Source organism: Streptomyces tropicalis (assembly GCF_029269835.1).
In the GTDB taxonomy this organism is placed as follows: domain Bacteria; phylum Actinomycetota; class Actinomycetes; order Streptomycetales; family Streptomycetaceae; genus Streptomyces; species Streptomyces tropicalis.
This window is the reverse complement of sequence record NZ_JARJBB010000003.1, coordinates 115,344-172,548: the sequence shown is the minus strand read 5'-3', so window position 1 is coordinate 172,548 and position 57,205 is coordinate 115,344. Positions and strand designations below refer to the sequence as shown.

48 protein-coding genes and 2 pseudogenes (2 of these 50 only partly in view) are annotated in these 57,205 nt (G+C 72.8%); 21 read left to right on the top strand and 29 right to left on the bottom strand.

Translation table 11 applies throughout. From position 1 onward, the window contains the following. Nucleotides 1-504 carry the 3' portion of a hypothetical protein gene (locus P3H78_RS07350; RefSeq protein WP_276107998.1) on the top strand. The gene continues 462 nt to the left of window position 1, outside the view, so the window shows 504 of its 966 coding nt (coding positions 463-966); its start codon lies beyond the left edge, outside the window; the stop codon is at nt 502-504. A 61-nt stretch (nt 505-565) separates the two neighbouring features. Next, nucleotides 566-955, top strand: a complete 390-nt coding sequence (locus P3H78_RS07345) for a PIN domain-containing protein (RefSeq protein WP_276107997.1) — start codon at nt 566-568, stop codon at nt 953-955. 154 nt (nt 956-1,109) lie between these two features. On the opposite strand, the gene P3H78_RS07340 is transcribed toward P3H78_RS07345, so the two are convergent. The 9 genes from P3H78_RS07340 to ngcE all read right to left on the bottom strand — a co-directional run bounded on the left by P3H78_RS07340 (nt 1,110) and on the right by ngcE (nt 13,257). Beyond that, nucleotides 1,110-2,642: an amino acid permease gene (locus tag P3H78_RS07340; protein ID WP_276107996.1), complete on the bottom strand. Its 1,533-nt coding sequence runs from the start codon at nt 2,640-2,642 to the stop codon at nt 1,110-1,112. Between the two features lie 154 nt (nt 2,643-2,796). After that, on the bottom strand, nt 2,797-4,746 hold the full coding sequence (gene dxs, locus P3H78_RS07335) for a 1-deoxy-D-xylulose-5-phosphate synthase (RefSeq protein ID WP_276107995.1): 1,950 nt from the start codon (nt 4,744-4,746) through the stop codon (nt 2,797-2,799). A gap of 254 nt (nt 4,747-5,000) precedes the next feature. Further along, a complete protein-coding gene (locus tag P3H78_RS07330) occupies nt 5,001-6,293 on the bottom strand; it encodes a sugar ABC transporter permease (protein ID WP_276107994.1) in 1,293 nt (430 codons plus the stop codon). Then, nucleotides 6,290-7,081 (bottom strand): ATP-binding cassette domain-containing protein, encoded by a 792-nt coding sequence (locus P3H78_RS07325; protein WP_276107993.1) that lies wholly within the window; start codon nt 7,079-7,081, stop codon nt 6,290-6,292. Before P3H78_RS07325 ends, P3H78_RS07330 begins: the two co-directional genes overlap by 4 nt. A gap of 190 nt (nt 7,082-7,271) precedes the next feature. Further along, nucleotides 7,272-8,372, bottom strand: a complete 1,101-nt coding sequence (locus P3H78_RS07320; RefSeq protein ID WP_276108316.1) for a sugar ABC transporter substrate-binding protein — start codon at nt 8,370-8,372, stop codon at nt 7,272-7,274. Nucleotides 8,373-8,505: 133 nt separating this feature from the next. Then, nucleotides 8,506-9,705 carry an ROK family transcriptional regulator gene (locus P3H78_RS07315; protein ID WP_276107992.1) on the bottom strand — a complete coding sequence of 400 codons (1,200 nt, stop codon included), beginning with the start codon at nt 9,703-9,705 and terminating at the stop codon, nt 8,506-8,508. A gap of 202 nt (nt 9,706-9,907) precedes the next feature. Next, entirely contained in the window at nt 9,908-10,831 is a 924-nt protein-coding gene (locus P3H78_RS07310; protein WP_276107991.1) for a carbohydrate ABC transporter permease, read from the bottom strand. Between the two features lie 4 nt (nt 10,832-10,835). Beyond that, nucleotides 10,836-11,762, bottom strand: a complete 927-nt coding sequence (locus P3H78_RS07305; protein WP_276107990.1) for a carbohydrate ABC transporter permease — start codon at nt 11,760-11,762, stop codon at nt 10,836-10,838. Nucleotides 11,763-11,811: 49 nt separating this feature from the next. Continuing rightward, on the bottom strand, nt 11,812-13,257 hold the full coding sequence (ngcE, locus tag P3H78_RS07300) for an N-acetylglucosamine/diacetylchitobiose ABC transporter substrate-binding protein (RefSeq protein ID WP_276107989.1): 1,446 nt from the start codon (nt 13,255-13,257) through the stop codon (nt 11,812-11,814). A gap of 467 nt (nt 13,258-13,724) precedes the next feature. Here ngcE and P3H78_RS07295 point away from each other — a divergent pair, with 467 nt between their 5' ends. Further along, on the top strand, nt 13,725-17,525 hold the full coding sequence (locus P3H78_RS07295) for a GH92 family glycosyl hydrolase (RefSeq protein ID WP_276107988.1): 3,801 nt from the start codon (nt 13,725-13,727) through the stop codon (nt 17,523-17,525). A gap of 78 nt (nt 17,526-17,603) precedes the next feature. Here the strand turns inward: P3H78_RS07295 and acnA are convergent, their stop codons facing one another. Further along, complete coding sequence (gene acnA, locus P3H78_RS07290; RefSeq protein WP_276107987.1) at nt 17,604-20,318, bottom strand: aconitate hydratase AcnA; 2,715 nt, start codon at nt 20,316-20,318, stop codon at nt 17,604-17,606. Between the two features lie 340 nt (nt 20,319-20,658). On the opposite strand from acnA, the gene P3H78_RS07285 reads away from it, so the two are divergent. From P3H78_RS07285 to P3H78_RS07275, 3 genes are all read left to right on the top strand, one after another. After that, nucleotides 20,659-21,234: a class I SAM-dependent methyltransferase gene (locus P3H78_RS07285; RefSeq protein WP_438827918.1), complete on the top strand. Its 576-nt coding sequence runs from the start codon at nt 20,659-20,661 to the stop codon at nt 21,232-21,234. 173 nt (nt 21,235-21,407) lie between these two features. Further along, the gene (locus P3H78_RS07280; protein ID WP_276107986.1) at nt 21,408-21,608 is read left to right on the top strand and encodes a DUF4236 domain-containing protein; all 201 of its coding nucleotides are present in this window, start codon (nt 21,408-21,410) and stop codon (nt 21,606-21,608) included. 65 nt (nt 21,609-21,673) lie between these two features. Beyond that, on the top strand, nt 21,674-23,203 hold the full coding sequence (locus P3H78_RS07275) for a helix-turn-helix domain-containing protein (protein ID WP_276107985.1): 1,530 nt from the start codon (nt 21,674-21,676) through the stop codon (nt 23,201-23,203). 97 nt (nt 23,204-23,300) lie between these two features. Here the strand turns inward: P3H78_RS07275 and P3H78_RS07270 are convergent, their stop codons facing one another. Continuing rightward, the gene (locus tag P3H78_RS07270; RefSeq protein ID WP_276107984.1) at nt 23,301-23,804 is read right to left on the bottom strand and encodes a DUF4234 domain-containing protein; all 504 of its coding nucleotides are present in this window, start codon (nt 23,802-23,804) and stop codon (nt 23,301-23,303) included. A gap of 556 nt (nt 23,805-24,360) precedes the next feature. Here P3H78_RS07270 and P3H78_RS07265 point away from each other — a divergent pair. Further along, nucleotides 24,361-24,672, top strand: coding sequence for a hypothetical protein (locus P3H78_RS07265; protein WP_276107983.1), 312 nt, complete (start codon nt 24,361-24,363; stop codon nt 24,670-24,672). 87 nt (nt 24,673-24,759) lie between these two features. Here P3H78_RS07265 and P3H78_RS07260 read toward each other — a convergent pair whose 3' ends face one another. After that, nucleotides 24,760-25,206 carry a DUF6299 family protein gene (locus tag P3H78_RS07260; RefSeq protein ID WP_276107982.1) on the bottom strand — a complete coding sequence of 149 codons (447 nt, stop codon included), beginning with the start codon at nt 25,204-25,206 and terminating at the stop codon, nt 24,760-24,762. A gap of 238 nt (nt 25,207-25,444) precedes the next feature. On the opposite strand from P3H78_RS07260, the pseudogene P3H78_RS07255 reads away from it, so the two are divergent. Continuing rightward, nucleotides 25,445-25,636 (top strand): annotated as a pseudogene (locus tag P3H78_RS07255) (DUF5999 family protein); the annotation flags it as partial. Nucleotides 25,637-25,671: 35 nt separating this feature from the next. Here the strand turns inward: P3H78_RS07255 and P3H78_RS07250 are convergent. Continuing rightward, a complete protein-coding gene (locus P3H78_RS07250) occupies nt 25,672-26,070 on the bottom strand; it encodes a RidA family protein (protein ID WP_276107981.1) in 399 nt (132 codons plus the stop codon). Further along, entirely contained in the window at nt 26,067-27,212 is a 1,146-nt protein-coding gene (locus P3H78_RS07245) for an acyl-CoA dehydrogenase family protein (RefSeq protein ID WP_276107980.1), read from the bottom strand. The genes P3H78_RS07250 and P3H78_RS07245 overlap by 4 nt, the downstream gene beginning before the upstream one ends. A gap of 326 nt (nt 27,213-27,538) precedes the next feature. Between P3H78_RS07245 and P3H78_RS07240 the strand changes: the two genes are divergently transcribed. Both P3H78_RS07240 and P3H78_RS07235 read left to right on the top strand, forming a co-directional pair. Next, nucleotides 27,539-29,161 (top strand): AMP-binding protein, encoded by a 1,623-nt coding sequence (locus P3H78_RS07240; protein WP_276107979.1) that lies wholly within the window; start codon nt 27,539-27,541, stop codon nt 29,159-29,161. A gap of 15 nt (nt 29,162-29,176) precedes the next feature. After that, on the top strand, nt 29,177-30,013 hold the full coding sequence (locus P3H78_RS07235; RefSeq protein WP_276107978.1) for a PaaX family transcriptional regulator: 837 nt from the start codon (nt 29,177-29,179) through the stop codon (nt 30,011-30,013). Between the two features lie 65 nt (nt 30,014-30,078). Here P3H78_RS07235 and P3H78_RS07230 read toward each other — a convergent pair whose 3' ends face one another. The 3 genes from P3H78_RS07230 to P3H78_RS07220 all read right to left on the bottom strand — a co-directional run bounded on the left by P3H78_RS07230 (nt 30,079) and on the right by P3H78_RS07220 (nt 33,770). Then, nucleotides 30,079-30,486 carry a hypothetical protein gene (locus tag P3H78_RS07230; RefSeq protein WP_276107977.1) on the bottom strand — a complete coding sequence of 136 codons (408 nt, stop codon included), beginning with the start codon at nt 30,484-30,486 and terminating at the stop codon, nt 30,079-30,081. A 130-nt stretch (nt 30,487-30,616) separates the two neighbouring features. Then, complete coding sequence (locus tag P3H78_RS07225) at nt 30,617-32,935, bottom strand: bifunctional salicylyl-CoA 5-hydroxylase/oxidoreductase (protein WP_276107976.1); 2,319 nt, start codon at nt 32,933-32,935, stop codon at nt 30,617-30,619. 7 nt (nt 32,936-32,942) lie between these two features. Further along, a complete protein-coding gene (locus P3H78_RS07220; RefSeq protein WP_276107975.1) occupies nt 32,943-33,770 on the bottom strand; it encodes an enoyl-CoA hydratase family protein in 828 nt (275 codons plus the stop codon). 287 nt (nt 33,771-34,057) lie between these two features. Here P3H78_RS07220 and P3H78_RS07215 point away from each other — a divergent pair, with 287 nt between their 5' ends. Beyond that, a complete protein-coding gene (locus P3H78_RS07215) occupies nt 34,058-34,534 on the top strand; it encodes an ATP-binding protein (RefSeq protein ID WP_276107974.1) in 477 nt (158 codons plus the stop codon). Here the strand turns inward: P3H78_RS07215 and P3H78_RS07210 are convergent. The 3 genes from P3H78_RS07210 to P3H78_RS07200 form a co-directional block, all read right to left on the bottom strand. Beyond that, entirely contained in the window at nt 34,497-35,996 is a 1,500-nt protein-coding gene (locus tag P3H78_RS07210) for an amino acid permease (protein WP_276107973.1), read from the bottom strand. The two genes, P3H78_RS07215 and P3H78_RS07210, sit on opposite strands and share 38 nt — an antisense overlap. An 85-nt stretch (nt 35,997-36,081) precedes the next feature. After that, on the bottom strand, nt 36,082-37,104 hold the full coding sequence (argF, locus tag P3H78_RS07205) for an ornithine carbamoyltransferase (protein ID WP_276107972.1): 1,023 nt from the start codon (nt 37,102-37,104) through the stop codon (nt 36,082-36,084). Between the two features lie 196 nt (nt 37,105-37,300). Then, nucleotides 37,301-38,530 carry an arginine deiminase gene (locus tag P3H78_RS07200; protein ID WP_276107971.1) on the bottom strand — a complete coding sequence of 410 codons (1,230 nt, stop codon included), beginning with the start codon at nt 38,528-38,530 and terminating at the stop codon, nt 37,301-37,303. A gap of 134 nt (nt 38,531-38,664) precedes the next feature. Here P3H78_RS07200 and P3H78_RS07195 point away from each other — a divergent pair, with 134 nt between their 5' ends. Both P3H78_RS07195 and P3H78_RS07190 read left to right on the top strand, forming a co-directional pair. Next, nucleotides 38,665-39,753, top strand: coding sequence for an SPFH domain-containing protein (locus tag P3H78_RS07195; protein WP_276107970.1), 1,089 nt, complete (start codon nt 38,665-38,667; stop codon nt 39,751-39,753). Next, nucleotides 39,750-40,649 (top strand): hypothetical protein, encoded by a 900-nt coding sequence (locus P3H78_RS07190; protein WP_276107969.1) that lies wholly within the window; start codon nt 39,750-39,752, stop codon nt 40,647-40,649. Before P3H78_RS07195 ends, P3H78_RS07190 begins: the two co-directional genes overlap by 4 nt. 52 nt (nt 40,650-40,701) lie before the next feature. On the opposite strand, the pseudogene P3H78_RS07185 reads toward P3H78_RS07190, so the two are convergent. After that, nucleotides 40,702-42,318, bottom strand: a pseudogene (locus tag P3H78_RS07185) (polynucleotide kinase-phosphatase); the annotation flags it as partial. Nucleotides 42,319-42,464: 146 nt separating this feature from the next. Between P3H78_RS07185 and P3H78_RS07180 the strand changes: the two are divergent. Continuing rightward, entirely contained in the window at nt 42,465-43,157 is a 693-nt protein-coding gene (locus P3H78_RS07180; RefSeq protein ID WP_276107968.1) for a hypothetical protein, read from the top strand. Between the two features lie 305 nt (nt 43,158-43,462). Next, nucleotides 43,463-45,595: a tetratricopeptide repeat protein gene (locus tag P3H78_RS07175; protein ID WP_276107967.1), complete on the top strand. Its 2,133-nt coding sequence runs from the start codon at nt 43,463-43,465 to the stop codon at nt 45,593-45,595. 145 nt (nt 45,596-45,740) lie between these two features. On the opposite strand, the gene P3H78_RS07170 is transcribed toward P3H78_RS07175, so the two are convergent. The 5 genes from P3H78_RS07170 to P3H78_RS07150 form a co-directional block, all read right to left on the bottom strand. Beyond that, the gene (locus P3H78_RS07170; protein ID WP_276107966.1) at nt 45,741-46,664 is read right to left on the bottom strand and encodes an LLM class F420-dependent oxidoreductase; all 924 of its coding nucleotides are present in this window, start codon (nt 46,662-46,664) and stop codon (nt 45,741-45,743) included. Between the two features lie 72 nt (nt 46,665-46,736). Beyond that, nucleotides 46,737-47,207, bottom strand: coding sequence for a DUF6099 family protein (locus P3H78_RS07165; RefSeq protein WP_276107965.1), 471 nt, complete (start codon nt 47,205-47,207; stop codon nt 46,737-46,739). 187 nt (nt 47,208-47,394) lie between these two features. Beyond that, entirely contained in the window at nt 47,395-47,760 is a 366-nt protein-coding gene (locus P3H78_RS07160) for a nucleotide pyrophosphohydrolase (RefSeq protein ID WP_276107964.1), read from the bottom strand. Next, on the bottom strand, nt 47,757-49,010 hold the full coding sequence (locus tag P3H78_RS07155; protein ID WP_276107963.1) for an AAA family ATPase: 1,254 nt from the start codon (nt 49,008-49,010) through the stop codon (nt 47,757-47,759). Before P3H78_RS07155 ends, P3H78_RS07160 begins: the two co-directional genes overlap by 4 nt. Nucleotides 49,011-49,092: 82 nt before the next feature. Next, on the bottom strand, nt 49,093-49,473 hold the full coding sequence (locus P3H78_RS07150; RefSeq protein WP_276107962.1) for a cell division protein SepF: 381 nt from the start codon (nt 49,471-49,473) through the stop codon (nt 49,093-49,095). Nucleotides 49,474-49,785: 312 nt separating this feature from the next. On the opposite strand from P3H78_RS07150, the gene P3H78_RS07145 reads away from it, so the two are divergent. Continuing rightward, entirely contained in the window at nt 49,786-51,483 is a 1,698-nt protein-coding gene (locus P3H78_RS07145) for a hypothetical protein (protein ID WP_276108315.1), read from the top strand. 20 nt (nt 51,484-51,503) lie between these two features. Here P3H78_RS07145 and P3H78_RS07140 read toward each other — a convergent pair whose 3' ends face one another. Both P3H78_RS07140 and P3H78_RS07135 read right to left on the bottom strand, forming a co-directional pair. Next, nucleotides 51,504-51,707 (bottom strand): DUF397 domain-containing protein, encoded by a 204-nt coding sequence (locus P3H78_RS07140; RefSeq protein WP_276107961.1) that lies wholly within the window; start codon nt 51,705-51,707, stop codon nt 51,504-51,506. Next, entirely contained in the window at nt 51,689-52,531 is an 843-nt protein-coding gene (locus P3H78_RS07135) for a helix-turn-helix domain-containing protein (protein ID WP_276107960.1), read from the bottom strand. The genes P3H78_RS07140 and P3H78_RS07135 overlap by 19 nt, the downstream gene beginning before the upstream one ends. A gap of 205 nt (nt 52,532-52,736) precedes the next feature. On the opposite strand from P3H78_RS07135, the gene P3H78_RS07130 reads away from it, so the two are divergent. The 5 genes from P3H78_RS07130 (at nt 52,737) to P3H78_RS07110 (ending at nt 56,486) form a co-directional block, all read left to right on the top strand. Continuing rightward, on the top strand, nt 52,737-53,012 hold the full coding sequence (locus P3H78_RS07130; protein ID WP_276107959.1) for a hypothetical protein: 276 nt from the start codon (nt 52,737-52,739) through the stop codon (nt 53,010-53,012). Beyond that, nucleotides 53,009-53,275, top strand: coding sequence for a hypothetical protein (locus P3H78_RS07125; RefSeq protein ID WP_276108333.1), 267 nt, complete (start codon nt 53,009-53,011; stop codon nt 53,273-53,275). Before P3H78_RS07130 ends, P3H78_RS07125 begins: the two co-directional genes overlap by 4 nt. A gap of 451 nt (nt 53,276-53,726) precedes the next feature. After that, nucleotides 53,727-54,161 carry a VOC family protein gene (locus P3H78_RS07120; protein WP_276107958.1) on the top strand — a complete coding sequence of 145 codons (435 nt, stop codon included), beginning with the start codon at nt 53,727-53,729 and terminating at the stop codon, nt 54,159-54,161. 626 nt (nt 54,162-54,787) lie between these two features. Beyond that, nucleotides 54,788-55,312, top strand: coding sequence for a regulator component (locus tag P3H78_RS07115; RefSeq protein WP_276107957.1), 525 nt, complete (start codon nt 54,788-54,790; stop codon nt 55,310-55,312). Then, complete coding sequence (locus P3H78_RS07110; RefSeq protein WP_276107956.1) at nt 55,299-56,486, top strand: MAB_1171c family putative transporter; 1,188 nt, start codon at nt 55,299-55,301, stop codon at nt 56,484-56,486. The genes P3H78_RS07115 and P3H78_RS07110 overlap by 14 nt, the downstream gene beginning before the upstream one ends. Before the next feature lie 47 nt (nt 56,487-56,533). Here P3H78_RS07110 and P3H78_RS07105 read toward each other — a convergent pair whose 3' ends face one another. Continuing rightward, on the bottom strand, nt 56,534-57,205 hold the 3' portion of the coding sequence (locus tag P3H78_RS07105; protein ID WP_276107955.1) for an SDR family NAD(P)-dependent oxidoreductase. Its footprint extends 69 nt past the window's final position; 672 of the gene's 741 nt are visible here — the last part of the coding sequence; the start codon falls outside the window, past its right edge; it ends in the stop codon at nt 56,534-56,536.

Here is a 57,205-nt window from a genome sequence, read left to right as displayed (position 1 = left end):
CTGTCCGACCAGAACAGCGAGCAGGTGGGCGTGGGGGTGCTGCGCGGCACCCCGGGCGGAATCCTTGTGATTGCGGGAGCACATCGCAAATCAGGACGTGGGGACTCCGCGGACGTGGCGCACCGCCGGGACACCGTCTTCGACGCGGTCTGCGCCGAGCTGGCCCGGCGCGGGCTGCCCGGCGTGCAGGTGCACGGCTTCGCCGACGACTCCGCACCCGGCTACGACGTCGTCGCCTCCACCGGCCGGGGCACGGCGGGCCGTTCGGACGGCCGGCTGCTCGCCGACGCCCTGCGCGGGAAGGGGTTCGCCGTGTGCCGGGCCTGGGCCCGCTCCTGTCCGCTGGAGGGCCGCGAGAACGTGCAGGGCGGCCTGGCCGACACCGAGGACCTCGCCTTCCTGCACGTGGAGTTCGCGCACGCGGTGCGGGACGACGCGGCCCGCCGGGCGCGGGCGGTGGCGGCGGTGGGCACGATCACCGCACGCTGGGCCCGGGGCGCCTGACGAACCGCCCCGGACGCACGTCCGCCCACCGCGGCCCGGGCGGGCGTGTCAGGCTGGGGCCATGGACGAGGACCCCGGCACCGCTCCCCTGCTCGTGATCGTCGACGGCGCGAACGTCGTGGGGTCCGTGCCCGACGGCTGGTGGCGGGACCGCCGGGGGGCCGCGGAGCGGCTGCGGGACCGGCTCGCCGCCGACGGCGTCCCGGGGCTGCCCGGCCCGGTGGAGGTCGTCCTGGTCGTCGAGGGCGCCGCGCGCGGGGTGGCCGCCGTGCCGGGGGTCCGGGTCGAGGCGGCGCCCGGCAGCGGCGACGACCTGATCGTGGAGCTGGTGGGCCGGGCGGGCGACCGGCCCGCGCTCGTCGTCACCGCCGACCGGGAACTGCGCCGCCGCGTCGGCGCCCTGGGCGCGGAGGTCACCGGCCCCCGCGCGGTACGCACCCCCGGCCGCTGACGGTCCCCGCGCCTGCGGGCACGGAACACGCGTGCCCCCGAGCCGGGCACGGGCCCATGCCTCGGAACACGAACCGGAACGGCCGGGCGCCGCAAACGGAAGGGGCCGGGCCGCGGTCGGTTCCGCGGCCCGGCCCACCGGGGTCAGGAGGCGGCTACGACGCCGGGCCCGCGCCGGCTCCGGTGCCCGCGGACGCCCCGCCGCTCCCGAGGCTCTCGCCCCGGGCGAGCCGGCTGTGGGTGCGGCCGTAGAAGAAGTAGACGACGAAGCCGATCACCATCCAGACCGCGAACCGGAGCCAGGTCTCCGCGGGCAGGTTCAGCATCAGCCACAGCGAGGCGCACACCGACAGGACCGGGACCACCGGCACCCAGGGGGTGCGGAACGCGCGGTGCAGGTCCGGGCGCGTCCTGCGGAGGATGATGACGCTGACCGCGACCACGATGAAGGCGAACAGCGTGCCGATGTTCACCAGCTCCGCCAGCTCGCTCAGGCTGGTGAAGCCCGCGATGATCGCGATGATCACACCGAGCAGGATGGTGGGCCGGTGCGGCGTCCGGAAGCGCGGGTGCACCCGGGAGAAGAAGCGCGGCAGCAGCCCGTCGCGGCTCATCGCGAAGAACACCCGGGTCTGGCCGAGCAGCAGGATCATGCACACCGAGGTGAGGCCGATGGCGGCGCCGAAGCTGATCACACCCGCGTAGAAGGGGTGCCCGACGGCCTTGAACGCGTCGGCGAGCGGCGCGTCCACGGACAGGCTCTTGTAGTGCTGCATGCCCGTCACCACGACGGACACCGCCACGTACAGGACGGTGCAGATGAGCAGCGAGCCGAGGATGCCGCGGGGCATGTCCCGCTGCGGGTTGCGGGTCTCCTCGGCGGCGGTGGCGACGATGTCGAAGCCGATGAAGGCGAAGAAGACGACCGAGGCGGCGGTGAAGATGCCCATCACGCCGTAGTTGGCGGGCGCCCAGCCGAACAGCAGCTGGATCAGCGGGGCGTGCAGGCTGCCCTCCGCGGGCTGCGGCTGCGTCGGCGGCACGAAGGGCTTGTAGTTGCTGCTGGTGATGAAGAAGGAGCCCGCGACGATGACGAGCAGGACCACGAACACCTTGATGGCGACGACGATCGAGGTGACCCGCGCGGAGAGCTTCATCCCGACCACGAGGATGCAGGTGAGCACCAGCACCAGCGCGGCCGCCAGGATGTCGAAGCCGAAGCCCGAGGCGCCCTCCCGGCTCGACAGGTAGTCGGGCAGGTGCCAGCCGGCGTTGTCGAGGAGGGAGCGGATGTATCCCGACCAGCCGACCGCCACCACCGCCGTGCCGAGCGCGAACTCCAGGACCAGGTCCCAGCCGATGATCCAGGCGGGCAGCTCGCCCAGCGAGGCGTACGAGAAGGTGTACGCGGACCCGGCGACCGGGACGGTGGAGGCGAACTCCGCGTAGCACAGCGCGGCGAGGGCGCACACCACGCCCGCCGCGACGAAGGCCAGGGCGACCGCGGGACCCGCGTTCTCCTTGGCCACCTTGCCGGTGAGGACGAAGATGCCGGTGCCGATGATGACCCCGACGCCGAACACGGTGAGATCGAGGGCGGACAGGGACTTCTTGAGCGCGTGCTCTGGTGCCTCGGTGTCCTCGATCGACTGCTCGATGTTCTTCGTCCGGAAGAGCGCGCTGCCCACGGGCCTAACCTCCCACATTCGTCGTCCTCGACATGATCGAGAGGGCTGGGACTCCGTATGCCCCGGCACGGGCATGTTCACGCAGACGGGCCGGTTCCGCCACCTGTACGGGGTGGCGGAACCGGCCCGATGGATCCCGCGGGGAGCCGTGCCGTCAGTCGCGTGCGGAGCGCACCGCGTCGGCCTCGGCGGCGGCCTCCTCGCTCGGCCGGGGCCGGGTGTCGGTCTGGCCGTCCAGCTTGGCGACCAGCCCGGTCACCTGGCGGGCGATGTCGGGCGCGGTGAGCCCGATCTCCGCCATGACCTCGGCGCGCGAGGCGTGGTCGAGGAAGCGCGGGGGGATGCCGAAGTCGCGCAGCGGCACGTCCACGCCCGCGTCCCGCAGCGCCTGCGCGATCGCGGAGCCGACGCCGCCGACCCGGGAGTTGTCCTCGACGGTGACGACCACGCGGTGGCGGGCGGCCAGCGGCGCCATCGCCTCGTCGACGGGCTTGACCCAGCGCGGGTCGACGACCGTGGTGGAGATGCCCTGCCGGTCGAGCAGGCCGGCGATCTCCAGGCACATCGGGGCGAGCGCGCCGACGGAGACGAGGAGGACGTCCGGGGTGCCGGTGCCCGGCTCCCGCAGCACGTCCATGCCGCCCACCCGGCCCACGGCGGGCACGGCGGGGCCCACGGCACCCTTGGAGAAGCGGACCACGGTCGGCGCGTCGTCGACCTCGACGGCCTCGCGCAGCTGGGCGCGGACCTGGTCGGCGTCGCGCGGGGCGGCCAGGCGCAGGCCCGGGACGACCTGGAGGATCGACATGTCCCACATGCCGTTGTGGGAGGCGCCGTCGGTGCCGGTGATGCCGGCCCGGTCCAGGACGAAGGTGACCCCGCACTTGTGCAGCGCCACGTCCATCAGGACCTGGTCGAAGGCGCGGTTGAGGAAGGTGGCGTACACCGCGAAGACGGGGTGCACCCCGCCGTGGGCGAGGCCCGCCGCGGAGACCGCGCCGTGCTGCTCGGCGATGCCGACGTCGTAGACCCGGTCCGGGAAGGCCTTGGCGAAGCGGTCCAGGCCCACCGGCTGGAGCATGGCGGCCGTGATGGCGACGATGTCCTTGCGCTCCTTGCCGAGCGCGACCATCTCGTCGCCGAAGACGGAGGTCCAGTCGGCGCCGGAGGTGGCGATGGGCAGGCCCGTGTCGGGGTGGATCTTGCCGACGGCGTGGAAGCGGTCGGCCTCGTCCTGGAGGGCGGGCTGGTAGCCGCGGCCCTTCTCGGTGAGGCAGTGCACGATGACCGGGCCGCCGAAGCGCTTGGCGCGGGCCAACGCCGACTCCAGGGCCTCGATGTCGTGGCCGTCGATCGGGCCGACGTACTTCAGGCCGAGGTCCTCGAACATGCCCTGCGGGGCGATGAAGTCCTTCAGCCCCTTCTTGGCGCCGTGCAGGGTGTCGTACAGCGGCCGGCCGACGACCGGGGTGCGCTCCAGCAGGTCCTTGGTGCGGGCCAGGAAGCGCTCGTAGCCGTCGGTGGTGCGCAGGGTCGCGAGGTGGTTGGCGAGGCCGCCGATGGTGGGCGCGTACGACCGCTCGTTGTCGTTGACGACGATCACCAGGGGGCGGTCCTTGGCGTCGGCGATGTTGTTCAGCGCCTCCCAGGCCATGCCGCCGGTCAGCGCGCCGTCGCCGATCACGGCGACGACGTGGTGGTCCCGCTCGAGCTGCTGGTTGGCCTTGGCGATGCCGTCCGCCCAGCCGAGGACCGTGGAGGCGTGGCTGTTCTCGATGACGTCGTGCTCGGACTCGGCCTGCGAGGGGTAGCCGGACAGGCCGCCCTTCATCTTCAGGCGGGAGAAGTCGCGGCGCCCGGTGAGCAGCTTGTGCACGTAGGACTGGTGGCCGGTGTCCCACAGCACCTTGTCCTGGGGCGAGTGGAAGACCCGGTGCAGGGCGATGGTCAGCTCCACCACACCGAGGTTGGGGCCGAGGTGGCCGCCGGTCTTGGAGACCGCGTCGACGAGGAACGTCCGAATCTCGCCTGCCAGCTGGTCCAGCTCCTCCAGGCTGAGCCGGTCCAGATCGCGCGGTCCCGTGATGCGGGTCAGCAGCGGCACCCGTGCCTCCTTGCAGTTGAGCTGATCGAGCTGTTGCCGGGCTTGTCGAGTCTAATGTTCCGCCCGGGCGGCCTGTGTCCGGGCGGTGGGTCGTAGGTCACGCGAACGGACGTACCCAGCGGAATCCATTCCTATGACATGAATGTGTGCGTGACGTGAAGGACCCCCGGCACACGCCGGTGCCCGGCACCGTGGAGGTGCCGGGCACGGGGCCGGGCGGCGTGCGGCACCGGTTCGGTGCCGGGGACGGGCGGCTAGGCGCGGCCGGCCGTCTTCTGCGTCCTGCGGGTGACGGCGTCGATGACGACGGTCGCCAGCAGCACGCCACCGGTGATCATGTACTGGACCGGGGAGGCGATGCCCTCCAGGGCGAGGCCGTACTGGATCGAGACGATCACCAGCACGCCGAGGAGCGCGTTCCAGGTGCGGCCGCGGCCGCCGAACAGGGACGTGCCGCCGATCACGGCCGCCGCGATCGCGTTCATCAGCAGGTCGCCGCCGCCGGCGCCCTGGTTGGCCGAGGCGATCTTGGAGGCGATGAAGAGGCCGCCGACCGCGGCGAAGGTGCCGGAGATCGCGAAGACCGAGATCCGGACCAGCTCCACGTTGATGCCCGCACGCCGGGAGGCCTCGACGCTGCCGCCGAGGGCGAAGATCTTGCGGCCGTAGGAGGTGCGGCGCAGTACGAAGTCGGTGAGGAACAGCACGCCGACGAAGACCACGACCGCCAGGGGCAGGCCCTTGTACTGGTTGAAGACGATCGCCGCGGCGAAGGCGACGACGGCCAGCAGCGCCGTGCGCAGGATGGTTTCGCTCAGCGGCCTGGACGGCACGCCGGCCGCCTCGCGGCGCCGGTTGGCGAAGAACGAGCTGAGGAAGAACAGCACCGTCACCGCGATGGCGAGCCCGTAGGCGGCGGCCACGTCGGAGAAGTAGTAGCTGGTCAGGTTGGCGACGAGGCCGTCCTGGTTCAGGTTGATCGTGCCGTTGTCGCCCAGGATCTTGAGCATCAGGCCGTTCCAGAACAGCAGGCCGGCCAGGGTGACCGCGAACGCCGGCACGCCGACCCTCGCGAAGAAGAAGCCGTGCAGGGCGCCCGCCACGGCACCGGTGAGGATCGCCAGCACGAAGGCCAGGATCTCGTTCATGCCGTTGGTCACGTTCAGCACCGCGAACGTGGCGCCCGCGACACCGGAGACCGAGCCGACCGACAGGTCGATCTCGCCGAGCAGCAGGACGAACACGATGCCGACGGCGATCATGCCCGTGCCGACCATGGCGACGGAGATGTCGGACAGGTTGCCCGCGGTCAGGAAGTTGGAGTTCAGGCTCTGGAAGATGATCCAGATGACCACCAGACCGACGACGACCGGCAGGGAGCCGAGGTCACCGGCCTTCATCTTCCGCTTGAACTCGGTCAGGTAGCCCGCGAAGCCCTGTTCGCGCACCAGCAGGCGGGGGTCGACGGCCACGTCGGAGCCGCGGGCCGCCTCGGGGTTCTCCACCACCTGGTCGCCGGGGGGCGTGGAGGTCTTGTCGATGCTCACTTCTTGATCTCCCCATTGGTGCGCGCCGCACGACGGGTCACGGCATTGTCCGTGGCGCCGGTGATGGCGGAGATGATCTCTTCCTGCGAGGTCGACTTGACCTCGAAGACGCCGTTGTTGCGGCCCAGCCGCAGCACCGCCACCTTGTCGGCGACGGCCTTGACGTCGGCCATGTTGTGGCTGATGAGGATCACCGCGTGGCCGCGCTCGCGCAGCCGCTCGACCAGGTCGAGGACCTGCGCGGTCTGCTCGACGCCGAGGGCGGCGGTGGGCTCGTCGAGGATCACCAGCTTGGGCTCGCCGAGCATGGAGCGGGCGATGGCCACGACCTGGCGCTGACCGCCGGAGAGCGAGGCGATCGGGATCCGGACGCTGGGGATGCGGATGGACAGCTGGTCCAGCAGCTCGCGGGAGCGCCGTTCCATCTCGACCTCGTCCAGCACACCGCGGCGGCGCAGCTCGCGGCCGAGGTAGAGGTTGCCGACGACGTCGATGTTGTCGCACAGCGCGAGGTCCTGGTAGACGGTCGCGATGCCCAGGTTCTGGGCGTCGTGCGGCTTGTTGATCTGGACGGACCTGCCGTCCCACTCGATGACGCCCTCATCGATGGGGTGCACGCCGGCGATCGTCTTGACCAGCGTGGACTTTCCGGCGCCGTTGTCGCCCACCAGGGCGACCACCTCACCGGCGTGGACCTCAAGCTCTACGTCGGTGAGCGCCTGGACGGCACCGAACCGCTTGGAGACCCCGCGCAACGCCAGCACGGGCGTAGCGGACACGTGAACCATCTCCTTCGCCGCCTGACCCGGCGGGAGGTTGTGCAGAAGACTGGGGCTGGGGAAGTCCCGTCCGGCGCCGCGGCCGAGCCCGGGGGCTGTGCGGGCGCGGGGCGCCGGAGGGGACGGGATGCGCCGCCGTACCGGGGTGGTTCACCGGGAGGGGGAACCACCCCCCCGGCGGGCGGACGCGTGCGGTTCGTTACTTCAGGCCGATCTTGTCGCAGGCCTTCTTGTACTGGGCCGTGCAGATGTCGCCGACCGTGTAGACGCCGTCCTTGATGACAGTGTCCTTGATGTTGTCCTTGGTCAGCGAGGTGACCGGGACGAGGACGGAGGGGATGCCCTTGGTGGCGCCGCTGTCGACCTTGTCCTTGGCGACCGAGTCGAGCGACTTGCCCTGGGCGAGCGCGACGGCCATCTCGGCGGCGGCGTCGGCCTCGGGGGCGTACGGCTTGTAGACGCTCATGTACTGCTCACCGGCGACGATGCGCTGCACACCCGCGAGCTCGGCGTCCTGGCCGGTGACCGGGATGTTGGAGATGCCGGCCGCCTTGAGGGCGGTGATGATGCCGCCGGCCATGCCGTCGTTGGCGGAGTAGACGCCGACGATCTTGTCCTTGCCGAGGGCCGAGATGGCGCCCTCCATGTTGGAGTTGGCGTTCTCCGGCTTCCACTCCTTGGTGTCGTACTCCTTGCCGATGTTCACCTTGCCGTCGAGGACGGAGTGGGCGCCCTGCTTGAACTGCGCGGCGTTCGGGTCCGTGGAGGAACCGTTCATCATGACGATCTTGCCGGACTTGGCCTTGGAGCCGAGGGCCTTCAGCAGCGCATCGCCCTGGGTCTTGCCGACGGTCACGTTGTCGAAGGAGGTGTAGGCGTCGATCGGGCCCTGGGCCAGGCGGTCGTACGCGACGACCGGGATGCCCGCCTGCTTGGCCTTCTGCACCGAGTTCTTGATGGCGGCGGCGTCCACGGCGTCGACGATCAGCACGTCCACCTTGTTGGTGATCATGGTGTCGACCTGCTGGTTCTGCTGGCTGGCGTCCTGCTTCGCGTTGGCGTAGACGACCTGGCCCTTGCCGTGCGTGAGCTCCCCGACCTTCTTCTCGATCAAGGGGCGGTCGAACTTCTCGTAGCGCGCGGTCTGGTTCTCCGGGAGGAGCAGACCGATCTTGATGTTGTCGCCCTTCTTGGCACCCGAGGACGGCTTGGAGCCGCTGCCGGACTCCTTGGCGCTGCCACAGGCAGCGAGCGAGACGGCCATGGCACCGGCGGCCACGGCGAAGGCCGCACGACGCATACGCGTGTTCACTTCAGAAACCTCCCTGACGAGGCCGCGTCGTTGCGGCCGAGGTGGCTGGAAGTCAACTCGGCCACACGTGCGACGTCAAGAAGTAAATCCTTAACGAGATGGCAACGGTGCCATCCGTTCTCTAAGTGAAGGCAGGCGCGGCCGTGGGCAGCGTGCCGTCCAAAAGGGTCGAATCCCCCATCTCGCTGAGCGCGAGGGCGAGCGCGCCCAGGACCTCCGCGCGGCCGCCAAGTGCCCCGGGAAGAACCGAGAGTTGACGGGCGGCACTGGGAATGGCGTAGCGGCTCACGGACTCCCGGATCGGCCCCAGCACCAGCTCGCCGGCCTCGGCGAGGTCGCCGCCGAGGACCACCCGGCTGGGGTTGAGCAGGTTGCACAGATTGGCCACCCCGCTGCCGATGTGGCGGCCGACGTCGGCGATCACCCGGCGGCAGCCCGGATCGCCCTCGCGGGCCAGGCGCACGACGTCCTCCATGGTGAGGTCGGGGCCGTGGCCGGGCTGGAGCAGTGGAAGGACGTACCGCGCGGAGGCGAAGGTCTCCAGGCAGCCCCGGTTGCCGCAGCGGCAGACGGGGCCGGACTCGTCGAGCGTGATGTGCCCGATCTCGCCCGCGGTGCCGCCCGGCCCGCGGTAGATCTTCCCGTTGATGACCAGGCCCGCGCCGACACCGCTGGCGATCTTGATGTAGGCCAGGTCCTTCACCCCCCGGCCGCTGCCCCAGACCATCTCCCCCAGGGCGCCGAGGTTGGCGTCGTTGTCCACGTGGACGGGCACACCGAGCCGCCTTTGCAGCTCCTCGGCGGGCTTGATGCCGGTCCAGCCCGGCAGGATCGCCGTGGAGCCCAGGGTCCCCGACTCGACGTCGATCGGCCCGGGCACGCCGAGGCCGACGCCGGCGATCTTGGACGCGTCGATCCCGGTCGCCGAGATCAGGCGTTTGACCAGCTCCTCCGCCCGGTCGAAGCCCTGGGTCGAGGAGGCGTCGACGTCCAGCGGCTCGGCCTCCTCGGCCAGCACCTGGTGGGCGAGGTTCCCGATCGCCACCCGCAGGTGGGTGTGCCCGAAGTCGACTCCGATCACGATGCCCGCGTCCCCGCTGAGGGAGACGCTGCGGGCCCGGCGGCCGCCCGCGGAAGTGGGCGTGACCTGGACCGTTCCCCCGTCCTTCAGCTCCCGAACGATGTTGGAGACCGTCGCCGCGGACAGGCCCGTGGTCCTCGCGATCTCCGCCTGCGTGAGGGATCCGGCCAGGCGCACGGCGCGTACCACCCGCTCCAGGTTGGCTCGGTGCAGCGACGACTGCGACCCTGGAGTCTCCACGACGACCTCCTGCGCGGGGCCGCATCGGCGAGGCCCCGTTCATGTCCAACTAGTGAACCTTAAGCTGAGCCGTTCGGGTTGCCTCCCGTCAAGAGGTTGAACCGCATCCGGGTCCTTGGACACACCCGGACGGCCCTGGTGACCGCGCGTGAGCGCCGCCCCCGGCGAGCGGGGCGGCGCGCTCGGAGCGGGGTCCGGGAGGCTACTTCAGGGCGCCCGCGGTCAGGCCCTGGACCACCTGGCGCTGGAAGACGACGTACGCCGCGAGGACCGGCAGCATGGCCATCACCAGGCCGGCGAAGAGGCCGGACCAGTCCCCCTTGTAGCCCTGGCTGACCGCCAGCTGCACCAGGCCCTGGGTGAGGACGTGCTTGTCCGGGTCGGTGTTCAGCACCGTCGGCAGCATGTACTGGTTCCACTGGCCGAGGAAGTTGAAGATCCCGACGCTGATCAGTCCGGGCTTCGCCATCGGCAGCATGATCTGGAAGAAGGTCCGGGTGTGCGAGGCCCCGTCCACGAAGGCCGCCTCGGCCACCGAGGTCGGCAGCGTCCGGAAGAACGCCGTCAGGAAGAACACCGTGAACGGCAGCGAGTAGGCGATGTAGACCAGGATCAGCCCGTGGATCGTGTTGAGCAGCCCCATGTTGTTCACGACGTAGAACAGCGGGACCAGCGCCAGCATGATCGGGAAGCTCATGCCGCCGATGAAGAGGAAGTAGATGAAGCGGTTGCCCGGGAAGTCGAAGCGGGCCAGCACGTAGGCCGCCATGGACCCGAGCACCAGCGTGCCGACGAGCGAGCCGCCGACCACCAGGACGGTGTTCAGGAAGTAGTCGCTCATGTTGGCGTCGGTCCAGGCCCGCGCCCAGTTCTCGAAGTGCAGGTGGTCCGGGAGCGACCAGGGCGAGCCGAAGATGGAGCTGTCGTCCTTGAAGGACGTCATCACCGCCCATACCAGCGGCATGACCACCATGATCGCCCAGACGACCAGGATGCCGTGCGAGAAGACGTTGAGGACGGAGCCTTCGCGGCTCCCCCGCACCGGCCTGCGGGGCGCGGCGTCGATCTTCGCGACGGGTGTCCCGGACTCGGCCGGAACGGGCGCGGGGGTCTCGGTCGTTTTCATCTGCTCAGAACTCCAGCCGCTCGCGCCGTCCCAGCCGCATCACCACGGCGGCGAAGGCCAGCGTGACGACGAGCAGGGCGACGCCGATGGTGGTGGCGTAGGCGGCCTGCCCGTCGCGGAACGCCTTCTGGTACACGTACAGGACCATGACGGTGGTCGAGTAGTCGGGGCCGCCCGGGCCGGTCGTCATGATCTGCACGACGGCGAAGGACTCCGCGCCCAGGGCGAGGATGCCCATGTAGACCCAGCCGGACTGCACGGTGTCCCAGAGCAGCGGCAGGGTGAGCTTGAAGAAGGTCTTCGCCCGGCCGGCTCCGTCCAGCAGGGCGGCCTCGTAGAGCTCGGCCGGGACGGAGGCCATGCCGGCCGAGAAGAGGACCACGAAGAAGCCGACCGTGGACCAGACGAGCACCGCCATCACGCACCACAGGGCGAGGCTGGGGTCGCCCAGCCACAGCGGCTGCACGGAGTCCAGGCCGATCCCGCGCAGCAGCGAGTTGACGGCACCGCTGTCCGGGTTGTAGGCGAAGGCGAAGAGCAGGGCCACGATCGCGATCGACAGCACCTGCGGGAAGAAATAGACGATCTTGTAGAACGACGATCCGCGGACGCCGGTGACCACCGGACCGCCCCTGCGGTGGCGCCCGCCCACATTGATCATGAAGGCGAAGAAGAGCGCCAGACTGATCGTCACCAGCGGCAGCACCAGGGCGAACAGCAGACTGTGTTCCAGCGACTTCCAGAAGATCTCGTCGTCGAGCATCCTCTTGTAGTTGTCGAAGCCCACCATCTTGAATTCCGGGCTCAGACCCGTCCAGTCCGTGAAGGAATAGTAGATGGACTGAATGAACGGCCAGACCACGAAGAGCGCGTACAGTCCCAGGGGTACCGCGAGGAACCCCACGATGAACCGGTACTTGCCGTGCTGCATTACTGCCGACCCCGATCTCTGGGCGGGTGGTGCCGCTGGTGACGGACCCTCACTGGTGCTTGTAGTGCTTGATCGACGTGTCCTTCGCCGCCTCGTCGGCGAATCCCTGGATCTTCTTGATCGCCTCGGCCGGAGTGAGACGGCCGGCCATCATCTCGCCGAGCCCGGCCACCCCGATCTTCTCCTTCTGGAGCTGCACGTACCAGTCCTGCAGGCGCGGATTCACCACGTTGGACCCCGCCTTGTCCAGCGCCGCGACGCCGGACTTCAGGCCGGGGGTGAGCGGGATGCCGGTGGTGCCGCCGTTGTAGGCGGTCAGCGACTTCACCTTGCTGGTGAAGTTCTTCGAGGACGCCTCGCTGAGCATGATGCGCAGCTGGTCCATGCCGCCCTCGGGGTTCTGGGCCTTGGCCGGGACGATGTAGGGCTCGCCGCCCGCGGCCCAGATGGTGCCGAAGGGCATCTTGTCGGAGGAGTCCAGGCCGGTGGGCGCGGACACCGACAGGGCGAAGTCCTTCGGGATCACGTTCGCCGACTCGTTCTCGACCCAGGAGCCGTTCGGGATGAACAGCGCCTTGCCCTTGGCCCAGGCGGTCTGCGACTGGATGTGGTCCAGGCCGGGGGTGCCCTGGAGGATGTAGCCCTTCTTGTAGAGCTCGTAGTACGCCTCGAAACAGGCCTTGACCGCCGGGTGCTTCCAGGCGTTCGGCTCGAGGTTGTCGATGGCGTCGAGGACCTCGCGGCCGCCGACCTTCCCGATCATCGGGTAGAGCGAGAAGGGGATGTAGTACGGGTACTTGCCGGCGTAGGTCCAGCCGGCCATGCCCTTCTTCTTGGCCTTCGCGCAGACCGCGAGCATCTCGTCCCAGGTCTCGGGGTACTTCGCGTCGAGCGAGTCCAGCGCCTTCTGGGAGTACCAGACGCCGTACACGGTGTAGGCGTAGTAGAGGATCCAGACCGGCTTGCCGTCGAACTGGCCCATTTCCACGATGCCGGGACGCAGCGTGTCGCGGACCTTCTTGCCCGGGTCGTCGTACGAGGGCGCGTCCAGCAGCGGGGTGAGGTCGGTCAGCTGGTTCTTGCCGACCAGGACGCCCATGTCCATCTGCTCGGCGCCGGAGTTGTCGATGAGGTCCGGCGGGTTGCCCTGGTTGAAACGGGGCTGGAGCGTGGACTGGATCTTCTGGGTGGCGGAGAACTTCACCGTGGCCCTGGGGAAGTCCTTCTGGTAGATGCGTACGGCGTCCTGGCCGTACTCCTTGCCGAATCCGCCGTCGAACAGGACGAATTCCATGCGCGCGGTGTCGTTGACGCCGAGCGGGTTCTTCGCGGTCTTCTTGCCGGCCTTGGCCTTGCCCTGGCCGCCGCCCCCGCTGCTCGCGCACGCGGACAGCATTCCCATGGCGGGCACACCGACCAGACCGAGTGCGGCGGACCGCTTGATCAGGTCCCGGCGGCCGACGCCGCCGGGGTTCTCGGCGGAAGTGGATCCCATGCTCAAGTCCTCGCCTTCTCCAGGACTCAGGCGGTGAACCGGATCCTCGCCGGCACCGCGGTCAGGTGAAGCTGGGTCGTGCAGGAAGTACTTCGTGCGTCATCCACCGGGGATTGGCCGGAAAACAAGGAGGACGGCGCGTTTCGCACGTCGAACCACCCTTTCCGGATCCCCCGGGCCCGGTCACCACCGGTGGAACGGCTTCGCGGACGCCGACAGGTATAGTCCACTTCCGGTCGGCTGAGCAAGATCAAATGCAAGGTTGGCCGCCGGTCTTTTCCGAGTTGAGACCTCGTGGAAATGTGGCTCGTCCACGTGTTCCCCCGTGGATGAATCCGCGGCTTTGCGCCCGAATGCCGCACCCAACACCCTTGACACGCCTGACCACTTGACTCCCTACTGTTCCTTGCGCGTCCATGCTGACAACGTTGTCCGGCGTGTGCGCAATACAGGGAGGGTGCCTTCGTATGCAGCGCAGAGTGCGGCACAGATGGGGTCCGGCGGCCTTCGTCACGGCCGCCTTCGTCATGGCCGTCGGCTCCCAGGGAGCGGCCGTCGCCCTGCCCGGCCGGGCTCCGGCCCCCGACCGGGAGTTCGCGTCCTCGTTCGAACCCGGCGACCCGGCGCCGGACTGGGTGGACACCGTCGACACCGCGCCGGACGGCGGCAAGCGGTCCTCGGGCGTGGACGGCGGCTACAGCAGCGGCATCCCGGGCAACGTCGACGACCAGGTGGTCGACCTCCGCGCCAGTGGCGAGAACTCCGGCTCGGGCGAGGTCAAGGAGAACCTCGTCGACGGCGAGGCCGGCACCAAGTGGCTGACCTTCGCGCCCACCGGCTGGGTCGAGTTCGACCTGGACCGGCCCGCGAACATCACCCGCTACGCCCTCACCTCCGCCAACGACCACGCCGAACGCGACCCGGCCGACTGGACCCTGGAGGGCTCCACCGACGGCAAGGACTGGAAGACCCTGGACACCCGCACCGGGCAGGACTTCCCGGAGCGGCTGCACACCACCCCGTACGACCTGGACCGGCCCGCCGAGTACCAGCACTTCCGGCTCGACATCACGAAGAACAACGGCGGCGACATACTCCAGCTCGCCGACGTCCAGCTCTCCACGGGCGACAGCGGCGGGCCGGCCGCCGAGAACATGCTCTCGCTGGTCGACCGCGGCCCGAGCGGGTCGCCGACGGCCAAGTCGGGTGCCGGGTACACCGGTCGGCGGGCCCTGCGCTACGCGGGCCGGCACACGGCCGCCGGTCACGCGTACTCCTACAACAAGATCTTCGACGTCGACGTGAAGGTCACCCGGGACACCCAGCTGTCCTACCGCCTGTACCCCGCGATGGCGGACGGCGACCTTGACTACGCCGCCACCGATGTGGCCGTCGACCTGGTCTTCACCGACGGCAGCTCCCTCAGCCGGCTGGGCGCCACCGACAGCCACGGCTTCGGCCTCAGCCCGCAGGCGCAGGGCGCGTCCAAGGCGCTGTACGTGAACCAGTGGAACAACGTGGTCTCCCGGATCGGGTCCGTCGCGGCGGGCAAGACCGTCGACCGGATCCTGCTGGCCTACGACGCGCCCTCCGGGCCGGCGAAGTTCCGGGGCTGGCTGGACGACGTGGCGATCCGGCCGGCCGCCCCCGACAAGCCCCGGGCGCACCTGTCGGACTACGCGCTGACCACCCGCGGCACCACCTCCAGCGGCAGCTTCTCGCGCGGCAACGACTTCCCCGCCACCGCGCTGCCGCACGGCTTCAACTTCTGGACCCCGGTCACCAACGCCTCTTCGCTGAGCTGGCTCTACGACTACGCGCGGGCCGACAACGGCGACAACCTGCCGACCCTGCAGGCGTTCAGCGCGAGCCACGAGCCCAGTCCCTGGATGGGCGACCGGCAGACCTTCCAGCTCATGCCGTCGGCCGCCTCCGGCACCCCGGACACCGGCCGCACCGCGCGGGCGCTCGCCTTCCGGCACGAGAACGAGACCGCCCGGCCGTACTACTACGGGGTGCGGTTCGAGAACGGCCTGAAGGCGGAGATGACACCGACCGACCACGCGGCCGTCATGCGCTTCACCTACCCGGGCTCCGACGCGAGCGTGCTGTTCGACAACGTCACCGAACAGGCGGGGCTGACCCTGGACAAGGAGCACGGGGTCGTCACCGGCTTCTCGGACGTGAAGTCGGGTCTGTCGACGGGAGCGACCCGGCTGTTCGTGTACGGCGTGTTCGACCGGCCGGTGACCGGCGCGGCCGCCGACGGCGTCAAGGGCTGGATGCGGTTCGCCGCGGGCGCCGGCCGCACGGTCACCCTGCGCCTGGCAACCTCCCTGATCAGCGTCGACCAGGCCAGGGACAACCTGCGCCAGGAGATCCCGGAGGGGACCTCCTTCGACACCGTGAGGGCCCGGGCCCAGCGCGCCTGGGACGCGCTCCTCGGCAGGGTCGAGGTCGAGGGCGCGACCCCCGACCGGCTGACCACCCTGTACTCCAGCATGTACCGGCTCCACCTGTACCCGAACTCCGGCTTCGAGAAGGTCGGCGGCAAGGACCGGTACGCCTCCCCCTTCTCCCCCATGCCGGGCCAGGACACCCCGACGCACACCGGCGCGAAGATCGTCGACGGCACGGTGTACGTCAACAACGGCTTCTGGGACACCTACCGCACCACCTGGCCGGCGTACTCGCTGCTGACGCCGTCCCAGGCGGGCCGGATGGTCGACGGGTTCGTGCAGCAGTACAAGGACGGCGGCTGGACCTCGCGCTGGTCCTCCCCGGGCTACGCGGACCTGATGACGGGCACCTCCTCCGACGTCGCGTTCGCCGACGCGTACCTGAAGGGGGTGCACTTCGACGCGAAGGCGGCGTACGACGCGGCCCTGAAGAACGCGACCGTGGTGCCGCCGTCCTCCGGGGTGGGCCGCAAGGGCATGGCCACCTCGCCCTTCCTCGGCTACACCAGCACCGCCACCGGCGAGGGCCTGTCGTGGGCGATGGAGGGCTACGTCAACGACTACGGCATCGCACGGATGGGCCAGGCCCTCTACCGGAAGACCGGCGAGAAGCACTACCGGGACGAGTCCCAGTACTTCCTGAACCGCGCCCGGGACTACGTGAAGCTGTTCGACCCCCGGGTCGGCTTCTTCCAGGGCAGGGACGCCTCCGGCGCCTGGCGTCTGGACCCGGCGCGGTACGACCCACGCGTGTGGGGCTACGACTACACGGAGACCGACGGCTGGGGCTTCGCCTTCACGGCACCGCAGGACAGCCGCGGCCTGGCCAACCTCTACGGCGGCCGGGCGGGCCTGGCCCACAAGCTGGACACGTACTTCGCCACCCCGGAGACGGCGTCACCGCAGCTCGCCGGCTCCTACGGCGGGGTCATCCACGAGATGACCGAGGCACGGGACGTGCGGATGGGCCAGTACGGCCACTCCAACCAGGTCGCGCACCACGTGCTCTACATGTACGACGCGGCCGGACAGCCCTGGAAGACGCAGGCGAAGGTCCGTGAGGTGCTCTCCCGCCTCTACACCGGCAGCGAGATCGGCCAGGGCTACCTCGGCGACGAGGACAACGGCGAGCAGTCGGCCTGGTACGTCTTCTCCGCCCTCGGCTTCTACCCGCTGGTGATGGGCGGCGGCGAGTACGCGATCGGCTCCCCGCTGTTCACCCGGGCGACCGTGCACCTGGAGAACGGCCACGACCTGGTGATCAAGGCGCCGCACAACAGCGCGCGCAACGTCTACGTGCAGGGCGTGCGGCTCAACGGGTCGCCGTGGACGTCGACGGCGCTCCCCCACGCGCTGCTCGCCCGGGGCGGGGTGCTGGAGTTCGACATGGGTCCGCGGCCGTCGGCGTGGGGCAGCGGGAAGAACGCGGCGCCCGCCTCGATCACCACGGACGACAAGGTGCCCGCGCCGCGGACGGACGTGCTCCGGGGCGACGGGCCGCTGTTCGACGACACCTCGGCGACCGACGCGACCGTGACCTCGGTGGACCTGCCCGCGCCGAGCGGCACCCGGGCCGTGCAGTACACGCTCACGTCGTCCGCGGACCGCGCCGCGGCGCCCACGGGCTGGACCCTCCAGGGGTCCGAGGACGGCACCCATTGGACGACCCTGGACCGGCGCTCGGGCGAGGCCTTCGCCTGGGGCCGGCAGACCCGCCCCTTCACGGTCGCGTCCCCGGGCGCCCACCGGAGGTACCGCCTGGTCCTGGACGGCGCGTCGACGCTGGCGGAGGTGGAGCTGCTGGCCTGACGCGCCCTCGTACGGCGAAGGGCCGCACCCCCGTGTGCCGGGGGTGCGGCCCTTCTCGTGCCCGTGGGGCCGGTCCGCCTACTTGCGGATCAGGCTGCGCAGCACGTACTGCATGATGCCGCCGTTGCGGTAGTAGTCCGCCTCGCCGGGGGTGTCGATGCGGACGACCGCGTCGAACTCGACGCCGGTGTCGGTGGTGACCTTCACCGTGCGCGGGGTGGTGCCCGCGTTGAGCTCCTCGACGCCGGTGAAGGAGAAGGTCTCCTCACCGGTCAGGCCGAGGGACTCGGCGGTCTGCCCCTCCGGGAACTGCAGCGGCAGGACGCCCATGCCGATGAGGTTCGAGCGGTGGATGCGCTCGTAGGACTCGGCGACGACGGCCTTGACGCCGAGGAGCGCGGTGCCCTTGGCGGCCCAGTCGCGGGACGAGCCGGAGCCGTACTCCTTGCCGGCCAGGACGACCAGCGGGATGCCCTGCTCGATGTAGTTGCGCGAGGCGTCGTAGATGAACGACACCGGCGCGTCCGCCCGGGTGAAGTCGCGGGTGTAGCCGCCCTCGGTGCCCGGCGCGATCTGGTTGCGCAGGCGGATGTTGGCGAACGTGCCGCGGATCATGACCTCGTGGTTGCCTCGGCGGGAGCCGTAGGAGTTGAAGTCGCGACGCGCCACGCCGTGCTCGGTGAGGTACTGGCCGGCCGGGGTGTCGGCCTTGATGGCACCGGCCGGGGAGATGTGGTCGGTGGTGACCGAGTCGCCCAGCTTGGCGAGCACGCGGGCACCGGCGATGTCGGTGACCGGGGCCGGCTCCATGGCCATGCCCTCGAAGTACGGGGGCTTGCGGACGTAGGTCGACTCGGTGTCCCACTCGAAAGTGTTGCCGGTCGGGACGGGCAGGGCCTGCCACTGCGCGTCGCCCGCGAAGACGTCCTGGTAGGACTTGGAGAACATGTCCTCGCCGATGGCGTTGGCGACGACGTCGTTGACCTCGGCCTCGGAGGGCCAGATGTCCTTCAGGAAGACCGGGTTGCCGTCCTGGTCGGTGCCCAGGGCGTCCCGGGTGATGTCCACCTTCATGGAGCCCGCGAGGGCGTAGGCGACGACCAGCGGCGGGGACGCCAGGTAGTTCATCTTGACGTCGGGGTTGATCCGGCCCTCGAAGTTCCGGTTGCCGGAGAGGACCGAGGTGACCGCGAGGTCGTGGTCGTTGACGGCCTTGGAGACCTCCTCCGGCAGCGGGCCGGAGTTGCCGATGCAGGTGGTGCAGCCGTAACCGACCAGGTTGAAGCCGACCTTGTCGAGGTACGGGGTCAGTCCCGCCTTGTCGAAGTAGTCGGTGACGACCTTCGAGCCCGGGGCGAGGGTGGTCTTGACCCACGGCTTGCGGGTCAGGCCCTTCTCGACCGCCTTCTTGGCCACCAGCGCGGCGGCGACCATGACGTAGGGGTTCGAGGTGTTGGTGCAGGAGGTGATCGCGGCGACGGTGACGGCGCCGTGGTCGATCTCGTACGTCGACCCGTCGGGGGCGGTCACGGTGACCGGGTTGGTCGGCACGCCGTTGGCGGAGGCCGGGGAGTCGGAGGCCGGGAAGGACTCCTTGCCCGCCTCGTCGGCGGTGTCCACGTAGTTGCGGACGTCGACCGTGAACTGCTCGGCGGCGTTCGCGAGGACGATGCGGTCCTGCGGGCGCTTCGGGCCGGCGATGGAGGGGACGACCGTGGAGAGGTCCAGCTCGAGCTTCTCGGAGAAGTCCGGCTCGGCCTTCGGGTCCAGCCAGAGGCCCTGCTCCTTGGCGTACGCCTCGACGAGCGCGACCTGCTGCGCGGAACGGCCGGTCAGGCGCAGGTAGTTCAGGGTCTCGTCGTCGATCGGGAAGATCGCGGCGGTGGAGCCGAACTCCGGCGACATGTTGCCGATGGTGGCGCGGTTGGCGAGGCTCGTGGCGGCGACGCCCTCGCCGTAGAACTCGACGAACTTGCCGACGACCCCGTGCTTGCGGAGCATCTCGGTGATCGTGAGCACGAGGTCCGTGGCGGTCGTGCCGGGCCGCAGCTCACCGGTGAGCTTGAAGCCGACGACGCGCGGGATGAGCATGGAGACCGGCTGGCCGAGCATGGCGGCCTCGGCCTCGATGCCGCCGACGCCCCAGCCGAGGACGCCGAGGCCGTTGACCATCGTGGTGTGCGAGTCGGTGCCGACCAGGGTGTCGGGGTAGGCCTTGCCCTCGCGGACCATCACGACGCGGGCCAGGTGCTCGATGTTCACCTGGTGGACGATGCCGGTGCCCGGCGGGACGACCTTGAACTCGTCGAAGGCGGTCTGGCCCCAGCGCAGGAACTGGTAGCGCTCCTTGTTGCGGCCGTACTCCAGCTCGACGTTCTGGCCGAAGGCGTCCTTCGTGCCGAACTTGTCGGCGATGACCGAGTGGTCGATGACCAGCTCGGCCGGCGCGAGCGGGTTGATCTTCGCCGGGTCGCCGCCGAGCTCCTTCACGGCCTCGCGCATGGTGGCGAGGTCGACGACGCAGGGCACACCGGTGAAGTCCTGCATGATCACGCGGGCCGGCGTGAACTGGATCTCCTGGGACGGCTGGGCCTGGGAGTCCCAGCTGCCGAGGGCGCGAATGTGGTCGGCGGTGATGTTCGCGCCGTCCTCGGTGCGGAGCAGGTTCTCCAGCAGGACCTTCAGGCTGTAAGGCAGTCGGGCCGAGCCCTCGACCTTGTCAAGCCGGAAGATCTCGTACGACTCGTCGCCCACCTGCAGCGTGCTGCGGGCGTCGAAGCTGTTCGCCGACACGACAGTCTCCTTCATTCATGTGCGCGTACCACCGCAATCCTGCCGCCATGCCCTCTCGGCCGATCCGCTAAGGTAAGGCTTACTTAGGGCACCCTTACCAGGGTGGCGGCTGCGGTGCGCCTCGGCAGATATCTCGATGTCGAGATAACTCTAGTACATGGGGGCCGGATGGTCATGCCCGGACGGGAGTGACCGACGCCATGTCGACCGGCCCCGATCGTGATGCGGACCGCGTCCGCCGACGGGGCCGGAGGACGAGGGCCCTCTCCCGCCGCGCCCTGCGGGCGCTCGACCGCTTCGACATGGCCCACCCCTGGGACCACAACGCCCACTGCCACCCGTGGATCCCGCGGCAGCTCCCCCGGCGCCCGGGCCGCGCCGCCCTGGACGCGGGCTCGGGCACCGGGACCTGGCCCGGCGGCCGGCCACCCGCGCCCGCGTGGCGCACGGCGTCGACAGCGGCCCGGAGATCGCCGCCCGCGCCCGCGAGCCCACTCCGGCGGCCGCCCCGGACGTCTTCACCCGCGGCGACGCACCGCGCGTCCCGCCCGCCGGCCTCCGCGACGTCCTCACCCGCGTCGCCGCCCTGCACCACCTGCCGCTCGCCGGGGCCCTCACCGCCTTCCGCGGGGCTCTCGCGCCCGGCGGGACGCCGGTGGTCTTCGGCCCGTACCGCGCCGCGCCACCGGGCGACCACCTGCTCGGCGCCGCGGCGATCCCGCCGAAGGCGGCCATCGGCCTGCTCCGCGACCGGGGCCGCCGGCCACCCCGCCCCGCGTCCGTGACGGCGCGGACCCGGCCGGCGGCGTCGGGCTTCCCCGACGTCGCGCACACCGCCCGCGCGACCCTGCCCGGCGCGCGGCCGAGGCGCCGGCTGTCCTGGCGCTGCACGCCGGCGTGGCGGGCGCCGGGGTGACGGCGGTGACCGCGACGCTGGGTGACGGTGACGCCGGACGGGCACCCGGGGCGATTTCCCGCCCCGGGAAACGGAGTTCGGCCATCAGTCGGCCGAACGGGGGTATCCGACGTGGGCCGGACCCCCCCCGGCAGTGCCGGACACCGGCGCCACGGTCCCGAAGGGAAGCGCGCATGCCGCTCACGTTCCGCAAGAGTTTCCGGATCCTCCCCGGAGTCCAGCTCAACATCAACAAGCATTCGTGGTCCATCACCACCGGAGGCGGCAAGCACGGCCCCCGCCACACACACAGCAGCACGGGACGTCGTACGACATCGATGGATCTGCCCGGACCTTTCGGGTGGCGTCGGACCCACACGGAGAAGCGCCGTTGACAGCGCATCACCCGTTCGGCCCCCCTCAGAATGTGCCATCTCATATCTGAGATAACCTCGGCCTCATGGCAGACGACTACCTCGTACGCATCGGCAAGCTCATCCGTGACGCCCGCCAACACCGGGGCTGGACACAGGCGCAGCTGGCCGAGGCGCTCGGCACCAGCCAGAGCGCCGTCAACCGCATCGAGCGCGGCAATCAGAACATCAGCCTTGAGATGATCGCCCGTATCGGTGAGGCCCTCGACAGCGAGATCGTCTCGCTCGGCTACGCCGGCCCGATGCACCTGCGGGTCGTCGGCGGCCGCCGGCTCTCCGGCGCCATCGACGTGAAGACGAGCAAGAACGCGTGCGTGGCACTGCTGTGCGCCTCGCTCCTCAACAGGGGGCGCACAGTGCTGCGCCGCGTGGCCCGGATCGAGGAGGTCTACCGCCTCCTGGAGGTCCTGGGCTCCATCGGCGTCCGCACCCGCTGGATCAACGACGGCACCGACCTGGAGATCGTGCCCCCGGCCGAACTCGACCTGGACGCCATCGACGCCGAGGCCGCCGTCCGCACCCGCTCCATCATCATGTTCCTCGGCCCTCTGCTGCACCGGCTGGACCGCTTCAAGCTGCCCTACGCGGGCGGTTGCGACCTGGGCACCCGGACCATCGAGCCGCACATGATCGCGCTGCGCCGGTTCGGGCTGGACGTCGCGGCCACCGAGGGGCAGTACCACGCGGTGGTGGACCGCTCCGTCCGCCCGGACCGCCCGATCGTGCTGACCGAGCGCGGCGACACGGTGACCGAGAACGCGCTGCTGGCGGCCGCCCGCCACGACGGCGTCACCGTCATCCGCAACGCCTCCTCCAACTACATGGTCCAGGACCTGTGCTTCTTCCTGGAGGCGCTCGGCGTCCGGGTCGAGGGCATCGGCACCACCACGCTCACCGTGCACGGCGTGCCCTCGATCGACGCCGACGTGGACTACTCCCCCTCCGAGGACCCGGTCGAGGCGATGAGCCTGGTGGCCGCCGCCGTCGTCACCGAGTCGGAGCTGACGGTGCGCCGGGTGCCGATCGAGTTCCTGGAGATCGAGCTGGCGGTCCTGGAGGAGATGGGCCTCGACCACGACCGCAGCCCCGAGTACTTCGCGGACAACGGCCGTACGCGCCTGGTGGACCTCACGGTCCGGCCTTCCAAGCTGGAGGCGCCGATCGACAAGATCCACCCGATGCCGTTCCCCGGGCTGAACATCGACAACGTCCCGTTCTTCGCGGCCATCGCGGCGGCCGCGCAGGGCAAGACGCTGATCCACGACTGGGTCTACGACAACCGTGCGATCTACCTGACCGACCTCAACCGCCTCGGCGGGCGACTGCAGTTGCTCGACCCGCACCGCGTCCTGGTCGAGGGCCCTACCCGCTGGCGCGCCGCGGAGATGATGTGCCCGCCGGCCCTGCGCCCCGCCGTGGTCGTCCTCCTGGCGATGATGGCGGCGGAGGGCACGTCGGTACTGCGCAACGTGTACGTCATCAACCGGGGTTACGAGGACCTCGCCGAGCGCCTCAACTCGATCGGCGCGCAGATCGAGACGTTCCGGGACATCTGAGGGACGGATGCCGCCGGAGCCCTTCCGAGCCGCTTCGGTGCGGGCGGCGGAGGGATCCGGCGGTTCCCCTGGAACTCGGCGCCGGGCCGGGACCGGCTCAGGCCGCCAGAGACACCTCGACGCCCGGCGCGACGCCCGGGTAGGCGTCGACGACCAGGTTCAGCTGGCGCTGCATGTACCAGATGTTCAGACCGAAGACGAACGTCAGCCAGGTGCTCGCGGCGGGGCTGCACGTCACCGGCAGACCGGCCGCGCGCTGAGCGTTCGCGATGGCCTTCCCGGTGTTGTGGAAGGAGACCAGCGGGGCGATCAGCGTCCAGCCGAGGAAGATCATGACGAGCAGGCTTCCCGCCGGGCTGAGCACTCGGCGGCGGTCGAACTCCGCAAGCTCCTTGTGGATCTTGTAGTACCAGACCAGGTGATAGATCCCGAGCGTGACGAGCGGCAGGCCGAGCCACACCGCGACGGGCCCGCGGCGCTTCATGGCCAGGCCGGGCGGGCGGATCGCGGCGGGAGCGCCGGCGGTGCCGGGCGCGACGGCGCCTCCCACCGGAACGTGGATGTTCCGGCTGGAGTCGACGGTGGGCTGGATGTCGTCCATGCGAGGGGCCCCCTTGTTGATTCCGATCTCAGCCGGAGCAGCATGGCAGGAAGTGGGGACCCGGTGAAGATGGTTGGAGATTTAATGAATGCTCGTCACATCATTGTGACCCATCACGGCCGGTAGCCGCTGCGGCCCACCACGGCACCTCGGGTCCGCCGCCGCCGGGGCGAACACGCCGCGGCGAGCAGGGGCGGGCACGTCACCTTCACCCTCGCCACCGGCCGCGACCACCTGCCGGTGTCCCTGCGGTCGGGCGTTCCGTTCCGCCACGACGCGTCGTCCGGCCTGTCCCGGTACACGTCCGATCCCTTCCCCGTGACGTACCGCGACCGGGGCGAGGGCCGGCCGATCACCGCGCCGTCCCCGTCCCCCCAGTGGGGAGGTCTTCCGCCGCAGGGGGTCCGGCGCCGGGAGCGTCCCGGCGCCTGCCGGGCCGGCGGGGTCCGGCCGGCCCGGTTCGCGTGAGGTTACGATCAACGACCCCCCGTACGGCTCCCCTTGCTCCAAGTGTCGGGAGCGGCAGCCCGTCCTCCGCGAAAGGAATCCCTGCACCATGGACGACCTGGCCTCCCGAGCCGGCGGGCAACCGCTCGTGTTCTCCGTCGTGTTCCTGCCGGCGGGGCTCGTCGCGCTGTGGTGCGGACTGAGCTGGGCGTTCGACGTGCGCGGCATCACCACGCGCAGGGCGCAGACGAGCCGTCGGAGGGCCCAGGCGATACGGAACCCGACGGGAGACCTCTTCGGACAGCCGCAGCGGGCGGGCCTGTTCGGGTCGCCCGGAATCCTGCGGTTCCTCGGTGCCGCCATGGCTCTGGGGGGACTCGTCATGCTGATCGCGAACTACGCCCTCTGGCAGCTGGACTGAGCTTCGCCGCGCGGCGGGCGGTCCCGTGGCGCACCCCCCGAGCGGGCTCCGCGGGACCGCCCGCCGGACGGCCGGGCCCCGGGAGGGTCAGCCGCGCGTCAGCGTCACGTCCTGCGTGTGTGTCGCGTGGAAGTGGGGCAGCGGCAGCCCGCTGTCGGTGCGCAGTTCCATCAGGGTGGCCTCGACGCCGGCGGTTCCCGGGGTGAGCGTCTTCGCCGAGGGCATGCCGGAGTTCGTCCAGCGGTGCACGGCGCCGTCGCACACGGCCCGCGTGCCGCCGACGCCCTGCCGCAGCACCATGCCGTCCTGGGCGGAGTCCTGGCTGACAGAGGAGCTGACGAAGACCGGGCCGGTGGCGCCGGTGCAGCGGTACGTGCCGGAGAGGGTGACCGTGCCGTCCGCGGCCAGACGGCCGGCGGGATCGACGGTGACGCCCTCCGTGCGGGCGGCGGACGCGGGACCGGCCGCCGTGGCGGCGAGCAGCAGGACGGCGGCGGCCGTGCCGAGGGCGGCGCAGACGGGGCGCAGGGACATGGACGGACCTCCGGAGAAGACTGGAATGGGAGATTCCACTCGTACCCGGCGCCGACGCCCCGGGCCGTGATCCTCACTCCTTCGGTGGCGAGTCCGCACCACCCGTCGGGGAACGGTCCGGGAATCGTCCCCGTCCTGTCACGCGTGGCGGCGGGCCGTTCCCCCCGGGCCGCGGCAGGAGCATGGTCGGTGCCACGGACGGCCGCACCGGCCGGTCCGGCCGACGTGGAGGTGCGCCATGTGTTCCCACCAGCCCTCGTGCCCCGCCGCGGACGCCCGCGCTCCGCACGTCGTGGCGGCCCGCCCCGAGCAGGGCTGGAGCCTGCTGTGCGACGGGTCCGTCGTCTTCGACGACACCGGCGAACTGCTCCCCGACGGCCGCGTCGTGGCACCGCACCGGGTGCCCGCCGAGCGGCTCGCGACGACGGCCCGGGACGACGCTCCGGGACGACGGCAGGGCCGGCCCTACGGCAGCACGGCGAACCCGTCGAGTTCCACCATCGCCCGCTCGTCCCACAGGCGGACGACCTCCACCACCGCCATCGCCGGATAGTCGCGGCCGGCCAGCTCCCGCCAGCGGCGGCCGAGGTCGCGGGCATGGGCCCGGTAGGCGGCCACGTCCGTGGCGTAGACGGTGACCCGTGCCAGGTCGGCGGGGGTGCCGCCGGCGGCGCGCAGCGCGGTGAGCAGATTGGCCAGCGCCCGCTCGAACTGCTCGGGCAGGGTGTCCCCGACGACCTTCCCGTCCCCGTCGAGCGCGGTCTGGCCGGCCAGGAACAGCACCCGGGAACCGCTCGCGAGGACCGCGTGCGAGAAGCCGGCGGGTGGGGACAGCTCGGGCGGGTTGATGCGCTCGGCGGTCATGGGGCGCTCTCCTCGGTGGTGGTGGCGTGGGCCGCGTACAGCTCCTTGGCGATGATGCCGCGCTGCACCTCGCTCGCCCCCTCGTAGATCCGGGGCGCGCGCACCTCGCGGTAGAGGTGCTCGAGGAGGTGGCCGCGGCGCAGGGCGCGGGCACCGTGCAGCTGCACGGCCGCGTCGACGACGTACTGCGCGGTCTCGGTGGCGAGCAGCTTCGCCATCGCGGCGCGCCGGGGGACGTCCGGGTCGCCGTCGTCGTACGCCGACGCGGCCGCGTAGACGAGCAGGCGGGCGGCCTCGGTGCGCAGCGCCATCTCGGCGACCCGGTGGGCGACCGACTGGAGGTCCTTCAGACGGCCCCCGAAGGCGTCCCGCCGGGCGGTGTGCCCGACGGTCGCGTCCAGGGCGGCCTGGGCCATGCCGACCGCGAAGGCGCCCACGCTGGGGCGGAAGAGGTTGAGGGTGCCCATGGCGACCCGGAAGCCGCGGTCCGTCTCGCCGAGCACGTCGTCCGCGGTGACCGGGACGTCGTCGAAGTGGAGGGCGCCGATGGGGTGCGGGGAGAGCATCTCCAGGGCGCTGCCGGTGAGTCCGGGCCGGTCGGAGGGGACCAGGAAGGCGGTGACGCCGCGGGACCCCGCGTCGGGGGTGGTGCGGGCGAAGACGGTGTAGAGGTCGGCCTCGGGGGCGTTGGAGATCCAGCACTTCTCACCGGTGAGCCGCCAGCGCCCGGGACCGTCCGGCCGGGCGGCGAGGGACAGCGCGGCCGCGTCGGAGCCGGCGCCGGACTCGCTCAGGGCGAAGGCGGCGACCGCGCTGCCCCCGGCGACCCGCGGCAGCCAGCGTTCGCGCTGGGCGGGGGTGCCGTGCGCGTGGACCGGGTGGGCGCCCAGTCCCTGGAGTGCGAGAGCGGTCTCGGCCTCGGTGCAGACGCGGGCCAGGGACTCGCGCATCAGGCACAGGTCCAGGGCGCCGGAGGTGAACAGGCGCTCCAGCAGGCCGAGTCGGCCCAGCTCGGCGACGAGCGGCCGGTTGACGTGGCCGGGCTCGCCCTTCTCCGCGAGCGGGAGCAGGTGCCGGGCGGCCTGGGTGCGCAACTGCGCGCACCACTCGGCCCGTTCCGGTTCGAGCGCGAATACGGGCATTGCCGGTCCTCTCTCGTCGAGCCTCGGGACCCCGCCCCTCCGGTCGGGCCTCCCTGTCCTCCAGGGAACCGGGGACCCCGTCCCGCACGGAGCGCTCCGACCATGCGGAGCGCACGGGCCGCGCCGGGCCACGGGGCCGCCCCGGGAGACTCCCCCGTGGCCTCCCGGGCGAACCCCGCGCCCGGCCCGGCGCGACCGCCGGGCGAGGGGCGGACAACCGTGCGGGCCGCCCTCCCCCCGATCCACGTTATCGCGCACCGTTGACTGTCGTCACCAACACGATACGCTCCTCGTGCGAGCCCACCACGACAAGGGGGCGAACCGCCATGGAACCCAGCAGGGACGTCGTCGGACGGCCGGCGATCTCGGCCCACGTCGACACCTTCGCGCGCGACCACCTGCCGCCCGAGGAGGAGTGGCCCGAGCTCCGCTTCGACCTCCCCGAGCTGCACTACCCGGACCGGCTGAACTGCGCCGCCGAGCTCCTGGCCGGCACCGACTCCGCGCGTCCGGCCTTCCGGACCGCCGACGGGGAGGCGTGGACCTACGGCGACCTGCGCGCCCGCGTGGACCGCATCGCCCATGTGCTCACCGGCGACCTCGGCGTCGTCCCCGGGAACCGGGTACTGCTGCGCGGCCCCACCACCCCGTGGCTCGCCGCCTGCTGGCTGGCCGTCCTGAAAGCCGGCGCGGTGGCCGTCACCGTGCTGGCCCAGCAGCGGCCGCACGAGCTGGCCACGATGTGCGGGATCGCCGAGATCGGGCACGCGCTGTGCGACGTCCGGGCCGTCGACGACCTCGTCAAGGCGGACGTGCCGGGCCTGCGCATCACCACCTTCGGCGCCGACGCCCCGGACGACCTCCTGCGCCGCCCCGCGCCCGATGAGCCCTTCCCGGCCGTGGAGACCGCGGCCGACGACGTGGCCCTGATCGCGTTCACCTCGGGCACCACCGGCCGACCGAAGGGGTGCATGCACTTCCACCGGGACGTGCTGGCCGTCGCCGACACCTTCGGCCGCCATGTGCTGCGCGCCCGCCCGGACGACGTCTTCGCCGGCAGTCCCCCGCTGGGCTTCACCTTCGGCCTGGGCGGCCTGGTGGTGTTCCCGCTGCGGGCCGGCGCCAGCGCCCTGCTGCTCGAACAGGCGGGCCCGCGGCAGCTGCTGCCCGCGATCGCCGGACACCGCGTCTCGGTGCTGTTCACCGCGCCGACGGCGTACCGCGCCATGCTGGACGAGCTGGACGGCCACGACGTCTCCTCGCTGCGGCGCTGCGTCTCGGCCGGGGAGAACCTGCCCGCGTCGACCTGGCACACCTGGCACGAGCGGACCGGGGTGCGCATCGTCAACGGCATCGGGGCGACGGAGCTGCTGCACATCTTCATCTCCGCCGCCGACGAGGCGGTGCGCCCGGGATCCACCGGCGTGCCGGTGCCGGGGTGGCGGGCCCGGGTGCAGGACGAGCGGGGCGAGCCGGTGCCCGACGGACAGCCCGGTCTGCTCGCCGTCCAGGGCCCGGTCGGGTGCCGCTACCTCGCCGACCCGCGCCAGCGGGTCTACGTGCGCGGCGGCTGGAACATCACCGGCGACACCTACGTCCGTGACCCCGACGGCTATTTCCGCTACGTCGCCCGCGCCGACGACATGATCATCTCGGCCGGGTACAACATCGCCGGTCCCGAGGTGGAGGACGCCCTGCTGCGCCACCCGGACGTGGTCGAGGCCGCCGTCGTCGGACGCCCCGACGCGGCGCGGGGCCAGGTCGTGGTCGCCTACGCGGTGCTGAAGGAGGGGGCCGACCGGGACGAGGACGCGCTGCGCACGTACCTCAAGGAGGAGCTGGCGCCGTACAAGTGCCCGCGGGAGATCGTCTTCCTGGACTCGCTGCCGCGCACGGCCACCGGCAAGCTCCAGCGGTTCCGGCTGCGTGCCGCGGGCGAGGGGCAGTGACGCCGACGACCTAACATGATCACCGTGCCCGAGCAGCATCCGCAACACGCCCCGAGATCCCTCATCGTCACGCTCTACGGAGCGTACGGCCGCTTCGCGCCGGGACCCGTGCCCGTCGCCGAGCTGATCCGGCTGCTGGCGGCGGTCGGGGTGGACGCCCCCTCGGTGCGCTCCTCCGTGTCCCGGCTGAAGCGGCGCGGGCTGCTCGTCCCGGCCCGCACCGCGGAGGGCGCCGCCGGATACGAACTCTCACCGGAGGCACGGCAGCTGCTCGACGACGGCGACCTCCGCATCTACCGGCCGGCGCCGCCCGGGGACGAGGGCTGGGTGCTCGCCGTCTTCTCGGTGCCGGAGTCGGAGCGGCAGAGGCGGCACGTGCTGCGCTCCCGGCTGTCCGGGCTCGGCTTCGGTACCGCGGCCCCCGGCGTGTGGATCGCCCCGGCCCGTCTGTACGAGGAGACCCGGCACACGCTGCGGCGGCTGCACCTGGACGCCTACGTGGACCTCTTCCGCGGCGAGCACCTGGGGTTCACGCCGACGGCGCAGGCGGTCGCCCGCTGGTGGGACCTGCCCGCGATCGCCGCGCAGCACGAGGAGTTCCTCGACCGGCACGCGCGGGTGCTGCACGCCTGGGAGCGGCGGCCGGACACACCGCCCGAGGAGGCGTACCGGGACTACCTGCTGGCCCTGGACTCCTGGCGCCACCTCCCCTACGCCGACCCGGGCCTGCCCGCCGGACTGCTGCCCGCCGACTGGCCGGGCGTCCGCTCGTCCGCCGTCTTCCGGGGGCTGCACGCGCGGCTGCGGGACGCGGGGGCGGAGTTCGTGGGGCCGGAGCTCATGAGGGCGTGAGGGGCGGGTCCGTACGGACCGTACGGACCCCCTCCCCGCAACGTGAGGGGCCTTGCCGCATGCCCTCAGAAGCGGCGCAGCCGGGCCGCCACGCCGTGTCCGGCCGCCAGGTAGATCACCGCGGGCAGGCCGTAGTTCAGGATCACCCGGAGTTTCTCCGTGTCCATCGTGAAGATGTCCTGCGACCACCAGGCCAGGGCGCCGGCCACGTCCTGGACGAAGCCGACGAAGACGTTCCCCTGGTTGGCCCCGAAGAGGTACAGGACGATCCACAGCGCCAGGAACGCCGCCGCCACGTCGGCGATCGTGTGGATGGCCAGAGCGGTGCGCCGGGTGCCCGACCCGTCGTCCCCGCGGCGCGGGCGGCCGGCACCGGCGGGCGGGTACGCGGGCTCCGCGTGCCAGGGCTCCGGGGCCGGGGGCCGGCCGTAGTCGTACCCGGGAGGCTCGGGGAAGGGCCTTGTGTCACTCATCGCAGTCTCGGTTTCTCTCCGTCTTCCGCATCAACCGTCCGAACGTAGCCAGACCGCGCTGAACAGGCGGTAGGGGAACCGTGCGAATCGCGTGGAAGGCGTGTGACCGGAACCGCGCATTCCGGCGGCCTCACCCGTCCAGGGCGAGCCGGGGCCTGGGAGCGTCCAGGCGGCCGGTCTGAGGGCGGCGGCTGCCCGCCCGGTAGGACTCCGGCCAGACGGCGCCGGGGCCGGTGTAGCCCTGTTCGGCGGCCGCGTGCAGCGTCCAGTGCGGGTCGTAGAGGTGGGGCCTGCCCAGCGCGCACAGGTCCGTACGCCCCGCCAGGATCAGGGAGTTGACGTCGTCCCAGGAGGAGATCGCGCCGACGGCGATCACCGGGACGCCGGTCTCGTGCCGGATGCGGTCGGCGAACGGCGTCTGGTAGGACCGCCCGAACTCCGGCTGCTCCCCGGCCACCACCTGCCCGGTGGAGACGTCGACCGCGTCGGCACCGTGCGCCGCGAAGGCGCGGGCGATCTCCACGGCGTCGTCGGCCGTGGTGCCTCCCTCGGCCCAGTCGGTGGCGGAGATGCGCACGGTCATCGGCCGTTCCTCCGGCCACACCGCGCGGACGGCGTCGAACACCTCCAACGGGAAGCGCATCCGCCGCTCCAGGGAGCCGCCGTAGGCGTCGGTGCGGTGGTTGGTGAGCGGTGAGAGGAAGCCCGAGAGCAGGTAGCCGTGGGCGCAGTGCAGTTCGAGCAGGTCGAAGCCGGCCCGGGCGGCGCGCAGGGCGGCCTCGGTGAACTGCCCGCGCAGATCGGTGAGCTGGGCCCGGGTGAGCTGGCGCGGGGTCTGGCTGCGCGGGGTGTACGGCAGCGGGGAGGCGGCCGCCAGCGGCCAGTTGCCCTCCGGGAGGGGCTCGTCCATGCCCTCCCACATCAGCCGGGTCGAGCCCTTGCGCCCGCTGTGCCCGAGCTGCACGCCGATCGCGGTGCCGGGCGCCTGGCGGTGCACGAAGCCGACGATCCGCCGCCACGCCTCGGCCTGCCGGCCCGTCCAGAGGCCGGCGCAGCCCGGGGTGATGCGCCCCTCGGGGCTCACGCACACCATCTCCGTCATCACCAGCCCGGCGCCGCCGAGGGCGCGGGCGCCGAGGTGCACGAGGTGGAAGTCTCCGGGGACGCCGTCGACGGCGGAGTACATGTCCATCGGGGAGACGACGACGCGGTTGCGCAGGGTCAGTCCGCGCATCCGGAAGGGCGTGAACATCGGGGGCGTGTCCGGCGGGCAGCCGAACTCGCGCTCCACGGAGTCGGTGAAGCGGGCGTCGCGCAGGCGCAGGTTGTCGTGGGTGACGCGGCGGCTGCGGGTGAGCAGGTTGAAGGCGAACTGGCGGGGCGGCTGGTCCCGGTGGAGGGCGAGGTCCTCGAACCACTCCAGGCTGGCGCGGGCCGCCCGCTGGGTGGAGGCGACGACCGGTTTGCGCTCGGCCTCGTAGGCGGCGAGGGCGGGGGCGAGCGCGGGCTGCTCGGTCAGGCAGGCGGCGAGCGCGAGGGCGTCCTCGACGGCGAGCTTGGTGCCGGAGCCGATGGAGAAGTGGGCGGTGTGGGCGGCGTCGCCGAGCAGCACGACGTTGCCGGAGGACCAGTGCGTGGTGACCACGGTGCGGAAGGTGGTCCACGCGGACTTGTTGGAGCGCAGCGGGCGGCCGCCCAGGGTGTCCGAGAAGATCTTGGCGCAGCGGGCGGCGGACTCCTGCTCGTCGAGCTCGTCGAAGCCGGCCGCGCGCCACACCTCCTCGCGCATCTCGACGATGACGGTGGAGGCGGAGTGGTCCTGCGGTCCGCCGGACCTCGTCGAGGGGCGGCGGTCGGGCGAGGGGCGGGAGTACGGGTAGCCGTGCAGCTGCATGACGCCGTGCTCGGTCTCGGCGATCTCGAACCGGAAGGCGTCGAGGGCGAAGTCGGCCGCCAGCCAGATGTATCGGCAGCGGTGGGCGGTGATCCGGGGTCCGAACCGGTCGGCCCAGGCCTCGCGGGTGGCGCTGCCGGCTCCGTCGGCGGCGATCACCAGGTCGTACGTCCGGGCCAGGTCTCCGGTGGGCGGCGCCTGTTCGCGGAAACGCAGCTCGACGCCGAGGGAGCGGCAGCGCTCGTGCAGGATCTCCAGCAGCCGACGCCGGCCGAGGGCGGCGAAGCCGTGGCCGCCGGAGGTGTGCCGGGCGCCGCGGTGGACGATGTCGATGTCGTCCCAGCGCACGAAGTCCCGCTGGAGTGCCTGGTAGACCGCCGGGTCGGCGTGCTCGATGCCGCCGAGCGTCTCGTCGGACAGCACGACGCCGAAGCCGAAGGTGTCGTCCGGGGCGTTGCGCTCCCAGACGGTGATCTCTCGGGCGGGGTCGAGGCGCTTGAGCAGCGCCGCCGCGTACAGTCCGCCGGGGCCTCCGCCGATGACCGCGACCCTCACGACCGGGTCACCTCCCCTGCCACTTGGGCTGCCGCTTCGCGGTGAAGGCGGCGTGGAACTCGGCGTAGTCCTCGCCGTTCATCAGCAGCGCCTGAGTGGCGGCGTCCAGCTCGACCGCGGCGGACAGGGGCATGTCCAGTTCGGCGGTGAGCAGAGCCTTGGTCTGGGCGTGGGCGAGGGCGGGGCCGTCGGCGAGCCGGCGGGCGAGGTCCTGGGCGGCCTGGTCGGCGTCGCCCTCCTCGGTGAGCATGCTGATCAGGCCGATCCGCTCGGCCTCGGGGGCGCGCACCGGCTCGCCCAGCATGAGCAGGCGGGTGGCGTGGCCGAGGCCGACGACACGGGGCAGCAGGTAGGCGGCGCCCATGTCGCCGCCCGAGAGGCCGACGCGGGTGAAGAGGAAGGCGAAGCGGGCCGAGGGGTCCGCGACGCGGAAGTCGGCGGCCAGGGCGAGCACGGCCCCGGCGCCGGCCGCGACCCCGTGCACGGCGGCGATCACCGGGAAGGGGCACTCGCGCACGGCCCGCACGACCTGCCCGGTCATCCGGTTGAAGTCGAGGAGTCCGGCGGTGTCCAGGGCCAGCGTGGCGCCGATGATCTCGTCGACGTCGCCGCCGGAGCAGAAGCCGCGTCCCTCGCCGGCCAGCACCAGCGCGCGGACGGACCGCTCGCGGGACAGCTCGGCGAGCAGGTCGCGCAGGTCGGCGTAGGCGCCGAAGGTGAGCGCGTTCAGCTTCTCGGGGCGGGCGAGCGTGACGGTCGCCACTCCGTCGGTGGTCTCGACGCGCAGGTGGCGCCAGGCGGAGGTGCGGCCGGCGGAGCCGGTGAAGGGACTCATGACGTGCGGCCTCCTCGGGGGACTGCCTCGCTCGAGCTCTCCCTCCGAAGTTATCACCTGTCTGTGACTGTCGTCACGAGTACGCGATACACGCTCCGGATCCGGCCGCGTCCGTCACTTCGTCACAGGTCGTCGATGGCGCGGTAACGACCGGATGCGCCGGGGGAGCGTGTCCGCTCAGCGGGGTAAGCCGTCCGGTGCCGGGGTCGGTACCCCGGACGGGGCCCACCCGGCGGCTTCACCGGCGGGCGCCGTACCATTCCTGAGATCGAGAGCGGGGCAGCCTGATGGTGCTCACCGGGACGCCCTGCGCCACGAACGGACACGCCTTGCACGAACACCCCTCCGCCTCCGCCTCCTGGCGTGTCGCGCTGCCGCACTCGGCGTCCGCCGTGCCCGTGGCCCGCGCACTGGTCCGGACGGCGCTGACCGGGCTGGAGCACCCGGCCGACGGCGACACCGCGGAGCTGCTCACCGCCGAGCTGGTGGCGAACGCGGTGGAGCACACCGCGGGCAAGGGGCCCATAGAACTGGTGGTGGAGCTGCGTCCGGGCGGCTGCCACGTCGAGGTGCACGACCCCGACCCGGCGCCGCCCGGCGCGCTGACCCGCCCGGAGCTGTCCGCCCCGGATCCCTGGCAGGAGAACGGGCGCGGCCTGCTGCTGATCCGCGCCCTCAGCTCCTCCTGCGGCCACCGCCCGACCGCGTCGGGCAAGGCGGTGTGGTTCAGGCTGTCCGCGTCGCGGTCGCGGCACCGTCCGTGACCTCGGCGCCGTCGGCCGCGCCGGCGTCGTCCCTCGCGGCCTGCCCGGTGGCGAGCCGGGAGTGGCGGCGGCCGTAGCCGACGTACACCAGCAGGCCGGCGGCCAGGAACCCGGCGAACTGGAGCCAGGTCGTCCAGCCCGTCTCGTACATCAGGTACAGGCAGAAGGCGACGCCGAGCACCGGCATCACCGGGTAGAGCGGCACCCGGAAGCTGCGGTCCAGGCCCGGCTCGCGGCGGCGCAGCGCGATCACGGCGATGTTGACGACGGCCATGATGGCGAGGGTGCCGATGGTGCAGAGGTTGACCACCGAATCCAGGGAGGCGAAGGCGGCCGGGAGGGCGAAGACGATCGCGACGATCAGCGTGCCGGCCACCGGGGTGGAGGTGCGCGGCGAGACCTTCTCGAAGACGCGGGGCACGAGGCCGTCGCGGGACATCGACATCAGGATGCGGGTCTGGCCGTACATCACGGCCAGGACGACCGAGGCGATGGCCACGACGGCGCCGAAGGCGATGACCGCGCCGCCGGCGGAGGAGCCGGTCACGACGTTGACGACGTAGCTGAGCGCGGCGGGCCGGCCGCCGACCTGGTCGCCGCCGATGGCGCCGATGGCGGCGAGCGCGACCGCGCAGTAGAGCAGGGTGACCAGGCCGATGCAGACGAGGATGGCGACCGGGATGTCCCGGCGCGGGTTCTTCGCCTCCTCGCCGGCCGTGGTGATCGCGTCGAAGCCGATGTACGAGAAGAACGCGGCCGTGGTGCCCGCGCCGATGCCGCCGAGGCCCGCCGGGGAGAACGGCGTCAGGTTGCCGTCCTTGAAGGCGCTGAAGCCGATGGCGCAGAACAGCACCAGGATGACGAGCTTGAGCACGGCCATCGCCGCGGTCGCCCGGGCGCTCTCCCGCACCCCGCGCACCAGCAGCACGGAGGCCATCGCGATGACGATCACGGCGGGGAGGTTGACGACCCCGCCGTCGCCGGGCCCGGCGGAGAGGACCGCGGGCAGGTGCCATCCGGTGAGGCTGTCGAGGAGCTCGTTGACGTACTGGCTCCAGCCGACCGCGACGGCCGAGACGGACACGCCGTACTCCAGCAGCAGGCACCAGCCGACGAGGAAGGCCGTCGACTCGCCGAGGCCGGCGTAGGCGAAGGAGTACGACGAGCCGGACACCGGTATCGCGCCGCCCAGCTCGGCGAAGGCGAACGCGGTGAACACGCAGGTGATCGCGGCGAGCACGAAGGACACGACCACGGCCGGCCCCGCCTGGGCGACCGAGTCCGACAGGCCGACGAAGATGCCGGTGCCGACGATGGCACCGACGCCGAAGCTCATCAGCTGGAACAGGCCCATCGTGCGCTTGAGGCCGTGGCCCTCGCGGTCGGCGCCGGATTCGGCGACCAGGAGTGCGGGCGACTTGATGCGCGGGGCGGAGCGGGGGGTGGTGCCGGGAGCGGGCATGCGGGGTGGTGCTCGTTTCTGTGGTGCGGGGGGGGCGACGGATCTGTCGCGGGCGGCCGCGGAGGGGATGGCTCCGGGCCGGCGGTCAGGATACGGGCGGTCCGGCCAGCGTGGCGACGAGGACGGCCTTGATCGTGTGCAGCCGGTTCTCGGCCTCGTCGAAGACCACCGAGTGCGGCGACTCGAAGACCTCGTCGGTGACCTCGAGGGAGTCCAGGCCGTGCCGGGCGTGGATCTCCCGGCCCACCTCGGTGCCGAGGTCGTGGAAGGCGGGCAGGCAGTGGAGGAACTTCACGTCCGGGTTGCCGGTGGCGCGCAGCACGTCCATCGTCACGGCGTACGGGGCGAGGGCCTCGATGCGCTCGTCCCAGACCGCCTTCGGTTCTCCCATGGAGACCCAGACGTCGGTGGCGACGAAGTCGGCGCCCGCGACCCCGGCGGCGACGTCCTCGGTGAGCGTGACGCGGGCGCCGGAGGCCGCTGCGAGCTCCCGGGCGCGCTCGACGACGGCGGGCGCCGGCCAGTACGCCTTCGGGGCGACGATCCGCACGTCCATGCCGAGCAGGGCGCCGGTGACCAGGTAGGAGTTGCCCGTGTTGAAGCGAGCGTCGCCGAGGTAGGCGAAGGCGGTCCCGCCGAGCGGCCGGGGGCAGTGCTCGGTCATGGTGAGCACGTCGGCGAGCATCTGGGTGGGGTGCCAGTCGTCGGTGAGCCCGTTGTAGACGGGGACGCCCGCGTGCGCGGCGAGCTCCTCCACGGCGGCCTGGCTGTCGCCGCGGTACTGGATCGCGTCGAACATCCGGCCGAGCACCCGCGCGGTGTCCTTGACCGACTCCTTGTGGCCCATCTGCGATGCTGAGGGGTCGAGGTACGTCGTCGAGGCGCCCTGGTCGGCGGCGGCGACCTCGAAGGCGCAGCGGGTCCGGGTCGAGGTCTTCTCGAAGATCAGGGCGATGTTCCGGCCGCGCAGGCGGGGGGTCTCGGTCCCGGCCTTCTTCTCCGCCTTCAGTTCCGCGGCCAGCCCGACCAGCCCGCGGAACTCCTCCTCGGTGAAGTCCAGCTCCTTGAGGAAGTGGCGGCCGGCGAGTGCGGTCGGGACTGTCGCCATGGGGGCGCTCCAACGGGGGTCAGGGACGAGGATCTCTGAAATTCTATACGACATTCGACATTTCTATGCGCCCCGTCGCCCGTGGCCCTCACCACTGCCCCCCGACCCCGCCCCCCGGCTCCTCTCCACCGGGTCCGCGCCCGTCCAGACCCCCCGCCCCCCTGCGCACCCCCTGCACGTACGCCCCCGAAGCCCGTCAGCCGCCCACGGCGTCCCGCTGCACCGGGCAGCTCATGCAGCGCGGGCCGCCCCGGCCCCGGCCCAGCTCGCTGCCGGGGATCTCGATCACCTCGATGCCCTGCTTGCGCAGATGCGTGTTGGTGGTGGAGTTGCGCTCGTAGGCGACGACGACGCCCGGCTCGACCGCGAGGACGTTGCAGCCGTCGTCCCACTGCTCGCGCTCGGCGGCGTGCACGTCCTGCGTCGCGGTGAGCACCCGGATCTCGCTCAGCCCCAGCGCGGCGGCGACGGCCCGGTGCATGTGCTCCGGCGGGTGGTCGGTGACCTTCAGCTCGTTGTCGGCGCCGCCCGGCTCGATGGTGTAGGAGCGGAGCATGCCGAGTCCGGCGTACTTGGTGAAGGTGTCGCCGTCGACCATCGTCATCACCGTGTCGAGGTGCATGAAGGCGCGCCGCTTGGGCATGTCGAGCGCCACGATCGTCCGGGCGGACCCGGCGGCGAACAGCTTGTGCGCGAGCATCTCCACGGCCTGCGGCGCGGTCCGCTCGCTCATCCCGATGAGCACCGCGCCGTTGCCGATCACCAGCACGTCGCCGCCCTCGATGGTGCAGGGGTAGTCGGCCTGCCCCTCGGACCACACGTGGAACGTTTCGCCACGGAAGAGGGGGTGGTGCCGGTAGATCGCCTCGAAGTGCACCGTCTCGCGCTGCCGGGCCGGCCAGCGCATCGCGTTGATGGAGACGCCGTCGTAGATCCAGGCCGAGGTGTCGCGGGTGAAGAGGTGGTTGGGCAGCGGGCCGAGCAGGAAGTCGTCGAGGTCCATCACGTGGAAGCGCACGGAGGTCGGCTCCGGGTGCGCCTCGAGGAACTCCCGCTTGGTCATGCCGCCGACCAGGGCCTCCGCCAGCTCCGGCGCGGGCAGCGTCTCGAAGGCGGCGCGCAGGTGGTCGGTGGCGAGCGGGCCGTACTCCTTCTCGTCGAAGACGCGGTCCAGGACGAGGGACCGGGCGGCCGGGATCTCCAGCGCCTCGGTCAGCAGGTCGCCGAAGAGGTGCACGTCGACCCCGCGGTCGCGCAGCACGTCGGCGAACCCGTCGTGCTCGGCGCGCGCCCGGCGCACCCAGAGCACGTCGTCGAAGAGGAGGGCGTCCTTGTTGCTGGGGGTGAGCCTTTTGAGCTCGAGGTCCGGCCGGTGCAGGATGACGCGGCGCAGCCGCCCGGCCTCGGAGTCGACATGCAGTCCCATGCCTCCATCCTGACCACCGGAACACCGGTTCACCCCCGCCTCGCGCGTTTCCGTGAACGCTTGTTTTCGTCTGCTTGACGACAAGCGCGGCTCCGGATTATCGTCAGACAGACGAGAAAACAGGGAGGGGTCCCATGGCCGACATCACCCGGCGCCTCGGCCGGCGCCATCTGCGCGGCGCGCCCACGGCGCACGTCCGGCACCACCGCGCGGGCCGGCTGGTCCACGACGGCACCGGGCTCAGCTTCTGGTTCCACCCGCTCACCGCGGCCCTGTCCGAGATCCCGGTCGACGACCGCGAGCTGGCCATGACCTTCCACGCACGCACGACCGACTTCCAGGACGTCACGGTGCAGGCGACGGTCACCTACCGGGTGGGCGACCCGGCGCTCGCCGCCGAGCGCCTGGACTTCTCCATCGACCCGGACACCGGCGTCTGGCGGGGCGCGCCCCTGGAGCAGCTGGGCACACTGCTCACCGAGACCGCGCAGGAGCACGCGCTCGCCCTCCTGGCCCGCACCCCGCTGTCGGCCGCGCTGGCCGACGGGGTGGGCGCGGTCCGCGAGCGGGTCGCCGCGGGGCTGGCCGCCGACCCCCGGCTCCCGGCCACCGGCATCGAGGTCGTCGCTGTCCGGGTGGGCGCCCTGCGCCCGGAGCCGGAGGTGGAGCGCGCCCTGCGCACCCCGGCCCGGGAGCTGATCCAGCAGGAGGCCGACCGGGCCACCTACGAGCGCCGGGCGGTGGCCGTGGAGCGGGAGCGCGCCATCGCCGAGAACGAGCTGGCCAGCCGGATCGAACTGGCCCGGCGCGAGGAGCAGCTGGTCGAGCAGCGGGGCACGAACGCCCGCCGTGAGGCCGAGGAGCTGGCCGCGGCGGACGGGGTGCGCGCCGCGGCGGAGGCGGCCCGCTCGGTGCGGCTGGCCGAGGCGGAGGCCGCCCGCACCGAGCGGCTGGCGGCGGCGGAAGCGGCGCGCGCGGTGCGCATGGCCCGCGCCGAGGCCGAGGCCGCGCGGGAGGTGGGCGAGGCGCGGGCACAGGCGCAGGCGGCGTGGCTGCGGGTGCACGGCGAGGTCGACGTGGCGACCCTGCACGCGCTCACCGGGACGCGTCTGGCGGAGAACCTCCCGCACATCGACAGCGTGACCGTCTCGCCGGACGTGCTGACCGGGCTGCTGGCCCGGCTGGGCGGCGCCGCGCGGCCGGACCCGGAGCCCGGGGCATGAGCCTCGCACCGCGGGCCGTGCTGGTCCATCGCACCACGGAGTACGAGGAGTTGGTGGCCCGGCACGGCACCCACGGGCAGGCCGCCTTCTTCCTGTCCTCCCGGGGCCGGGACATCGGGGAGGTCGCCGAGCGGCACCGCCGCACCCGGCGGGCGCTGGCCGAGGTGGCCGCCGCCGTGCCACTGGCCTGGCGTCGGACCCGGGTGGAGCGGGCCGACCTGGACCGCTTCCTGTTCGCGCCGGAGGACGTGGTGGTCGTCGTCGGCCAGGACGGGCTGGTGGCGAACGCGGCCAAGTACCTGTCCGGGCAGCCGGTGGTGGGCATCGACACCGACCCCGGGCGCAACGCGGGCGTGCTGGTGCGCCACCGCCCGCGGGACGCGGCCGCCCTGCTGCCCGCCGTCCCGGCCCGCGGCACCGGCGCGAGCGAGCTGACCATGGTCGAGGCGGTGGCGGACGACACCCAGCGGCTGGTCGCGCTGAACGAGGTCTACGTGGGAGCGGCGGGCCACCGGACGGCCCGCTACCGCCTGGGATTCGACGGCGACGGGGGTGCCGTCGAGTCCCAGGCCTCCTCGGGGGTGCTGGTGGGCACGGGCACCGGGGCGACCGGGTGGATCCGGTCGCTCTGGCAGCAGCGGGGCGGCGGCCTGCCGCTGCCCGCACCCGCGGAGGACCGGCTGCTGTGGTTCGTCCGCGAGGCCTGGCCCTCCCCCGCCACCGGCACCTCCCTGGTGGCGGGCGAACTCCCGTCGTCCCGGCGCCTGGAGCTCACCGCCGAGTCCGAGCGCCTCGTCGTCTTCGGTGACGGCATGGAGTCCGACGCCGTGGAACTGACCTGGGGCCAGACGGTACGCGTCGGCGTGTGCGACCGACGTCTCCGGCTGGTGGGGTGAGGGGCGGTGGTGCGGCGGGTGCCCGTCGCCGCCGGGACGGCGGGCACCCGGGTCACAGCCGGGGGTCCACCGGTTCCGACTCCAGTGCCAGTACCGCGAACACCGCCTCGTGCACCCGCCACAGCGGCTCGCCGCCGGCGAGCCGGTCCAGGGCCTCCAGACCGAGCGCGTACTCCCGGACCGCCAGCGACCGCTTGTGGCGGAGGAACCGCTGCCGCAGCCGGGCCAGGTTCTCCGGGCGCGTGTACTCGGGGCCGTAGACGATCCGCAGGTACTCGCGGCCGCGGCACTTGATGCCCGGCTGGAGCAGGCGCCCCTGCTCCCCCGCGGAGCGCACCAGCGCGCCCAGCGGCTTGACGACCATGCCCTCGCCGCCGCGGCCGGTCATCTCCAGCCACCAGTCGACACCCGCCCGCACCGACTCCGGGTCGGCCGGGTCGACGTACAGGCGGCGGGTGGTCTGCAGCAGACCGGTGCCGTCGTGCTCCACCATGCGGTCGGTCAGGGCGAGTTGCTCGTCGTGGGGCAGTCCGGCGAGGCTGCGTCCCTGGACGGCCAGGATCTGGAACGGTGCGAGGCGCACGCCGTCGAGGCCGTCCGTGGTCCAGCAGTAGCGCCGGTAGGCCGCCGTGAACGCGTCGGCGTCCGCGGCGCGTTCACGCTGGCGCCCCAGCAGGTCCGCGACGTCGACGCCGCGGGCGGTGGCGCCGTCGAGCACGGCGAGCGCGTCCGGCAGGGCCGCCCCGGCGGCCGCGCCCACCGCCGCGTACTGCGTGCGCAGCAGTCCGGCCGCCTTCAGCGACCACGGCAGCAGCTCGGCGTCCAGCAGCAGCCAGTCGGTGGCGAGTTCGTCCCACAGGCCGGCCTCGCCGATCGCCGTGCGCAGCCGGCCGAGGATCTGCTCGGTCGTCTCCGGGTCGTCGAAGAACGGACGGCCGGTGCGGGTGTAGAGCGAGCCGGTCGGGCCGTCCGCCCCGAACCGCCCGCGCGCCGCCTCCGCGTCCCGGCACACCAGCGCCACCGCGCGCGAGCCCATGTGCTTCTCCTCGCACACGACCCGCGCCACACCGTCCTCCCGGTACTGGGCGAACGCCTCCTGCGGGTGCTCCAGGTACCCCTCGACGTGCGAGGTCGCCGTCGGTGCCATGGTCGGCGGCAGGTACGGCAGCAGCCGCGGGTCGATCGCGAAGCGGCTCATGACCTCCAGGGCCGCCGCCGCGTTCTCCTCGCGGACGGAGACCCGGCCCGCGTGGCGGGTCTCCACCACCCGGCGGCCCTGCACGTCGCCCAGGTCCAGCGGGCGTCCCTCGTGCCCGCCCGGCGCCTCGGACCGCAGCGGCCGGGCCGGCTCGTACCAGACCCGCTCGGCCGGTACGTCGACGAGTTCCCGCTCCGGCCAGCGCAACGCGGTCAGCTTGCCGCCGAAGACGGCGCCGGTGTCCAGGCAGACGGTGTTGTTGAGCCAGGTGGCCTCCGGGACGGGGGTGTGGCCGTAGACGACGGCCGCCCTGCCCCGGTAGTCCTCCGCCCACGGGTAGCGCACGGGCAGGCCGAACTCGTCCGTCTCGCCCGTGGTGTCGCCGTACAGCGCGTGCGAGCGCACCCGGCCGGAGGTGCGGCCGTGGTACTTCTCCGGAAGGCCCGCGTGGCAGACGACCAGCCGTCCGCCGAGTGTTGCGGCCCGGCGGTCCTGCGACCACTCCTTTTCGGCCCTGGGTGGCACGCTTCCGCGGACCCGCCTCCTCCGCCGACCGCTTCGGCATAGGGTCGTGGACCCCGGACGGCCGCGGCCCGCCGGGGGGATCGGGGGGACACATGCCGAGTACCGAGGCGCGCCGCCGCGTCCTGTGGTGGGGTGCGACGGCGGGGGCGCTGACCGCGGGGGCCGGGGCGGCCCTCCTCTGGGATCCCGGCCGGACGCTGGCGTGGACGGGCGGTGTCGCGGCGGCCGCGGCGACCACGTACCTCACCCAGCAGGCGCCCCGCCAGGTCCAGGACGCCCTCGCCCGGCGCCGGGCCGGCGCGGGGACGGCCGAGCCCGACCCGGTGGCCGTCGCGGTGCACATCCGCGACCACGACTACGTCACGGTGGACCTGGGGGACCGCACGGCCGACGTGCCGGCCGGCGGTCACACGGTCCGGGTCGTCGTGACCGCGACCGGGACGGCGGCCGTGGTGCTGACGCAGATGCGGGCCGAGGTGGTCTCCCGCGAGGACCTGCCGGGCGATCTGGCCCGGCACGCGGCCGAGGTCCCCGTACGCCGGTTCGAGGTGCGGCTCGACCCCGAGCCGCCCGAGGTGCGGGCCCTGGCGGAGAGCGACTTCCCCTACCGTCTGACGGCGGACGAGTCGGAGGTCCTCGACGTCCAGGTCACCGTGGACCGCGGGGTGGTGCGCTGGGTGCTGTGGCTCGACTGGGCGTCCGCCGGACGCACCGGGAGCACCCGGGTCGACCTGCACGGCTCGGAGTTCCTCACCGCCGCCCGCACACCCGGCGGCGCCCGATGACGGCCGCGCACCGGTGGCTTGCCACGGCCCTCGGCACCGGGCTCCCCCTGCTGGCCGGGGGCGGGGTGCTCGGCGCCCTCGGTGTAAGGGCGTGGCCGCCGTACGCGGCGGTGGCGGCACTGTCCGCGGTGGCCGGGGGGCGGATCCGGCGGACACCGCCCGGCAGCGCGGTCGCTGCCGCGGCAGCACCTGTGCCCGTGGCGGCGGATGCGGCCTCCGGCGCCTCGGCCGCCCCCGGCGGGCCGCCGGCCCCGGCCTCCGTCCCGGGCGGCGGCGACGGAGGAGCGCCGGCACCGTCGGCGCCCGTGCCGGAGGCGCCACCCGCGCAGGTGCCGCCCGCCGGGGCCGGAGGCGTCGAGAGCCGGGGCACGGCGGTGTACGAGATGCACCGTCCGGTCCGCCGCGTCCCGGTGCGCGCGCTTCCCGGCGACGCGCCGTTCGAGCTGTCCCTCGCCGTGCACAGCCAGCTCACGCTGATCGCCTCGCCCGGACTGGCCGACCACTCCGCCGAGGCGGTGCGGATCCCGCTGACCGGCCACAACCTGCTCCTGTCCGTGTCCCCGACCGGCCCCGACGAGGTCGTCGTGCGGTCCCTGCACGCGGAGGTGACGGATCGTCGGCCGCTGTCGGCGGACGGTGTCAGCTCGGCGCGGCCGCGGATGCCGGACATGGTGATGAGCGCGGACCTGCTGGAGTCGGTGCAGCGGGCGGTGCAGGCGTACCGCAGACTGCGCAGCCCCGGGATCGCGCTGGACCTGGACGGGCATCCGGTCGCCGCGGTCTCCCTGGGCGGGGCCGCCGTCCTCCCTCTGACCGTCGCCCCGGGAGCGAGCGGGCTGCTGGTGTGCGCGCCCGTGACCGACGACCGGCGTTGGGTGCACTGGCGGCTGCACGCGGAGATCGAGTGTGCGGGGCGGATCCTGCGACCCCACTGGGACCTCACCGTCACGGCGGCGTCCGGTCTGAGCCGCTTCAGCGCGGGTGCCGCACCGGAGCCCGCCCCGGTGCACCACGTGCACCCCGATCACTGGGACCCCCGGAACCCGGACCGTCATCCGGCCGAAGTGCCGTCGGAGGGACAGCGGTTCGAGGTCGTGGCGCACCTCACGGAGGACGGGCGGGCGATCATGACAGTGCCCTCCGTGCCCGCGCCCGAACCGGAGCCGCCGGGGGCCGCTGACCTGGTACGGCGTGGTGACGCCCTGGCCCGGAGCGGCGACCCGGCCCGGGCCGCGGCGGCGTACCGGAAGGCGGCCGACGCGGGCAGCGGGCCGGCCGCCTACGCCCTCGGACGGCTGCTCCAGGATCTGGGCGACCGGCCCGGCGCCGTCGCCTGGTACGAACGGGCCGCGGCCCGCCGTGTGTCCCCCGCGTACAACAACCTCGGGGTGATGGCCCTGCTGCGCGGGGACCTCGACGAGGCGGAGTGCCGCTTCCGGCAGGGCATGGACGTCGGCGACTGGGTGGCCGCCGTGGGGCTCGGGGCCGTGCTGGAGCGGCGGGGCGACGAGGCCGGGGCGGAGTCGGTGTGGCGGCTGGCCGGCGGGCAGAAGGCGCCCAACGCGACGCAGAACCTGGGCGTTCTGCTCCAGCGGCAGGGCCGGCAGGAGGAGGCGGACGAACTGTTCGCCCGGGCCGCGGACGAGGGCGACGCACAGGCGGCGGTGCGGGTCGGCGTCAGCCGTATGCAGCAGGGCGAACTCGACGATGCGGAGCGGTGGTTGCGCCGGGCGGCCGAGGCGGGAGACGCCTTCGGCGCCTTCTGCCTGGGGCTCCTCCTGCTCCGCTCCGGCCGGGACGGCGAGGGCGAGGGGTGGTGGGAGCGGGCCGCGCTGCGCCTGGACGCGCTGCGTCAGGAGGCGGGCGCCGTGCGCGACGCGGAGACCTCCGGCACGACCTTCATGACGGGCGCTCCGGCCGAATCCGGGGAGGCGCAGTCGGCGTTCCGCCTCGGGGCGCGGTGCTTCGGGCGCCGGGACTTCGCGGCGGCCGAGCGGTGGTGGACCCTCGGCGCCCGTGCGGGGCACCCCGATGCCGCGCTCGGCCTGGTGGAACTGGCTCTGAACGTCCGCGGCGACGTGGCCGCATGCCTGGAGTGGGCCTCGCACGCGGTGGGCCTAGACGCTCTGCCCGCGGCCCGGCTGGAGGAGCTGGCCTCGGCGATGTTCACCCTCGCGGCGAAGCTGGTCGAGGCCCCCGCGCCGCACGGCGGGCCCCTGGCGGCCGCGCGCGCGTGCTCGGTCGCCGCCGCGGCCTACGGCCGTCTGACCGCCCACGACGCCGCGCACCGCCCGGCGTGGGAGAGCACGGTGCATCTGCTGGCGCACCTCGCCGGGCGCTCCGGCTCGGCCGAGGGACGCCGGATGGCCGCCGTCGCCGAGGCACGGCTGCGGGGCGCACCCGGAACCGCGGCGGGCACCCCGGAGACGGACCGCTGACCCACCGGCCGTCCCGGCGGGCCCGCCGCCCGAGCCGGACGGTTGAGCGCCCACCGCCCCGCCGTCCCGCCGTCCCGCCGCCCCGGCCTCCGTGCGGAGGACCCGGAGCCGCGTCCCAGGGGGCGGGACGGCGGCGGACCGGTGGCTACGACAGCTGGGACTGGACCTGGGAGGAGATCAGCTCCAGGTGGTCCAGGTCGTGGAGGTCGAGGATCTGGAGGTAGATCCGCTGCGAACCGATCGCGGCGTACGTGGCGATCTTCTCGACGACCTCGTCCGGAGTGCCGGCCAGGCCGTTCGCCTTCAGCTCGTCGACGTCGCGGCCGATGACGGCGGCCCGGCGGGCGACCTCCCGGTCGTCCCGGCCGACGCAGGCCACGAGCGCGTTGGAGTACGTCAGGTCGCCGGGGCGGCGGCCGGCCTCCTCGGCAGCGGCCCGCACCCGGCCGAACTGGCGCTCGCTGTCCTCGACCGAGGCGAAGGGGATGTTGAACTCGTCGGCGTACTGTGCCGCGAGCCGCGGCGTGCGGGTCGCGCCGTGCCCGCCGATGAGCACCGGGACCTTGGCCTGCGCGGGCTTGGGCAGCGCGGGCGAGCCGGTGAGGTCGTAGTGGGTGCCGTGGAAGTCGAAGGTCTTGCCCACCTCGGTGGCCCACAGGCCGGTGACGATGGCCAGCTGCTCCTCCAGGCGGCCGAACTTCTCCTTCGGGAAGGGGATGCCGTACGCCTTGTGCTCCTCCTCGAACCAGCCCGCCCCCAGGCCGAGTTCGACCCGTCCACCGGACATCTGGTCGACCTGGGCGACCTGGATGGCGAGCACTCCGGGCAGGCGGAAGGTGCCGGCGGTCATCAGGGTGCCCAGCCGGATGCGGCGGGTCTCGCGGGCGAGGCCGGCGAGGGTGATCCAGGCGTCGGTGGGGCCGGGGAGGCCGTCCGCGTCGCCCATGCGGAGGTAGTGGTCCGAGCGGAAGAAGGCGTCGAATCCGAGGTCCTCGGTGGCCTTGGCCACGGTGAGCAGGGTGTCGTAGCTCGCCCCCTGCTGGGGCTCGGTGAAGATACGCAGATCCATGCCTCCATCCTGCACGCCGGGGCGCCGTCCGGCGGCACCGGCACCCGTGCCGCCCCCGCCCGGCCGGCCGGGTCAGCCGGCCTCGCGCTCCGGGAGGGCCGCCTCCCTCGCCGCCAGTTTGCGGAGCATCTCCCGGACCCGGTCCCGGGACTCGTCCGCCGCGTCGATCGCCTCGATGCACTGCCAGTACGTGCCCTCGTCCGCCGCCGAGCTGGCGATGCCGAGCAGGGCGATGCCGACCTCGCCGAGCAGGCCGCCCAGGCACAGCAGGGTCTGCCGGGCGTCGTCCAGCTCGGTGAGCCGGGCCGCCCGCAACTCCCCGGTGTCGAGGTGCGGCACGTCCAGCACGCCGCAGCCCCGGCCCGCCAGCTCCGTCAACCCCAGTGCCTCGCCGCGCAGTTCGGGTGGACCCGAGACCGCGAGCCGGCTTCCGATCGCCTGCGCCAGTGCCTGCGCCTGCCACACCTCCGTCAGTATTCCGGGGGCGTCACCGCTCCCGGCCAGGGCACGTCTGCTCGCCAGGATGAGCCGCACCGCGTCCATGCGCTGTCCCCGTCTCTCCCGACGTGCTCATCGCACGTCCGCCCGAACACCGCAGTTCACTACCCAGAGTGAAGGGATGTGGGATGAAAAGCCAGAGGAAGTCGGAAATCTATGGACAACAAATCGGTAGCGAACAGCTGAATGGCTACACGGAGTCATAACGGAGTTCGCAATTCCTCTCATTCCCTCATTCCCCGCGCCCCTCCCCCGGCTCCTCCTGCGGCAGCGGGAACCTGAACTCGTTGCGGTCGATCTTCGCCTCCAGCGCGGCCAGCGGGTCGATGCCGAGCACCTCGCAGAACTGGAGCAGATAGGCGAGGACGTCCGCCACCTCGTCGGTCACCCGGTGCGCGGTCCCGGGGTCGGACATCACCCCGGCCGACTCCTCCGGCGTCAACCACTGGAAGATCTCGACCAGTTCGGACGCCTCCACGCTCAGCGCGGCGACGAGGTTCTTGGGGGTGTGGTACGGCTGCCAGTTGCGGGCCGCCGCGAAGGCGGCCAGCCGGCGCTGCAGTGCCGCGAGGTCGGGATGCTCGGAGTCGGTCGTCACGGCACCAGGTCTACCACCCGTGCCGCGCCCTGCCCCCGCGCCCACGAGGCGTCGCTCACCGCGCCCGCGAGCCGGATGTGCCCGCGGGCGCACATCCGCGCGGCCAGGTCCAGCAGCCCGGCCCGCTGCCGGGGGTCCAGCCCCCGGTCGAAGCCGTCGGCGAGCACCGTCAGCGTCTGCAGCGCCGGGGGTACCTCCCCGGCCGCGTCCACCTCCAGCACGCCCGGCCCGGTCAGCAGCACCAGGGCAAGGCCCGCGTACCGCAGTTCGCCGTCGCCCAGCCGCTCGAACCCGGTGCGCACCCCGTCCCCGCGCTCCAGCACCGCCCGCACCCGGCCCCCGCCCACCGGTTCGGCGACCACGTCCGCCACCGGCCCGGCGCAGCCGGCGCGCACCGCCTCCACGAACAGGGAGTGGCGGCGGGCGCATTCACCGCGGGTGCGCGCCACGACGTCGGCCAGGTTGTCGCAGCCCCGCAGCAGCCGCCCCGCGCCGGCCGGCACGGGCGTGCGCATCCGCTCGGGCTGCGGGTCGCAGGCGTACACCGACCGCAGGGCCACCACCATCTGCTCGGCCGCGGCCAGCACTTGCCGCTGCCCGTCGGTCTTCCCGGCCACCCGCAGCGGCAGCAGCGGGGTGCCCAGGCGGTCGTCGGGCAGGGGCGCGCGGGTCACCGGGGTGGCGCCCGCGGTGTGCCAGGCCGCCTGGACCGTGCGCCGGCCGGGGTCGCGCAGCGCCGTCTCCAGCAGGACCCGCCCGTCGCCGCCGCTCAGCCGCTCGCCCACCACGCGCAGATCCGGCTCGGCCTGGACCGCGACGTCCAGCCGTACCGGGCCCTCGGGACCGTGGGCGGTGCAGCCGATCCGGAACCCGCGGCGGGCCTGCGCGTCCGGGCGGGACCCCTCGGGCACCCAGGCGGCGGGGTCCGGGAAGACCTCGCCGAGTTCGGCACCGCCGCCGAGCCGGGCGAGCGCCTCGTAGGCCCGCAGCGCGCTGGTCTTGCCGCAGCCGCTGGGACCGGCGAAGAGGGTGAGCGGGGCCAGCGGGAAGCGGGCCCGGCGGTGCGCGGCGAAGGCCGACAGCCGCAGCTCACCGACGCACGGCCGGTCCGCGCGGGGTACGGGTCCGGGGACCGGCGCGGAGACGCTCGCGGGCCCGGGCGGCGGGGCGGGTGAGGACGCGGAGACGCCCCCGGGCAGGGACGCGGGCACGCCCCCGGACGGGGACGCGGGAACGGACGACACGATCATGTCCGGACCGTAGGGCCGTCCGCCGGGACGAACCGTTCCGCCCCGGGGACCTTCCTACGATCGGGGGACGCCTCGCCGGGCGCTACACCGTCGCCTCGCCCACGAGCCCGCCCACCTCGGTGCCGGGCGGCGTGAGGAGGAACACGTTGCGGTCCACGCGGTGCATACCGCTGCCGAGACCGAAGACGACGCCGGTGCTGAAGTCCAGGACCCGCTTGGCGACCTCCGTCTCCGCGCCGGTGAGGTCGAGCAGCACCGGGGCGCCCGCCATCAGCGTCTCGGCGACGTCGCGGGCGTCCGCGAACACGTTGACCCGCAGCACCACGAAGCGGCGCCGGGTCTCGGTCTCCGCGTCGGGCAGCGTGCGGTGGCTCACGGCGGACGGCCATGCGTCCCGCCCGCGCAACGGCACGACCTGGGCGAGCCCCTCCCACTGTTCATCGGTGACGTCGTGGCTGTTCACCGGCTCCCCCCGACCTGACTCGCACTCATCGCCTGCACCAGCCAATTCTTACGCCAAATCACCCGTTCAGCCCAACACCGACACGGTCCACCGCCCCTTCGGGCGCAGCGACCGCGCACCTTCCCGGGACATGTACGGAACACCCCCGACGGGCTGTTGGAGCGGTTGCTGCCCGAAAGCGGCTTCTTACCCTCCTCACACCGGACTTTTCACCCACGGCCATGTGGTGCTCACCGGGCACGGTTAGCGTCCCGTGCCGTGCACTTGGCAGAATCGCAGCAGGTGACATCCGTCCGACGGATCTGGTTCGCGGTGTCCGCCCCGGCGACCCCGGCGAGCCCGGAGTCCCCGGAGCCCCCCGCGCAGTGGCACCGGATCCTGACCCTGCTCGCGGACGTCAGCCTCTTCATCGGCACCCGGTCCGTCTGGTCGCAGGCCGCCTCGCACCGCCTGGCCGTCGCCGCGGTCATCTCGCTCTGCTACGCCTCGATCCTGGTGTGCGGCGTGCTCACGCTGACCGTCCGCCGTACCCGGTCCCTGGCCCGGCTGGACCTGTGCGTGCTGGTCACGGCGGTCGCCCTCGCGCTGTGCACCTGGGCCATGAACCACGCCGGCGGCGACGAGGCGGTCCTCACCACCCAGGCCGCCCACGAACTGGTCGCCGGGCACACGATCTACGGCCGCCCCTGGCCGTGGCTCTTCCGCACCCACGGCATCGCACTGACCCCGACGGTGTACGGCGGGTACGACTTCACGTACGGCTATCCCCCGCTGGCCCTGCTGCTGACCGCGCCCCTGCTGTGGCTCGGGCACGGCGGGGCGCCCGCGACGGCGATGGGCACGGGGGCGCTCGTCGTGGGAGCGGTGGTGCTGTGGCGGATGCTGCCCGTCCCGTGGCGCTCGGCGGCGACCATGGTGTGCCTCGGCTTCGGCTTCCTGCCGACGTACGGCCGTCAGGGCTACCCGGCGATCCTGGCCCTGGCCCTGCTCGTCCCCGTGGTGGTGCGCTGGCCGCGGATCGGGCTCGGCGGGCGGCTGGGCCGGGCCGGGCTGGCGCGTGCGGCCTGCCTGGGCGCGGCCTGCGCGGCCCAGCAACTCCCCTGGTTCGTCACACCGTTCCTGCTGGCCGGCCTCTACGCGGTGCGGCGCGGCGAGCTGGGGCACCGGCAGGCCGCCCTGGTCGTGCTGCGCCTCCTCGGCGTCGCCGTGACCGTGTGGCTGCTGATCAACGCGTACTTCGCGGTGCACGAGCCGGCCACCTGGCTGGAGGGCATCGCGCTGCCGCTGACGCAGGGTGCGGTGCTGCACGGCCAGGGCCTGGTGGACGTCTCGCTGTACTTCACCGACGGCAGCGGCCGCCTCGACTGGTACGGGCACGCCAGCATGCTGCTGGCCGCCGCCCTGCTGGCCGTCTTCGTGCTGTTCGTGCGGCGGCTGGGTCCGGCCGCGACGGTCCTGCCGTGGTGCGCGTTCTTCCTGGCGACGCGCTCGCAGGACGGCTACTACCTGATGATGACGCCGCTGTGGCTGGCGGCCGCCGTCACCGCGCCCGCGGCGGAGTTCGCGGGCGCCTGGCAGCCGCGCCCCCGCCTGCTGTCCGGCGCGCACCGGCGCCCGGCGCGGATCGCCGCGGTGGGGCTCCTGGTCCTGCCCGCGGCGGCCGCCTCGGCGGTGGCGGTGACGGGCTCCCCTCCGCTGGCCATGCGGGTGGCGGCGGTACGGCGGGCCTCCGCGTCCTCCGTCGGCGGACTGACCCTGCGGGTCGCCAACACCGGCGACAGCCCGCTCGCCCCCCACTTCATGCTCACCACGGGGCAGGCGATGACCCGGTACTGGACCCAGGTGGGCGGCCCGGCCACGATCCCGGCGCACACCACGGCCCGCATCGAGCTGCGCGCACCGGGCGGCCGGTACCCCCTTCCGCGCCCCGGTGCCCGAGTCCGTCTGCGCGCGTTCACGGCGACCCCGCAGACGCTGTCCAGCCAGGACATCCGGCTGACCGGGCACTGACGGCGGGGCCGGGACCGCCGCTACACGCGGCCCGCGCCGACCGCCGCGACGAAGACCGACCAGCGGTCGGCCGGGAACACCAGCACGGGTCCGTGCGGCACCTTGCTGTCCCGAACCGGCACGAGGGGGGTGAGGCCGTCGGCGACCTCGATGCACTCGCCGCCGTCCGAGTTGCTGTACGAACTCTTGCGCCAGCCGACGGCACTCACGTCGATGCCTCGCACGGTGCTTCCTCCAAGGTGGCCAGGACGAACGTCCGCGACTCGGCCGGGGACATCGCCAGGTCGCGCATCGCATCGTACGCACGCTGCAGGCGCTCGACCGGGCCGTCCTCCTCGACGAGTTCACCACGATGCGCGTTCTCGGTATAGGCCACTGTCAGCCCGCCCGGAAGCCGCAGGAACATCACGGCGGTGCTGTCCAGACCGTGCATTCCGGCAGCCAGGGGCAGCACCTGCATGGTCACGCTGGACCGCTCGGCCACCTCGGCCAGATGGGACAACTGCCCCCGCCACTCCCCCACGTTGCGCAACGGCGTCCGCAGGACCGCCTCGGACAGGATCGTGCGGAACGGCGGGGCGTCCTCCCCCTCCAGCAGCTCGCGCCTCCCCATCCGCGCCTCGACCTGCTGGTCGAGCTCCCGGCCCCGCAGTCCGCCCGCCGCGAGCACCTCGCGCGCGTACCCGGGCGTCTGGAGCAGGCCCGGCAGCACACTCACCGCGAAGTGCCACAGGCTGACGGCCTCGGCCTCCAGGGCCATGTAGCGGCGGTAGCGCTCACGGAACTGGGTGTGGTCGCCGGCGGCCAGCTCCCACAGGGCGAGCAGCAGCCCGGGGGTGCCGTAGTGCTGGTCGAGCGCCTGGACGACCTCGGGGCTGCCGAGGGTCTCGCCCTTCTCCATCTTGCCGAACAACGACCAGTCCCAGCCGAGCCGTTCGCCGAGCTGGCGCAGGCTCGTGCCGCTTCCCGTGCGGAGGGTGCGCAGTTCCTCCGCGAACCGCCGGCGCGGTTCCTGGCTGCGGCCGGTGACGACGCGTCGCTGCGGCATGGCGCTCTCCTTCGGGAGGTTGGGGGACGTGGGGCGGCGTGGAAGGTGTGGAACGGGACCGGCCCGGCGGGGAAGCACCCCCGCGTCCACGGCGCGACCGCCCACGTCCGGGCGCATCCTCGTAACGCCCGCACTACGCAGAGTAATTCAGGCAGCGTAACCGGGTCGTCGAATCGCCAGGACTGCCCCGAGGAGGAGCGCCCTCATGTCATCCGCACCGCGCCGCAAGCACCCCGTGACGTCCGGCCCGAACGCGGCGCCGGACTCCGCCGCACGACTCCGTGAGGCGCAGGAGGCCCGCGACGCCCTGGCCCGCGCGCTCACCGAGGCCGGCGTCCAACTGCCCGCGATGGACGTCCGCACGCCGTGGGCCGGTGACCGCGAGGGCGAGGCGCGGTACGCGCTGGTGCATCTCGGCGTCTGCTCGGCGCCGGTCGCGCTGCTCCTCGCGGACGTGGTCATGAGGGGGGCCGCCCGGTGACGGCGGGGCAGGCTCCGGGCACGGCCGGCCGGCCGTGCGGCGCGGCGCGCGAGGCACCCGGGGCCGGAGAGGCGGTCCACGACGCGGCGAGCGACCGCGTGGGCCGGGTGACGGGGCACGAGGGTCCGTACGTCCGGATCCGGCCGCTCGGCGGCGGCCGCGCGTGGGACGCGACCGCGGACGACCTGCGCGTCCTCACCCAGGACGAACTGCTGAGCGCCCTGGTCGCGGAGGTCAACACGCGCAGCGGACGACGCCCTTGACCCGGTCCGCGGTGACCGCCCGCACGAGCGGCGTGCTGCCGGCCCGCCGAGTCCTCCCGGAGGGGCACGGTGCCGTCGGCCGGATGTCACGCGCCGGACGTGACCCCGGCGAACAGGTCACGTCGAGTTCCTCGAGCACCTCGCCGTGCGGCGAGTCGAGCCCGCGGCCGTCCTGGCGGCGCAGATCGCCCGCCACGTCCGCGGCCTGTGCCGCACCGACCCCCCGGTGTCGCGCCCGCGCAGGGAGACGACCGCGCCGGCGGACACGGCCTTCGGCTCGCTGGAACCCTCGCTGGGCGGCTCCTGCGTGCGGGGGGGCCGGCCGTTCCGTTCCGGCGGCCCGGGCCACCGACCCCCGGCCCGGGGCCGCACGATCCGCACGTAGGCAGCCTCCGTCAAGGTGCCTTTTTTTCAAGCGAATTGAGCGACATACCCCTGCTAAGGTGCATCGATGTCATCGATCAAGCAGTTCCAGGTCACCTTCGACTGCGCAGAACCCGAGCGTGTCGGCCGATTCTGGTGCGAGGTGCTGGGGTACGTCGTGCCGCCGCCCCCGAAGGGGTGTGCCACCTGGGACGATTTCGATCGCGCGCAGGCGCCTGAGGACCGGGGCTCGTGGTTCGCATCCGTCGATCCCTCGGGCGTGGGCCCTCGGCTGTACTTCCAGCGCGTTCCCGAAGGCAAGACCGTCAAGAACCGGGTGCATCTCGACGTGCGGGTCGGCACCGGTCTCGTGGGGGAAGAGCGCCTCGCCGCACTCGAGGCCGAGTGCGCACGACTGGTCGCGCTCGGCGCGGTGCGCGTGCGGCTCCTGGTGGCCGACGAGGACAACGAGTCGTGCATCGTGATGCAGGACATCGAGGGCAACGAGTTCTGCCTCGACTGAGCATCCGCCGGGACGGCGGGGCGGGGAGCCGCCCCTGCCCGCCCTCCCGGACTCCTGACCCGCTCGGCGGCCGTACCCGATCCGCGCCGCGCCCGGGGCCGGCGCCGCCCGCCGCCCCTGCACGTGCCGCCTGCGCGGTCCTCACCGGAGCCCGCTCGCTCACGGCGAACGCGGAAGGCGCCGCCGCCGTCCCACCCGACCTGCCGATCCGCCTCATGGACACCACCCGCGGCATACACCACCCGCGGCGTACCCCGCCCTGGCGCGGCACCGCGCTCGCCGATCGCGTCCGTCTCCGGGGAGGCGGGGAGGATTTCGAGCCAAAGCCGGGCAGGAGGCCGTCCGCATGACGAGCGGTTGACTAGCTTTGGGCAGGGCTTCGCCCAGCGGAGCCGGAACACGGCCTCCTCACCCGAGGCGGCACCGGCGGCTCCGGAGCCCGCGGCTTCGGTGCCGACCACCGCACCCGTGCGCCGGATGCCCTCGCACCGCCCCCGCAGCGCCGCTCGCGGACACGACGGCGCGCGGGCACGGGGACGTGAGGGACGCGGGGGGGGCGTGGGGGTGTGAAGGCGGCCTCGCGCAGCGCCGCGTCCCGTCATCATCGGAAGGAGGTAGGACCGCACGTGAGGACCACCGGCGAGTACCTCGAGCTGCAGCGCCGGTGCACGGCCATCCTGCGCGACCTCGGCGTACAGCCGTCCCTTGTCTTCGATGCGTTACGGAAGCGGGTGGAGGAACTCCGAGGCAGACCGCTCGTGCTGCGGGAGCTGCCCGACCGGTTCGCCACGATCGGGGTCTGCGGGCTCTGGCTGGGCACCGACGACGCCGACTACGTCTTCTACGAGCCCCGGACCGCTCCCCTGCACCGGGAGCACATCATCCTCCACGAGATCGGCCACGTGCTCTGCGACCACCACCGGGGCACCACCGCGGGGACCGGCGACCGCACGGCTGTGGCGCCCCACGGCGGACCCCTGCCCGGCCCCCTCCAGGCGCTCAAGACCCGGACGAGCTACACCACCAGCGACGAACAAGAAGCCGAGATGATCGCCAGTCTCATCCAGAGCGCGGGGAAGCCGGGCCGCCCGGCCGGCCGCCTGGGGCGCCTGGGCTCCTTCCTGGGGGTGACGTCCGATGACGGCCACTGAACTGGCCGACGCGGTAGGGGTCCTCACCGTCGTCACCCTGTGGACCGCCCTCGCCTGGCGGGCCGCTCCCGCACTGCGCCGGCCGAACCAGCGGGGCCTGTGGGTGACGGTCCTCGCCGCGACCGTCGCCCTCACCCTCTTCCAGCCACGGATCGTCGCCGGGTTCACGGACCTCGGCGTCGGCATCCACACGGTCGCGCTGACCCGCAACCTGATCGGCGTCCTCAGTGCGGGACTGGTCCTGCTCTTCATCGCCGACTCGACCCGGACCCGGCATCTGCGCGCCGCCGTGCTCGTGGGCCTGGTGACGGCGCTCGGCTCCCTGCTCGCCCTGGACCTGCTCGGCGTCGACCAGACGGCCGCACCCGGACCCGCACAGGGACCGGCCACGTGCTCGTCCCTCTACTGGCTGATCCTCGCGGTCGCGCACCTGCTCGGCGACGCCGTGGCCGTCGCCGTCTGCTGGCCGTACAGCCGGCGCACCGGCGACCGCGACCTCGTCCGGTCACTGCGGCTGTTCGCCCTGGGCAGCGTCCTGGCCCTGGTCTTCTGGTCCGGCTACCTCGTCAGCCTCTACGTCCGCGCCCCGGGCCTGCTGCCCTACCTGTCCGTGATCATCAGCGTGCACGGCCTCTTCCGCGCGGCCTCGCTGCTGGTGCCCACGGCCGCCGCCCTGGCCCGCTCGGCGACGGCCCTGAGCACCGTCTGGCGGCTGTGGCCGCTGTGGCGCGATCTCGTGGCCGCGGTCCCCCAGGTGACCCTCGCCGGTCCCCAGCGGACCCGGGTGCGGGAGGTCCTGCGCCCGCGCTCCTCCTGGGCCCTGCAAGCCCACCGCCAGATCATCGAGACGTACGACGCGCTCCTGGATCTCCAGGCGTACGTGGGTCCGGACGCGTACGACACGGCGTACCGACGGGCCGAAGCGGCGGGACTGCGGGGCGAGCGCCGCACGGCGGCGGCACTGGCCGGCGCCCTGGGCGAGGCACGGACGGCGAAGCTGACCGCGGGGACGCGCACCGTGACGCCCCCCGCCGAGCCGCCGGCCGCACCGGGCCGCCTGCCGGGCCTGGACCGCGGCAGTCCGGCGACCCTCCTCGCCCTCGCCCGGACATGGCCCCCCACGACGGCGAAGCCGCCCGCGCAGCCCGACCCGCTGCCGGCGCGACGCTCCTGACCGAACGGCGCGGCGTGCCCCGGCCGGCCACTCCCGCCCACCGTCGGCTAATCCTGACCGGCACGCGGCTCGATGTGGTGATCGAACGCGACGGTGCCGAGGTCGACGGCCGTGGCCCCGCCGTCCACGGTGAGCACGGAGCCGTTGACGAAGGACGCCGCCGGGGAGAGCAACCAGTCGATCGCGGCGGCGACTTCCCGCGGCTCGCCGGGCCGTCCCACGGGCAGGAGGCGGGTCGCCTGCTCGTAGGCGGCCTCGGCGCCGCCGTCGCCGAGGCCCGCCTCCTGAGCGAAGCGCGCCATGCGCCGGTCGGCCATCTCGGTCCTGATCCAGCTGGGGCACACGACGTTGGCACGCACACCCTGCCGCCCGTAGTCGACGGCGACGGACCGGCACAGCTGCAGCAGGGCGGCCTTGGACGTGGCGTACGGGGCGTTGCTCGCACCGTTGCGCAGTGCGGAGACGGACGCGACGGCGACCACCGCCCCGCGTGACCGCACCAGATGCGGAACGGCGGCGCGCAGCAGAAGCATGGGACCGGTGAGGTTGGTCCGCATGACGTCGTCCCACTCCTCCAGGGACAGGTCCCCGACCGTACCGCCGCGCCCGATGCCCGCGTTGAGCACCAGGCCGTCGATCCGCCCGTAGGCGTCGAGGGCGGCGCGGACCAGATCGTCGACGGCGGCGGGGTCACCCGCACGGTGCCCCTCTTCGCGCAG

Bases quoted from the DNA above. Each gene is read 5' to 3' on its own strand.
- P3H78_RS07345 (WP_276107997.1), top strand. From the start codon at position 566: ATGGACGAGGACCCCGGCACCGCTCCCCTGCTCGTGATCGTCGACGGC.
- P3H78_RS07325 (WP_276107993.1), bottom strand. From the start codon at position 7,081: ATGGTTCACGTGTCCGCTACGCCCGTGCTGGCGTTGCGCGGGGTCTCC.
- P3H78_RS07320 (WP_276108316.1), bottom strand. From the start codon at position 8,372: ATGCGTCGTGCGGCCTTCGCCGTGGCCGCCGGTGCCATGGCCGTCTCG.
- P3H78_RS07310 (WP_276107991.1), bottom strand. From the start codon at position 10,831: ATGAAAACGACCGAGACCCCCGCGCCCGTTCCGGCCGAGTCCGGGACA.
- P3H78_RS07305 (WP_276107990.1), bottom strand. From the start codon at position 11,762: ATGCAGCACGGCAAGTACCGGTTCATCGTGGGGTTCCTCGCGGTACCC.
- ngcE (WP_276107989.1), bottom strand. From the start codon at position 13,257: ATGGGATCCACTTCCGCCGAGAACCCCGGCGGCGTCGGCCGCCGGGAC.
- P3H78_RS07295 (WP_276107988.1), top strand. From the start codon at position 13,725: ATGCAGCGCAGAGTGCGGCACAGATGGGGTCCGGCGGCCTTCGTCACG.
- P3H78_RS07280 (WP_276107986.1), top strand. From the start codon at position 21,408: ATGCCGCTCACGTTCCGCAAGAGTTTCCGGATCCTCCCCGGAGTCCAG.
- P3H78_RS07275 (WP_276107985.1), top strand. From the start codon at position 21,674: ATGGCAGACGACTACCTCGTACGCATCGGCAAGCTCATCCGTGACGCC.
- P3H78_RS07270 (WP_276107984.1), bottom strand. From the start codon at position 23,804: ATGGACGACATCCAGCCCACCGTCGACTCCAGCCGGAACATCCACGTT.
- P3H78_RS07265 (WP_276107983.1), top strand. From the start codon at position 24,361: ATGGACGACCTGGCCTCCCGAGCCGGCGGGCAACCGCTCGTGTTCTCC.
- P3H78_RS07260 (WP_276107982.1), bottom strand. From the start codon at position 25,206: ATGTCCCTGCGCCCCGTCTGCGCCGCCCTCGGCACGGCCGCCGCCGTC.
- P3H78_RS07250 (WP_276107981.1), bottom strand. From the start codon at position 26,070: ATGACCGCCGAGCGCATCAACCCGCCCGAGCTGTCCCCACCCGCCGGC.
- P3H78_RS07245 (WP_276107980.1), bottom strand. From the start codon at position 27,212: ATGCCCGTATTCGCGCTCGAACCGGAACGGGCCGAGTGGTGCGCGCAG.
- P3H78_RS07240 (WP_276107979.1), top strand. From the start codon at position 27,539: ATGGAACCCAGCAGGGACGTCGTCGGACGGCCGGCGATCTCGGCCCAC.
- P3H78_RS07235 (WP_276107978.1), top strand. From the start codon at position 29,177: ATGATCACCGTGCCCGAGCAGCATCCGCAACACGCCCCGAGATCCCTC.
- P3H78_RS07230 (WP_276107977.1), bottom strand. From the start codon at position 30,486: ATGAGTGACACAAGGCCCTTCCCCGAGCCTCCCGGGTACGACTACGGC.
- P3H78_RS07220 (WP_276107975.1), bottom strand. From the start codon at position 33,770: ATGAGTCCCTTCACCGGCTCCGCCGGCCGCACCTCCGCCTGGCGCCAC.
- P3H78_RS07215 (WP_276107974.1), top strand. From the start codon at position 34,058: ATGGTGCTCACCGGGACGCCCTGCGCCACGAACGGACACGCCTTGCAC.
- P3H78_RS07210 (WP_276107973.1), bottom strand. From the start codon at position 35,996: ATGCCCGCTCCCGGCACCACCCCCCGCTCCGCCCCGCGCATCAAGTCG.
- argF (WP_276107972.1), bottom strand. From the start codon at position 37,104: ATGGCGACAGTCCCGACCGCACTCGCCGGCCGCCACTTCCTCAAGGAG.
- P3H78_RS07200 (WP_276107971.1), bottom strand. From the start codon at position 38,530: ATGGGACTGCATGTCGACTCCGAGGCCGGGCGGCTGCGCCGCGTCATC.
- P3H78_RS07195 (WP_276107970.1), top strand. From the start codon at position 38,665: ATGGCCGACATCACCCGGCGCCTCGGCCGGCGCCATCTGCGCGGCGCG.
- P3H78_RS07190 (WP_276107969.1), top strand. From the start codon at position 39,750: ATGAGCCTCGCACCGCGGGCCGTGCTGGTCCATCGCACCACGGAGTAC.
- P3H78_RS07180 (WP_276107968.1), top strand. From the start codon at position 42,465: ATGCCGAGTACCGAGGCGCGCCGCCGCGTCCTGTGGTGGGGTGCGACG.
- P3H78_RS07170 (WP_276107966.1), bottom strand. From the start codon at position 46,664: ATGGATCTGCGTATCTTCACCGAGCCCCAGCAGGGGGCGAGCTACGAC.
- P3H78_RS07165 (WP_276107965.1), bottom strand. From the start codon at position 47,207: ATGGACGCGGTGCGGCTCATCCTGGCGAGCAGACGTGCCCTGGCCGGG.
- P3H78_RS07155 (WP_276107963.1), bottom strand. From the start codon at position 49,010: ATGATCGTGTCGTCCGTTCCCGCGTCCCCGTCCGGGGGCGTGCCCGCG.
- P3H78_RS07135 (WP_276107960.1), bottom strand. From the start codon at position 52,531: ATGCCGCAGCGACGCGTCGTCACCGGCCGCAGCCAGGAACCGCGCCGG.
- P3H78_RS07130 (WP_276107959.1), top strand. From the start codon at position 52,737: ATGTCATCCGCACCGCGCCGCAAGCACCCCGTGACGTCCGGCCCGAAC.
- P3H78_RS07120 (WP_276107958.1), top strand. From the start codon at position 53,727: ATGTCATCGATCAAGCAGTTCCAGGTCACCTTCGACTGCGCAGAACCC.
- P3H78_RS07110 (WP_276107956.1), top strand. From the start codon at position 55,299: ATGACGGCCACTGAACTGGCCGACGCGGTAGGGGTCCTCACCGTCGTC.